Origin of the sequence: Oryzibacter oryziterrae (assembly GCF_021864535.1) — a bacterium.
Classification (GTDB): Bacteria; Pseudomonadota; Alphaproteobacteria; order Rhizobiales; family Pleomorphomonadaceae; genus Pleomorphomonas; species Pleomorphomonas oryziterrae.
Genome location: NZ_JAKJIC010000012.1, coordinates 1 through 54,785, shown reverse-complemented (window position 1 = coordinate 54,785; position 54,785 = coordinate 1). Strand labels below are relative to the sequence as shown.

Genomic DNA, 54,785 nt, shown 5'->3' with positions numbered 1-54,785 from the left:
TCCCGCGACATGGAGGTGTCCCGTTAGGACGAACGGTAGACCATCCATCGGTCCCCGCAACGTATCGACCAATTCGGCATAGAGGCTTCGCACGCCAGCGATGACGGGCGAGCCTGCTTCACCATCCAGCCGTGTCAAATTCGGAAGGCACGCTGCGGTTGGGTAGGAGACTGCAAGCACATGAGCAGCTACCGCACCGCTTGCGTCAGCGATAGGAACGAGATGGCGTGCGGCCTCGACCCGCCCTTCACGCCGCCGAACATTGCCCACGACGCGGATGTTGAATGCCTCCAACAGAGGCCGCGGCGCTTCCAACCGACCAGCGGCATCATGGTTGCCGGCAGCGATCACCATAGCCATGCGCGGATGTGCGCGGCTCAGCCGCACGAGCGTATTGTAGAAGAGCTGTTGCGCTTCCCCGGAGGGATTTTGGCTGTCAAACACGTCGCCGGCGATAACGAGGGCGTCGACATCTCGCTCCACGACGATCTCTTCAAGCCGCTCAAACACCTTATGGTGCTCGTGCTCCCGCGAGAACCCGCGTAAAGTTTGACCGATATGCCAATCAGCCGTGTGCAGAATACGGATCATTCTTCCTCCGGCAGTTGCACCGGAGCAGAGCCCGACCATGCTTTCGAAATTGAGTCCCAATCGACATTCCGCTCTTCGGCCAGCGTCCAAACGTTCCAGAAATCCGGATCTGCCGACTGCGGCCTCTGTGCATCAGGCAATTCGTCCACCTCCACCAGAACCGGGATCGGCGCTGCCCAACCAAGGAGAACGGCCTGCCTGGAAGGCAAACTCGGCAGCTCACGCAAGAGCCCACCGACATTGTCGGGGACGAGGCGTGCGACGAGATTCTGGTCCGCATCATTGACGATACGGTGCAGCAGAAACGTGTTGCATTGGGCGAGAACCGTTGGAGAAAGCTCTGATGGTCGCTGCGACGAAAGGACGAGCCCGAGCCCGAACTTGCGCCCCTCGCGGGCTATACGCTCGAACACTTCGCGGCAGAGCTGGGTCGGAGATGAGGCAGGGCCGTCATCGTCCTTGCCGCGCCGAACGAATGTATGCGCTTCCTCGAGAATGAGGACTGTCGGCAAGGTCTGGCCCTTCGGATGGCCGCGGCGGTATCTCTGAAGCGATTCGAAGATCAGCCGCGCCAAAACGGACACAACGATGTGGACGATTTCGGATGGGACGAGAGACAGATCGACGACCGCGATCTGGCCGTTACTCGCGCCATCGTCGCCGACATAATCCTTCAGCCAGGTTTCGAAGGAAGTCGGCGGGTCGCGACCAATTACGGCGCCGAGCCGCTGATCGGCGAGCATTCCGCGAATCCGAAGTCCGAGCGTCGAGATAAACCCTGCGAGGTTACCTCCCTGCTCGGTTGCCACCCGATCAAGATGTTCGGCGAGAATGTTTACGTCAAAGAACTGTGGAGCGTCCTCACTGATGAGGGCTGCGTGACCGATATCCGGCAGCGTCTGAGCCAATGCATCCAGTGCGCTGCGGATCGTTTCCAGGTCGGAAATCGCAAAATCGTTGAAGAAATTTCCAGATCGTCGGCTATCGACAATCCCTGTGATCGTGGTGGAAATCGCGGCAAGAGCGCCGCTAGCTGTATCGAGGGCCTCCCCGCCAAACTGCGAACAATCTGACGCGATCGTTTCAAGGAGCCGCGCGCACTCGAATCTCGGTCTCGGAGCCCCCGCGAAGGCCTGCGTGCCAGTGTTCAACATCGCCGATATCCGGATCGAATAGGAACCAAGGTAGCGGCGGATCATCGCCTCTCTGGGCACTCCCTCCGTTTGACCGGCCTTCAGCTCCCGCAGCCCCTGCATAAGCAACGGGCGTTGCGCCCCTGGTTGGGCGTGAGCGACCGCGGTCCACTCGTGCCCACTCCAGAGCCACGCAGGGACATCGAGCGGTCGCTCTCCATCTGCAACGGGTGGAACGCGAAACAACCGTAGCTCGTCTCCGCGATCAGCGAAGGCCCTGGCGTATTCGCCATTTGGATCGAGGATGATAAACCGCGCGTTGGGCACCCCCGTCTTGCCGGCATCCTTGATGGCCTTCTCGGCGGCCTCCATGGACCATCGAATCAGGCCCGCTACCGTGCATGATTTACCGCTGCCGGTGTTTCCCAATACCGCCAGGTGCCGACCGAAAAGCTTGTCAGGGTCGACCATGATGGCCGCGTTCGATGCCATCGGAGAGGAGCCTATTCTGACTCTCTTATCGTCGTCCCTCGCGCCCACGATGGCTTCGACCTGCGGGGGTGTCGGGATAAGGACTTGGTCCCCCACTGACGGAAACGCTACCACGCCACGAGAGAGTTCGTATCTGGTCATTCCCGAAGCGCGGTCGCGCCGAGATGTCAATGTACCCACTGGCGATAGCGACATCTTCCGTAGTGGAAATGGAAGATCGATCAGGCCAAAGTCTTTCAGGCCAGAGCGCTTTGGATAGGGAGAGCGTTCGATCCCAATCCAGGTTATGTAGGCGACTGTCGCACCGGCTTCATTTGGGATGATCACATACCCATTGAGACGCGGAAACCCCGCCGGCACTCCGGTATTCAATGCTGTGGAGTGCGGAGCGTCCAGTTCAAGGAGCACCCGAACTTCGTCAGGCGCAACCGACTCGACGACACCGACAACAAGGCCCGACAGTCGTTCGATTGGAGTTGTCATGATCGCCTCATACCGGCCCGGTTGCAGTCACTGAAGGCGGTGCGGCAGGCGGGTCGCTGAGTTTTGGATCGCCTGGACGATGCTTCAACAATTCTGTCATTCGGCCCGATATGTAGTCGAGCGCCGGTTTCGGCAGGTAGCTTGCAACCAACGTTGCAAGATCCGAGAAATGAGGCCCGATCAGCAACGAGACTTGCGCATCTCGCGTCTTTTCAACGAATGCTTTGAGGCGATCGTCAGCCGAATAGGCCATGATCACCAAATGGGTCGACGGGATCGTGAGCATATCGAGCAGCACTCGATTGACGTGATCGTCGCCGAAACCATAGCCATAGGTCACGACAACGGCGTTAGGTCGGCAAGCTGCTGCCGCAAAATCGCGAAAGAGCTCCGCATAGGGATACTGTGTTGTTTCGACGTCCTTCGCGGGATTGGGATAGATCATCACCGTGTCGACGGGTTTTTTGGGAATGTCGGTATGATCCGCAGGCGCTCCGAATGGGATGCCCTTGCGGTAGATTCGCCGCTCGTCCTTATCAAAAAACCAATCCAGTGAGCCGTGGAGCTTAGTCAGGCGAATGACGCCCTCCATGAACCGCGGTTCTCCCCGAATGCCGGGTGGATTGTAGTGGACATCAACTTCAACGCGCGACGCGCGGAAGACCGGATTCAGCGCGCCGACGAATCTGTCGATGATCCGAAGACCCGCAAAGTCGCAACCATGTTCGATCAGGCGGTCGTAGTTGGTTGTGAAGACGTGCAAACGTTCACGGGATGCAGCGCGGCTCGCAAAACTCAGCAGGAATGATTGCAGAGCGCCCTGGGCAGCATCTTTCGATGTCGGATCCTTTCCAGCAACAATCCCGCTTTCCGTCTTCAATAATGAAGTGAGGAAGCCAGACATCTGGGCATCAATGCCATCCTTAAGAGTTTTTTCTGCTCCCTTGTCTATGACCCCCAGGCCCTCGAGCAGAGCAAGCGCACTTCGAAACTGATCTTCGATGTTTGCCGCACCTCTTTTCATGGCCGTCGCTCCGGCCTGGGCGTGCGCATCGATGGCGGCGTCATAAGACGTGCCAAATGTAACCTTGGCCATGCCTGTGGCCCCTACGCCCGCGAGATAACCAATCGCTGCGGTGAACCCACTGCCGAGCAGTAGGTTGAGGTGCTCTGCTTGGAAGACAGCAGAGAGCCACGGCTCGATGTGCTTTCGAGCACTATTGGTCAGAGAATCCAGTTCATCTGGGTCAGTGGGTAGATCGTCCCAGGCGCCAGAGTGGCTGCCTACGCGATAAAAGTGCTTCTTATCCATACTTCCCCCCAACCGCGACAGCGGCTCCTTTCTTCGTCAGTCGCGCCATGCGGGACGGAGAAATTTTCTCGTTCCGCTACGCCTCATTGATTGCTTCCCCCGGCGACCACGGCCCGTTCGGCGGCCAAATTCGTTCCTCCTTCAATCCGACGACCAACGGCATCAAGAAGAGGCGAAGATCGGCGACGGTAGCGGCGAAAGCATCTGGTGCGGCTGCCATCCGGTCCCGGTCCAGGAAGGCGCGCCATTGAGCGGTCCATGCTTCCGCGAATTCATCGGTCAGACCGACCGGAACAACAGACGGGAGGACCGTTCCGCGTCGTTCGAAGGTCCGCTGAATTGCCTCGACAAGGGGAGCCTGGCGAAGTTCGAATGTTCGGGAGATCACCCAGAGATCATAGAAATCCTTGAGCCGGCTATTGGCCACGCCGAGCGTTACGAGCGCTTCGAATTTCTCGGCCACCACCGTTTCGACCGGATATGCGCGAAGGCGCGGCGTTGGGGCGTCCAGCAGGGTGGGATAGTCGATCTCGACGGCCGCAGGTGTAATGGCGTCGCCGAAACCAATGTCGACCTGGATCGGAATACGCGCCCCGGCGATGGTTGCCGTTGTGCGGACCCGCACACCACCATATTCCGTCTCCTCACGGATCGGGGCCGCCATCAGCGCGGCGACATCAAACGTCACACCGTCATCGGCGACCGGCTGCGCACAAATGGCCCGGAAGGTTTCGGCAATTGCCTCGGCGTCGCTGTCGCCGTGGCCAAGCAGATCCAGATCGCGCGTGGGCCGAAACGGATCGGCGACCCATGTCACGAAGAGCATCGCACCTTTGAGGATGAAGCGGTCGCGGTGCGGCGACGCGCTTAGCCGGTAGAGCAGACGCTCGAGCGCATATCGCGTCAGGAGAATCTGGAAATCCGATCGCTCGGCACGTGCCCGATCGAGGAGCCGCGCTCGCACTGATGCGCCGATGTTGCGAGGCTCACGCGGCATCAGACACCATTGCCTCGACGTAAGGACGCATGATCGACCAGACCCGCGCCTTGCGCGCGTAACGCCAGATTTGATCCGGTTTGCATCGGCGACGGCGGAGACCCTCGCGCAGTCCCTCCATCGCGACGTCGAGGCCGATCTTCGTCCTGTAGCGAAAGCAATCGACAATTGTCCTCGCCGGATCCGTGATGGGAACGTCGACATTCTCGATGCGGTGACGCTCGACCCCTTCGGTCAGTGCCGCCCCAGTGAAGCGCACGAACCGAATAGGGGGATAATCGATCTTGGGCCGCCAGGCGGCACGGTCGATCGCCATCCATACAGCCGACGGCATCTGCAGCGTCAGTTCGTGGTATTGGAGGGCTGAGGTTAGGCAGACCACGCCCTTTGGAACCAGAACCGCCGCTTCAGCCAGCGTATGGGCAGCCTCGACGTGTGCGTCGGGGAGTTGATAGAGGCCACGTGCCGGGCGGATGACCGCCTCCTCCCGGACAAGGCGCGCAAGCGTCTCCGGGCCGATGCCTTCGGCAACGAACTCCTTCAGCCGGAGCATACCTCGGGCTTCTAGAAGTTTCAGCGCACGAAGCCGCTGGGCGCTAGTGGATGGCATGGACGGTGACGTTTCCTCTGACAAAGAAATATGTAGCAGAGGTTTTATCACAAGCTGGCTGGCTTGGGAATCCCCGGTTTTCGCCCACCACCATCCTTCTCGAAGCTTGGCCGAGCGGTGCCGGACGACGACAGCGTCGCCGCCGACCTCATATTTTCCCAGTACGTCGATGAGACGAGAAAGCGCGACTAAACTCTCGTGGTAAGCAGCGGCTATCCTGTCAGCGTGATCCGGCCGTCCTTCAGCCGATGCCGACTGGCTTGGGCCAGGTTGACGGTATTCCGCACGAAATCGAGGCGCGCGATCCCAGCGTGGTAGGCTCGGAACGCCTCGCTCAGGGCGTCATCGGTCACCTCGGGCGAGACTTGATCATCCTTGCCTGTCGTGAGCGGCACATCGTCGAGTGATAGACCGCGCCCGCAGAGAAACGTCGTCACGATGACCTCGAAGGTCATTGGCGGACGGTGATCCATATGCGCCTCGTCCCGCGCGATGCGTTCGCCGGTGACCGCGCAAGAAACCAAACCGTCAGAACCGCTGTGGGTGGCGAAGAAATTATCGCGGGCCTTGTAGAGATCGAAGCGCACCGCACGTCGAAAGGCTTGAGCGACCTCCTGCTTACGGCTGGGTGGTCGCTGGGAGATGCAGTGTGGATAGGAGAAATCCGTGCCGCTGCCATCGGTGCGGATGATCCGGAAGCATTGCGTCCCATGCTCGGTCATCATGACCTGGAAATGGCTGACGCCACAGCCCACCTTGGCGACATATTCGGTGTGGCGTTCGAGAAGGGCGGCAACGTCGAGGCCATCCTCGTCACTCACTCGCTCACCAGGCCGGTAGCGGTTCAGCATGGCCTTGAAGAAAGCCGTGGCGTCGCCTTGCTTTTCGAAGCTGCGCGTCGCCAGCTCTACTGGTTTCGCACGCCCTCCCATTCAAGCCACCCCTGCCGGCGCTGCCGCAAACTCGAACTGCGCCTCGCAGCCATCATGCGCACAAACTGGCTTTTTGAGAGTAAAGGGCCGCTGGAATTTCGTTCGACTGCACTTCTTGCAGCCGAACTGGCTGCGGAAAGCCTTGAACTCCTCCCAGCGCGCCTTCTCGTCACCAATCGAACCGTCGCCATAGGGCCCGTCCTGGAAGTGGCTGCCGAAATTCTCGATCTCGCCCTTCACCAAACTGTCGAGGAACCGGTTGTTGACGCCCGGCACCAGCGCCGGCGCCAGCTTGGCATCCTTGAGCAGGCCGGCGAGCGCCGAGGCCAACTCGCTGCGTTCGTAGGAATAGGCCCTCTCCAGCGGTCGGATGCGGACGCTGACCCCGAAATCCCGACAGATGCCGAGAAGCCATTCCTCCTCGGCCTGGCGCATCTCGTTGGCCGCCGACTGGCCCGCCGCCCAACGCGCCTCGATCATCTCATCGCTGACCTTGTGATCAGCGAAACGCGGCCCGTAGGCCGGATCGAGGCCAATGATCCGGGTGAAGTGCCACGCTTTCGCCTCGAGCTGATCCTTCAAATAATTGAAGAACCGCTCGTCGTGCGTGGTGATCAGGATCTGGCAGTTGCCGAACATGGTGGCGATGAGCCCGGCAATGGTGCGCCGATGATCGGCATCGTAGGAGGTGACGATGTCATCCAGCGCGATGATGGGCGCGCCGACGTTAAACTGCTGGATCGCCGCCATCCGCAACGCCAGGGCCACCGAATGGATCTGTGAGTCGCTCAAATAGCCGCCCGGCTGCACGCCCGTGCGGTTCTTGGCGAAGTCGATCAGGAGGTTGAGCCGCTGCTGGTTCGTGTCGTCTTCCGCCGGCAGCTCCAGCCGGATTGGCGTGGCGCCAGCGCCCTGGATCAGCTTGTAAATATCGTTCATGGGCGTCTGAAGCTTGTCGAGCAGAGCCTGCACCTTCTTGCGGATTTCGGCTGAGATTATCGTCGCCTGCGCCGTCAAGGCGTTGGAGAGTTTCCCCAGCTCATCCAGCGTTCGCAGCGCAAGGTTCCGCTCGGTCTGTAGCTCCAGCAGTCGATCGATCTTCGCCTTGGCCTTGATATAGGTGTGGTCGCCTTGCTTCGATTCGATGTCGGCGATGGCCTGATCGAGCGTAGCGAGCAGCTTGGCGATTGCCGAAACAATGTCGGCCGAGGCCGGAACGGCGGTCTGAGGCCAGCCGGCGATGCCTGCTTGATAGGCGATAAGATCGGCTTTCAATGCAGCCTCGCCGTCGCCGAGGTGGCCAATCAGTCCCGGCAGCGCCGCTACCAACTGGGTATGGGCCTTGGTCGCCGCAGTCTTGGCCTCGTCGAGCGCCTTCTTGGCGGCAGCGTAGTCCGCCAACTCCTCGAGGTGCTTGGCGATGTGTTCCCGGATCGTCTCAGCGCTACCAGCCGCCGTGTCCGCGACAGGTGTCGCGCAGACGGGGCAAATGTCAGGTGCCGCCACCCCTTCGGCAAAAAGCGGCTCTGCGGCTTTCCACAAAGCCTGAAACACGGTGCTCGCCGCTTTGCCCCGTTCTTCCGTTTCCTTACTCTCCGCCGCCGACAGAGCCGCGACAGCCGCGTCAAAGATCGGAATCGCACCGCTGACGACAGTCTCGCCGCTCTCCGTATCGGTCGCCTCCGCTCGCAAAGCGGCTGCGGCATTACGGATCTGGCGCAGGCCCGCAAGTCCGATCTTGTTCTCCTCGGCCTTGGCGCGCGATTCCAGTTCGAGATAGGCCGGATCGCCGGCCGCCACCGTCGCCAGCATCAGCGCCGGATCGAGCGGCGCCAGGACAGACACGTTGGCGTAGGCAAGCACCGCCGCCGAATCCCAGGCTTTCACCCCCTGGGCCGTCTCCTTGGCAAGCTGGGTATCCACGCGCTGCAGCGTCGTCTCGTCCTCGGCCGCAGCCTTCACCTGCGTGCGCAGCGAACGAATATTCTTCTGCACCTCAACCAGTGGGCCGAGCTGCAGCCAATTGGCGACATCCGCGTAGCGCTGTTCGGGCGTATGGATTTCGACGAACGTGCGCAGCGCATGCCCGCGGATGATCGGCGGCACCGCGAAGCAGGCGTTCACTGCCGTGGCCACCGCCGGTATCGGTCGCTTCGCCCCCGTCGCCGGTCGACTGCCGTTGGTGGCATCCTTGCCCGAGACCACGCCGATCGTAACCGCCGCTGCAATCTTCGCCTCCTCAGCCAGATTGTGCGCCAGCGCCACGGGTCCAGCCTGGTTGTTGATGGCGCGCTGCCCGAGCCTTTCGAGCGTTCCGTCCTTGGAGAACATGAATTCCAGCGCATCGATGACGCTGGATTTGCCGCTGCCGTTCGGCGCGAAGATCGCCAAGCAACGCTTCTTGCTGAAATCGAACGTCTTCGGTTGGAGATACGCGCGAAACCCGGAAAGGCCCAAGGACTGAAGAAAGTAAGGATCAGCCATTGGCCAACTCCGGCTTAGGAGGACTGGCACGTTCGCCTGCGAGTTTCAGGATGGCGTCCTTGGCCTGAGCGACGGCGTTCTGCGCAGGTGCCACTTTCAAGATGTGGGTCTTAAGGATGTCCGCCATTCCGGCATCGACACCTTCCTTTCCCTTTAGGCTTTCTGCCAACGCCTTAAGAAATGCGTCCGGCGTGTCTGCCACTTCAGCTTCGCCTTCCATGCGGATATCCTCCCAGTTGTTCATGTCAGATGATACAACGAGATACCCATTAGGAAAATGGCACTTCCCTTGAAAAGGCTCGCGTTTGTGGGAGAACACCCCACGTGAATACCTTTCTGCCAGCACAATGATGCGAAACGAAAGATGCCTCTCAGGCTGTCTAAATGCCAGCAAACGGCGCGTCTGTTGGCAGATCATTGACTACCGTCACTGTCAACGCGCGTTTGCCTTTACCCTCCGCGCCTTTGCAAATCCCCGGTCCGTTGCCATGAACCGCTCCAGCATGGGGACGATCAGGCGAACGGGATCGGCAGCGGTTTGCCCCGCCTCCCAGGCGAGGATTTCGGCATAGGCGATCAGATCGCGGTGAAGGCCCGCGGGTAGCTCGAGCGTGACCTTCACGGGCTTGTCGTCGGCGATCGGACCGAGTTTCAGCTTTGTCATCTCAGCCTCCGTAGGGCTCAAGCACGAGATCGCGGGTGACGATCACACGGACGGGAAAACCCGGTCGGATGGTCAGTGTCGGCGCGATGTTGAGCTGGCGCTGCACGATCTGCTGGCCGGTCTGGTTGATGCTGTCGGATGCGCCGTTGCGCAGCGCGCGGATGATGTCACTCTCCTGACTCGATGATCCTGCCTCGGCACCAACGCTGAGCAGCGTTGACAGCGCCGCGGCCTTGAACAGCTCACCCCAATGGTAGTCGACGCCATCTTCGAGCCCGGCATAGCCCTCGGCGTCTGCACCTGGCTGGCGCTCCAACACGATCGAGCGGCCGTTGGGGAAGATCAGCCTGTTCCAAACGAGCAGGATGCGGCGCTGACCAAAGCCCACGCCATTGTCATACAGGCCGACGATCCGCGTGCCCTGCGGCACGAGCAGGATGCGCCCGGTCGGGCTGTCATAGACGTTCTCCGTCACCTGCGCGATGATCTGGCCGGGGAGATCGGAGCGGATGCCGGTGATGAGCGCCGCCGCGATCACCGCCCCGGCCTGAAGCACATTGGCCGACGTGGGAGCGGCGACGCGATCCGGCGAGACGGTGCGCTTGTCGGGTGTCTGGTTCAGAAACGCGACCTGACGATCCTGCGCTGATGGTGTCGCGGGCGGTGGCGCAAGCCCGAGACTGGAAAGGTCCGTCTGCGGCGAGACTGTCGCTTGCGGCTGCGGGACAGCCGTGTTGGCTGGCCGCGTCTCGGTCGAAGCAAAGAGACGGGCCGTCCGCGCCGCCTCCAGCTCTTGGATGCGGCGCTGCTCTTCCTGACTGATCCCCGGATTGGGCGTCGCGATCCCCGGTGTTGGTACGGGCTGGCCGGCGTTCTGGGCGCTGAGGATTGGGCGGCCGAGGTCGCCCGGCAGCGGCGGACCGAGCTTCGGGACACCGGCATAGTCCTTTGGCAGGGCGGCGAGGCCGTCGGGCGTCGTCCGGTTGTCGGTCGAATACAGCTCCTCGTTCGTCTTGCCGCCGTGCCGGGTTTGGAGCGCGTAGATCAACGTGCCGCCGATACCGGTGCCGGCAAGCAAGCCAAGGACGATCAGCACCTTTCGCGACAGGCGCGTCACGCGCGGCGGTTCGGGCCGCAGCCGCATCGGCGCGACCGGCTCTCCGGTCAACGGCCGGACCTCGTCGTCCGCGCCCGGCTTCTGACGATCGGGGGCGATCTCGCTCACGACGCCGGCCTCCCGTCGGTGCGGGAGATGCGAACGCGCTTCTGGTTCTTGTCGGCGCCGAAACGCAGCTCGGCGGCGGCAAACAGCCGGTCGACGATCATGTAGTTGTCGCGGACGCGATAGTTCACCAGTTCCGAGGTATCGCCCTCCGGACCGACGATGAAGAGCGGTGGCATCTCGCCCTGGCCGATGCCGCGCGGGAACTCGATGAAGACCTGGCGGCCGTCGTCGAAGGCGCGCAGCGGCCGCCACGGTGCGCGGTCGCCGGTCACTTCGTAACGGAAGTTGACGCGAGCGAGATCGATGCCGGTCGCCACCGGCTGGACGGCTTGCGCCTCGGCGTTCTGCCGGCGCAGCGCAATGAGCTGATCCTGTGGATACTGCCAGGACACCGAGGCCATATAGGTCTTCTCGGTCGAGCGCAGCTCCATATGGTAGGTGCGCGCATTGGTGTTGATGACGAGGTTGGTCATCAGCTCGGACCGCGTCGGCTTGACGAGGATGTGGACCTGCTTCGTCGCGCCTACACCGCTCTCGGTGTCGCCGATGATCCAGCGCACCGTGTCGCCGGCGGCGACGGGACCTGAGCCGACCAGCGTTTCGCCGGGCTGCAAGGCAATGTCGGTGATCTGCCCCGGAGCGGTGTAGACTTGATAGAGCGCACCATCGACGAAGGGATAGACCTGGATGGCGTTGATGAAGCCGTTCCTGACCGGTTGCATCCGTGCAGCGGCATTGGCCTCGTTCACCCGCGCGGCGGGGTCCGGCAACTCGGGCGTCGCCTTGCCGTCTTTGCCGACCGGTTTCAACTGACCGGGCAACGGCAGCGGCTTCGGCAGTTCCACCACCCGAACCGGAGCCGGCGGATCGGAGGCGATGACGGCCGGCGCCGCATCGTCATAGGAGATCTCGGGCGGCTTCTGCGCCGTGGCGCAGCCGGCGAGCACGGATGTGAAAGCCAAGAGAAGCGGCAAGGCGGATTTACGGAAAGCCGGACGTCCCGCTTGTCCGGGGGCGGCTTTGCGGAAGGTCGGCGTCATTGGGTCAGCTCCTTCGACCAGTTGATGGCGGTGACGTAGATTCCGAGCGGGTTGGCCCGGAGCTTTTCGGCGTCGCGCGGTACCTGCACGACAACGGTCAGGATGGCGGTCCAGCGCTCGGTGGAGGCGAGCGAGCCGTCCTGATAGGTCCGCTGGACCCAGGCGACGCGGAAGCTGTCGGGCGATGCGCGGATGACGCTCGAGACATCGACGGCGATCTGCGTCTTGCCGACCTTGGTGAAGGGGTCGTTGGCGCGGGCGTAGTCGTTGAGCGCCAATGCGCCGGCCTGCGTGGTGAAGTCGTAGGCCCGGAGCCAGTTCTGGCGGACGATGATCGCGTCGGCTGGGATCGAGCGGACCTCTTCGATGAAGCGCGCGAGATGGAAAGCGATCTGCGGATCGGTCGGCCGATAGTCGGCGGTTGCCGGAGCTACGGCCTGCGCTTGGCCGAGCTTGTCGACCTGCACCACCCACGGCACGACCGAGCCGCTCAACGATTGCCACACCAACGCGGCAGAGAGACCAGCCGACAAGGCCAGTGACCCGAAGGCCATCAAGCGCCAGTTCTTCGCCTGCACACGGGCTGAGCCGATGCGATCGTCCCAGACCTGGGCAGCTCGCTGATAGGGCGTCTCGGGTTCCGGCGATTTGCCGTAGTGGGTGGAGGGTCGTTTGAACATCAGCGGTCGCTTTCAGAAAGATGGACGGACGAGCCGCCGCCATGGCTGTCACCGGACCTGACCGCATGGGCGGCGGCCTGGACGCCGTGCGACATCGCTTGCGAGCGGTTCATGCGCTTGGCCCAAGCGGGCGGACCTTCGTTGGTTGCAGATGGAGATGCAGTGGTATCGGAGGCGCTGCCTTCGCCGGCGACCGATCGGCCACCCGCCTCGAAGCTGTCCTTCATCGACGCCGCGGCGCGCCGGAACGGGCTGGCGATGGCCGAGCCGAGTTTGGAAGCACCGGTGCCGGCGACATTACCGAGACCTGCTGCCACGCCTGTCGCGCCAGTGTGTCCGGCCGCGCCGAGGCTGTAGGCGGACGATGCTCCGCCTGCGAGAGCAGCCCCACCACGCGCCGCTGCGGCAGCACCTCCCGCCAATGCGGCGCCACCGGAGGCGACGGCGCCGACCGTCGCCGCACCCGCCACCGCCATGCCGCCAGCGGCAAGGCCCGTTCCGATCGCCGCGCCCGCACCGAGCTGCGGGCCGCCGGAGACGAGGCCGTTGGCGATACCGGGACCGAAGATGCCGAGGCCGAGCAGCGACAACGCCGCCAGCACGATCGCCATGGCGTCGTCGATGGTCGGCGTCGCGCCGTTGAAGCCGGCGGTGAACTCGGAAAAGAGCGTCGAGCCGATGCCGATGATGACGGCGAGCACCATCACCTTGATGCCCGACGAGATGACGTTGCCGAGCACACGTTCGGCCATGAAGGCGGATTTGCCGAAGAGGCCGAAGGGGATCAGCACGAAACCGGCGAGCGTCGTCAGCTTGAACTCGATCAGGGTGACGAAGAGCTGGACAGCGAGGATGAAGAAGGCGAGCAGGATCAGCGCCCAGGCGAACAGCAGGCAGGCGATCTGGATGAAGTTCTCGAAGAACGACACCCAACCCATCAGGTCGGAAATGGAATCGAGCAGCGGCCGACCCGCATCGAGACCCGTCTGCGCCACCTTGCCGGGACGCATGAGATCGCTGACCGAAAAGCCGGTGCCGGACGCCTTTAGGCCGAGCCCCGCGAAGCTCTCGAAGACGATGCGTGCGAGGTTGTTCCAATTGCCGATGATGTAGGCGAAGACACCGACGAACAGGGTTTTCTTGATCAGCCGCGCGATGATGTCGTTGTCGGCATCCCACGACCAGAAGAGCGCGGCCAGCGTCACGTCGATGACGATCAACGTCGTGGCGATGAAGGCCACCTCGCCCTGCAACAGGCCGAAGCCGCTGTCGATGTAGCGGGTGAAGACCTCCAAAAAATGATCGATGACGCCGGAGCCGCCCATGGTCAATGCGCCTCCGGTGAAGTAGCGCCGAGGAACCGGTCCCGGTTCTCCGCCCATGCCTTGAGGCAGACCGCGTCACGGCTGGCGGCCTCGCCCAGGTCCCGGCAATGCCGTAGCGTGGCTCGCAGCGATCCGGGATCACCGACGTGAGGACGGCTGACAGTGCGGATCTCCGTCGCTGCGTCGTTGCGGGTCAGTTCGATCACCGCGGCAGTGATCGCCACAGCGACAAAAGCGATGGCGCCGATGCGTGCGAAGGTCTTGCCGTCCATCGCCACCACCTCAGTTGCTGCCGTAGAACATCTTGGCCGAGCCGGGCTGGTAGCCCGTGCCCGGCGTCAGGAAGCGACGGCGCTGCTCGCGGCCTTGCTCGACCGCGGCCGCCCGCTCGGCATCGGTGAGCGCCTGCGCCCGGCCGTTCGCCGCAACGACAGCCGTGAGGTCCGCGAGCTGTTGTGCCTGGAGCGCAAGAAGCTGATTGCCGGCCTGCGTTGCCTGGAGCGCGCCGGTCGCCGACTGGCTGGCACCGACAAGCGTCGACATCTGCGCGCGGTTGGTATCGATATTGCCGACGACGCCGGCCTGCACGCGCATGGCGTCCTGCAAGCTGCCGACCGTATTCTGCCAGCGCGAGCGGGCGTCGGCGACGAGTTGCTGGTCCGACGCCGACATCGAGGCGGTCGAGTACTTCTGCTGGAAGGTCCGATCGACCTGCTGAACGTCGTAGGCGATGTTCTGCGCCTGCCCCAGAAGCTGCTGCGTGCGTTGCACGGATTGCTGAAGCTGCTGGAGCGACGAATACGGCAGGCTCGCCAGATTGCGGGCCTGATTGATCAGCATCTGCGCTTCGTTCTGCAGCGAGGTGATCTGATTGGTAATCTGCTGGAGAGCGCGGGCAGCCTGAAGGACGTTCTGCGCATAGTTCGAGGGATCGAAGACGATGATGGCGTGCGCGGGCGTCGCCAGTATCGGTGCGACAGCGACGGAGGCGGACAGCAAGGCGGCGGCGAAGCGCGCCGCGCGCGAACGGCGCAGGGTCATGGGCGGATCTCCAGATTGGTGAGGTCGGGAATGAGGTCGGCGGCCCAGCCGGCACCGCGATGGCGCAGCCAGGCGTCGAGGAAGCCATCGCGGCCATGCTCGGTGACGATCTTGGCGATCGCCGCCTGATCGGTCTTCGAGGACGCGGCGCAGAGCGCCAGCGCCACGTCCGACAAGCCCAGCTCGAACAACCGATTGCCGCGCCGGGACTGGCAGTAGTAGTCGCGCTTCGGCATGGCCCGCGCGATGATCTCGATCTGGCGGTCGTTGAGACCGAAACGGCGATAGATGGCGGTGATCTGCGGCTCGATCGCGCGTTCGTTCGGGAGCAGCAGCCGGGTCTGACAGCTTTCGATGATCGCGGGCGCGATGGCGCTGCCGTCAATGTCGGACAACGACTGCGTGGCGAAGATCACGCTGGCGTTCTTCTTGCGCAGCGTCTTCAGCCATTCGCGGAGTTGGCCGGCGAAGCCCTCGTCGTCGAGCGCCAGCCAGCCTTCATCGACGATGATGAGCGTCGGCGATCCGTCGAGCCGATCCTCGATGCGGTGAAAGAGATAGGCCAGAGCGGCAGGCGCGACCTCGGTGCCGATCAACCCCTCGGTCTCAAAGGCCTGCACCGTCGCAGTGCCGAGATGCTCGCTCTCGGCGTCGAGCAACCGGCCCCACGCTCCGCCGATGCAGTATGGGCGGAGCGCCTGCTTCAGGTCGTTCGACTGCAACAGGACGCAGAGGCCGGTGATCGTGCGTTCCTCGATCGGCGCGGATGCCAACGAGGTCAACGCTGTCCAGATGTGTTCCTTCACCTCTGGCGTGATAGCAACGCCTTCGCGGATGAGGATGGCGACGATCCAGTCCCCGGCCCATGCCCGTTCGGATGTTTCCTCGATACGGGCAAGTGGCTGAAGGCTGACAGAGGTTTCCGATCCGTCGGTCAGCCCGCCGCCGAGATCGTGCCAATCGCCACGCATGGCGAGCGCCGCGGCGCGGATCGAGCCGCCGAAATCGAAGGCGAAGACCTGAGCCCCGGGATATCGGCGAAACTGCAGAGCCATCAGTGCCAGCAGCACCGACTTGCCGGCACCGGTCGGACCAACCACCAGCGTGTGCCCGACATCGCCGACATGAAGGGAAAACCGGAACGGGGTCGAGCCGTCGGTCTTGCCGAAGAGCAACGGGGCGGCGCCAAAGTGCTCGTCCCGTTCCGGCCCCGCCCACACGGCACTGAGGGGGATCATGTGGGCGAGATTGAGTGTGGAAATCGGTGGTTGCCGGACGTTGGCGTAGACATGGCCCGGCAGGCTGCCGAGCCAGGCGTCCACGGCGTTGATGGTCTCCACCATCGCGGTGAAATCGCGGCCCTGGATGACTTTCTCGACCAGCCGCTGCTTCTCGTCGGCGGCGCGCGGATCGGCGTCCCAGACCGTCACGGTGGCGGTGACATAGGCGATGCCGGCATAGTCCGCGCCCAATTCCTGAAGCGCGAGGTCGGCGTCCGCTGCCTTGTTCGAGGCGTCGGTGTCCATGAGCACGGATTGCTCGTTGGTCATCACCTCCTTCAGGATCGCGGCGATCGACTTGCGCTTGGCGAACCACTGCCGGCGGATTTTGGTGAGCAGCCTGGTGGCATCGGTCTTGTCGAGCAGGATGGCGCGGGTGGACCAGCGATACGGGAACGCCAGCCGGTTCAGTTCGTCGAGCAGGCCCGGCGTCGTCGCGGTCGGAAAGCCTGTGATGGTGAGGACGCGCAGGTGCTGCGCTCCCAGCCGCGGTTCCAGCCCGCCGGTGAGCGGCTGATCGGCCAAGAGCGCGTCGAGATACATCGGCGTTTCGGGAACGCGGACGCGATGCCGGTGCGTGGAGACGCAGCCGTGCAGATAGGTCAGTGTCTCGCCGTTATCGAGCCAGCGGCATTCGGGCATGAAGGCTTCGATGAGATGCAACAGCCGGTCGGTGCGATCAGCGAAGCCGGTCATCACCTCACGCGGGTCTATGCCGGTCTTCTCGCGGCCCTCGTAGAGCCAGATCTCGGCGCGCGCGGCGTCCTCGACCGGTGGCAGGTAGGTGAAGGTCAGGAAGTAGCTGGACTCGAAATGGCTACCCGCTTCTTCGAAGTCGGCTTTCCGCTCGGCATCGACCAAGGCTGAGGCAGCATCAGGGAAACGGTTCGCAGGATAGATGCCGGCCGCATGACGTTGCGCCTCGACGAAGATCGCCCATCCGCTGCCGAGACGACGGAAGGCGTTGTTGAGACGGCCAGCAACGGCGACCAGTTCGGCGGGCACAGCCGAGTCCAGATCGGGACCACGGAAGCATGCGGTGCGTTGGAAGCCGCCGTCCTTGTTGAGCACGATGCCGGTGCCGATCAGCGCGGCCCAAGGCAGAAAATCGGCGAGCCGTCGATTGCGGTTGCGATATTCGGCGAGGTTCATCATGGCCGCGCTCCCGTTCAGACCGAAAGGTGCGTGGGGATGCGCAGATGGCGGCGACCGACCTCGACAAAGAACGGGTCGCGCTTTGCCGCCCACACTGCCGCGAAGTGCCCGATCGCCCAGATGGCGATGCCGACCAGCCAGAGGCGTAAGCCCAAGCCGACCGCACCGGCCAAGGTGCCGTTCATGATCGCGATGGCGCGCGGCGCTCCGCCGAGCAGGATCGGTTCGGTCAGCGCCCGGTGAACCGGCACGGTGAAACCCGGCACTTCGTCGTTCTGGTCGCCGACACCCGCCATCAGACCAGCGCCCCGCCGCCAAACGAGAAGAAGCTGAGGAAGAACGAACTGGCCGCAAACGCGATCGACAGACCGAAGACGATCTGGATCAGGCGGCGGAAGCCACCCGAGGTGTCGCCGAAAGCCAGCGCCAAGCCCGTGGTGATGATGATGATCACGGCGATGATCTTGGCGACCGGACCTTCGATCGACTGAAGGATCTGCTGCAGCGGCTGTTCCCACGGCATCGACGAGCCGGAGGCATAGGCGGGTGCCGTCACCGCCACGCTGAGCGCGACGATGGATACGGTTATGGCGAAACGTTGGCGCGCGAGGGGTGCGACTTGGATCACGGAGTTTCTCCTTCCGGGTTGGTGCTGATCGCGTTCGATGCGCCGTCGACGGCAGGCACGACGCGGTAATCGCCGTCCGGGCCAAGGCCATCGACACGGGCGAGTTCGGCGAGCTGGCGCGCGGCACCACGGCCGGAAAGCACGGCCACGAGATCGATGGTCTCGGCGATCAGAGCGCGCGGGACGGTGACGACGGCTTCCTGGATGAGCTGCTCCATGCGCCGTAGTGCACCGATGGCGCTGCCGGCGTGGATCGTGCCGATGCCGCCGGGATGGCCGGTGCCCCAGGCTTTGAGCAGGTCCAGCGCTTCCGCGCCGCGCACTTCGCCGATCGGGATACGGTCGGGGCGCAGGCGCAGCGAGGAGCGGACGAGATCGGAGAGCGAGGCGACGCCATCCTTCGTCCGCATCGCGACGAGGTTGGGCGCGGCGCATTGCAGTTCGCGCGTATCCTCGATGATGACGACGCGATCGGATGTCTTCGCGACCTCCGCCAACAGCGCGTTGGTCAACGTCGTCTTGCCGGTCGAGGTGCCGCCAGCGACGAGGATATTGGCGCGGGAGGCAACACCTTGACGGAGCGCTTCCGCCTGTGCCGCGGACATGATCCCGGCGCGCACGTAATCGTCGAGCGTGAACACAGCGACAGCGGGTTTGCGAATGGCAAAGGCCGGTGCTGCGACCACGGGCGGCAACAGCCCCTCGAACCGTTCGCCGGTCTCGGGCAGTTCGGCCGAAACACGCGGGCGACTTGCATGAACCTCGGCGCCAACGTGATGAGCGACCAAACGCACGATGCGCTCGCCATCGGCGGGTGACAGCACCTCGCCGGTATCGGAAAGCCCTTCGGAAAGACGGTCGATCCAGATGCGCCCGTCCGGGTTCAGCATCACTTCGACAACGGAAGCGTCTTCCAGGAACAGGGCAATCGCCGGCCCAAGCGCCGTGCGCAGCATCCGCGCGCCACGTGCAAGCCCTTCAGAATTGTGGTGCGAAGCCGCCATCCGATCCCCGATCTCGCCGGGGAGAAGTCAGACGGTCCCCAGACGGGGTCGATTAAAAGAGCCGGAAATTGGGCTGATTCAACAAGGATTTGATGACGAGCGGCCTTGGCGAAGAAAAGGCGGTGATTGGCGGGATTGGTTATTCGCTGTCGGCCGGTCGATATCGCTCAGCGCTGTGCGTTCTCGACGTAGGTCGCCACCGCCTTCTTGTTATGCGCGTCGATCAATTGGGCTCCGTCGGCAACGAGATCGGCAAGGGTCTGCTGTTTCAGGACAGCCCGCCAAGCTTCCTCGGCGGCGATCATGCGGGTCTTGATGAAGCAGTCCGCCTTGTAGACGCACGGGTCCTTCGCCTTGCCGGGGCCGCGCCGTCGGATTTCGCGGCAGACGAAGGCGGGCTCCCGTCCGTCGATCGCTTCGACGATGTCGAGCAACGTGATGCGCGCCGGGTCGCGCGCCAGCCGATAGCCGCCGCGCGGCCCCGGCACGGCATCAATGACGGAAGCCGCAGCGAGCGCCCGCAGGTGCTTCAGAAGATAGGTTTCCGAAACGCCGTGCAATTCGGCGAGACTCTTGCCCGGAAGCACTTTGCCCTCCCGCAATCCGGCCAGCACCAAGGCACAGTGCAGCGCCGCCTCCACCCCGTCGCTCATGCGCCGCATCGCCTTCTCCCGTTCCGTTCTTGGATTGCGTCCTAATCATGGATATATATTATCCATGATTCTCAGCCAACCCCTCTCGCTACCGGAGGCACCCATGCACCCCAGACTGAACATCGCCGCCCTGGCGCCCGAGCTCTATCAGGCCGTCCGCGCCCTCGACGGCGCAGTGACCAAGTCGGGCCTCGACAAGCGCACGCTTCATCTCGTCAAGCTGCGCGCCTCGCAGATCAACGGCTGCGCCTATTGCGTCGACCTGCATGTGAAGGACGCGCTGGCGGACGGGATGGACGCCCAATTGCTGCATCTCGTCGCCGTTTGGCGCGAGTCCCCGTTCTTCAACGCGCGCGATCGGGCGGTCCTCGAATGGACCGAAAGCGTGACGCTCGCCGCCGAAACGGGCATTCCCGACGCTGCTTTTGAAACCGTCCGCGCCATCTTCTCGGAGACCGACATCGCCAAGCTGACGATCGCCATCGGAACCATCAACATCTGGAATCGCATCGCGGTCAGTTCCCGCATGCAGCACCCGGTCGGCACGGAAAAGAACGCGGTTGCTCCTTGATCGATTTGCTCTTGACCCTGACATTGATGTCAGGGGTTACGAGATGCAGCAGGAGGGCGGATGAAGATCGGAGACGTTGCAAAAAGGACGGGGGCGAGCGTGCGCTCCATCCGTCACTACGAGAAGGTCGGCCTGATCCGCGCCACCCGCGAGGAGAACGGCTACCGCGATTTCGACGAAGCCGATGTGCTTCTGGTGCGCCGCATCGGCCGGATGATCCGGCTCGGCTTCACCACCGAGGAAATCGCGACCTTTCTCAACTGCATCGTCGATGATCCCGCCACGGTCACCGCCTGTCCGAAGGTGGCCGCTGCACATCGGTTGAAGCTTGCGGCGATCGAACGGCAGATGGCCGATCTCGAAACCCGCCGCCAGAAGCTTCTCATCACCCTGAAGGCTGCCTCCGGTCAGGACGACACCAGCGTACCGGAGGCGCCTGTTCATGCCGAAGCCAGCCCCATCGCCCGCGCTCATCCTCGCCACCCTGGCGCTCGCGGTCTATTTCGTCGGAGCAGTTGAATTCATGCTCGCGCCGATGCTGACGCCGCTAGCGTCGGCCTTCGCCGCGAAACCAGCCGATATCGCCTGGCTCGTCTCGGCTTATGCGGTGTCCTATGCGGTGCTCGCGCCGCTCATCGGCCTCCTCAGCGACCGGATCGGCCGGCGGCGCCTTCTCCTGCCGGCCATGGGGCTCTTTGCCGCCGATGCGCTGGCCGTCGCCTTCGCCCCCTCGCTCACCTTCGCGATCATCGCCCGCATTCTCGGCGGCGCAGCGGGCGCGGCCCTGACGCCGACCGCCTTTGCCCTCATCGCCGAGACCGTTCCCGAAGACCGCCAAGCTGGCGCCATGGGCCTCGTCCTCTTCGGCCTGACCCTCGGCATCGCCACCGGGCCGACCTTCGCGGGGCTCCTAACCGATGCCTTCGAGTGGCAGGCGCCATTCATCGCGGTTGCCTGCGGCTGCCTCGCCGTTCTCGTGCTGGCCGCGCGCATTCTACCGCCGTCTGTTGCACGGCAAGGCCAACCGCTCAAAAGCTCGGCCGCTCGCCTGCTCGATGGCGCAATCCTCCGGCCCAACCTCTCCAAGGGCTTCTGGCTCGGCGCGACGATCGCAGGGTTCCTGATCTCCGGCGAGGTGCTGCGCAGCCGCTACGGTCTTTCGACCAGCATGGTCGGGCTGTCCGTCACCGCCTTCGGGGTCGGCCTCGCGGCGGGCAATCTCGCCATCGGGCGCCTCACCGCCTGGGTCGGCCGTCCAGAAACCGTCCTCGTCTTCGCCATCGCGCTCATCTTCGTAACGCAGAGCGCCTTCCTGGCGACCGAACCGAGCCTCGGCTTCGCCATCGGACTACTGGCTCTCTGGGGTTTTGCATCAGGCCTCGCCGCCCCCGCCAACACCGCCATTCAGGCGAGCCGAGCCGGCACCGATGCGGGCTTCGTGCTGGCGTCGTCGGAATCGATGAACAACGGCGCGCTGCTCGCGCTGGCGCCGATCGTCGCGAGTTGGATCGGACGTGGGGACACCGTCAACGCGGCCATTCTGCTCGGCGTCTGCACGCTCGTCGCACTTGGTGTCAATCTCGTCGACCGGCGATCGCAGCAAGTAGGCCCTGTCTGCGAAGCCAGCCGATAGATTTGCCTGCAGATCGCCGAACGAAGCAGGCGCTTGCGGCTATTTCTGAGCGTCAAATCGTTACCCCCTGAGGGGCGGTGAAGGTCTCGTCGATGACGTTGCCGGTGTTACGGGTTTCAGCAGGCTCAAAGATAATGACCTCCGCTTCCTCGTCAGCCGCGGTTCGATGCTCTACGCCACGCGGAACAACCACGTATTCTCCCGGCCCCATATCAGCAATCCGGTCGCGAAACTCGACGCGAAAACGGCCCTTCCACACGACGAACATTTCCTCGCAGTCGTCGTGTCTATGCCAAGGAAAGACCCCGAGAACTTTCACGATCTTGACCTCCTGACCATTGAGGCTGGCGATGACTTTCGGCCGCCAATGCTCGGAAAAAGCAGCGAATTTCGTGCCGAGTTCGCCTTGTTGGAACATCTTTCAGACCCTCTTCGTCTCCGACTCGACATGAAAGCAAGACGCCACGATTGCGCCGACGATGGCCGTGGTGGCGACACCAGTCAGAAGGGGCCATCCGCCCGCCGCCACGACCGGTCCGGCGACGGCTGTCCCGATCGCACCAGCCGCATAATAGAGCAGAAGGTAGGCCGCGTTCAGGGCGCCGGAGCGGTCGGGGTCGAGCCGGACGACGGCGGCCTGGTTCGCGACCTGCGCGGCAAAACAGCCGGCATCAAAAACCGCGAGGGCCGGAGCCGAGACGAAGGGCTGACCGAGAGAGGATAGGAGAACGAGGCTCGATACGGCCGCAACCGTAAGGCCGACAAGCTTGACCCGTCGCGCGCCGTACCGATCCGCCCAGCGTCCAGCCATCGGTGTGACGAAGAGTCCAAGCAGCCCGGCAAGACTGTAGAGGCCGATCGCGTCGGCGCTCAGCGACCACGGCGGCTCTGCCAGTGAAATCGCCAGCCCAACCCAGATGGAGCTGAAGGCGAAGAACCAGAGCATGCCGGCCGCCGCCGAAAGCCGCAGTTGCGGAAAATGAACCAGCAATCCCGGCACCGAACGCAAGGTGAGGAAATACCCCTTCGTGGTCTGCAGCCGGCGATCTGGCAGCCTCAAGGCTGTCGCCAGTGCGGCAACGCAACAAGCTCCGGCAAAACACAACAGCATCACCCGCCATCCGCCCCAAGTCGAGAGAAGCCCTCCGACGAAGCGTGACAGGAGAATACCAGCCGAGATGCCCGCCGAGATCAGCCCCATTTGCCTGCCTCGGTGAGCGGGTGCCGCGAGCTTGCCGACAATGGCGCTCGTCTGTGCCGCGACCGTGGTTGTCGCCCCGACAGCGAGGAGGCAGATCAAGAGAAGACCGGCGTTCGGTGCCGCCGAGGCCGCCGTCAGCGCCGCCGCCAGCGCAATGAGCTGACCGGGGATCAGCCAGCGCGGATCGACGCGATCAGCCAACGGCACCAGCAGCGCCAGCCCTGCGAGATATCCGAACATGATGGCGGAGACAATCAGGCTGATGGCGCTCGGCGTGGTACCGAGATCCTGCGCGATCGCAGCGAGGCTCGGTTGGATCGCATAATTGTTGGCGATCGCTCCGCCGGCGGTGATGGCCAAGAGGACGATCACGCCGGCGGACAATGGCCGCTCCCGCGGATCGGGCGCGGTCGTCACGCGGCTCTCCGCACGGCAATGGCCTCCACTTCGACAAGGATCGTGTCCTCGACGAAGGGCAGCGCGTGCACCAGCGAAAACGCCGGCCGGATCGTGCTGTAGACCTCGCCGTGGGCGCGCGCAGCGTCCTGCCAGTGTTCGAAATCGGCGACGACCAGCCGGCTCTGCACGACATCGCTCAAGGCGAAGCCGTTCTCCGTCAGAACCGTCTCGATCGTGGCGAGCGCGTCCCTGGTCTGGGCATAGACGTCGGGTCCCTTCCCCGCGGTGCCCGAAATGAAGATCGTGTCGTTCACGATCACGGCCCGCGAATAGCCGACCTTCGGCTCCCAGGGGGAGCCCGTGCTGATGAGTGTGCGCATGGATGCTTCTCCAATTACTACTGTGGTAGTAGTTGATATTGGTGCCACTTACCACCATGGTAGTCAAGAGTTCCAAATCCGCTTTTTCGAGGAGCCGCCTGGTCAAGTGCGGGTGGCGCGCGTGTCATGACCACCGACCCAGACCTGATCAACACACTGACCCGTCTCGGGTTTTCGCAATACGAGGCGCAGGCCTACATCGCCTTGGTTGGCAAAGGCGCCCTGACCGGCGCTGAGGTCGGCCGAGGCGCGGGCATGCCGCCGTCCAAAATTTACGAGACCCTCGCGCGGCTTGAGAGCAAGGGGGCGGTTCTGGTCAACCGGTCCGAGCCCGTCCGCTACAGCGCGGTTCCGCATGCCGATCTTTTGGCCGTCATGCAGTCTCGCTTCGAAGCCGATGTCTGTGCCGCCAAAGAGAAGCTCGACAGCCTCCCTGCCCAGGAGGAGCCGGGTCTCGTCTGGTCGCTGCGCAGCCGGCAGGCGATCGTGCAGGCCTTCGCGCGCGTTGCGGCCGGAGCCAAGCGCAGCATCTTTGCGGGCATCTGGGATGAGGAAATGGACGAGATCGGTCCGTTGATCGAGCAAGCGGCCGCGCGGGGCGTCGACGCCCATGTGGCGATCTACGGCAAGCGGACGCTTGTCGGGCCGCGCACCTACGATCTCTCCGAATGCGGTGCGAGTGCGCGCCTGCGCCTGTCCGGCCGCCGGCTGGCCGTGGTCGTGGCGGACGACAGCGAGACTGTCGTCGCCGAATTCGGTGACCGCACGCCCGATCAGGCCGTGCTGACGACCAACCCGGTGACGTGCCTCTTGGCAGTGGAATACATCAAGGCCGATGTCGGCGGTCGTCTGCTCATCAACGCGATGCCGGCAAGCGACTATCAGCAGCTTCTGGCGACGCCGGATATGCGGGCCATTCTAGCCCCAGCCGTGAACCAAGCCGTTTAGGCCGGCTACCTTGTAGGGCAGTGCCTATGAGCCTGAAATACTCGCCGCAGCGGTTTTACAGGTGTCCCGGCATTGCGTATCACCTTCCGGGTCGACCCCCAACTTAAGTCGCAGCGACGGCCAACTCACCGCGGGCTGGACTAACCATCACCTTTCGCCCCGAGAATAGACATCCCTGGACAGCTCTTTCAAAAACCGATCCCCAGTCGCGAGTCTCCGCCCAAGCGTTTGCAGGAAGCTCTCGAAGCGCTCCGCGCCTTTCGCCCTTGCCGACGCCTGCGCGCTGTCGGGCAATGGCGGTGTGATGGTCAGCCAAAAGCGGATGAACAGCGATAACGTCTCGCCGAGGATGGCGAGGTCTTCGTCCATGCCCTCGATCTGGCGGCCGATGCGATCCATGCGGCGGGCGAACACGGCCTCCAGCCGTTCGGAGGCATCGGCGGACAGGAAGGAAGCGACAGCGGCTTCGATTACGGCGGATTTGGAGATGTTGCGGCGGAGCGCCAGCGCCTCGACCTTCTTCAGGAGGTCAGGGTCGAAATAGACGTTCATGCGGGTCTTGGTCTGCATGGCCGTCCCCTTCACAATTCAATGCCATCGGCCGGGTCCAGCGACGCCTGCCGGGCGACCGATGTGACCTGCTGGCGGAGGCTGCGCGCCTTGGTGGCATCCACGTCAGGTTCATCGTCGAGCAGGTCGAACTCCCCGATTGGCGAGTGATCCGGCGGCGCGATCTCCTCATGCTCCGGCAATTCCGGCTCGCGTCGGATACCGGCATTGGCCGGGTCGCCGTCGCCGCTATCAGCATTTCTCTGCGGCGCCCCCGCTGAGGCGGTGGGGATTGCCAGCGCCGTCCAATCATCGGCTGGTGGCTTTGCCGGGCCTTTTGCCGGTTGCGGTTTGGGCGCTGGCAGCAGGCGCTCGCGGAAGCGCGCGTCCTCGTAATAGCGCGCCTTCTTCGCTCGGATGGGTGGCACACCCGCGACCAGCAGCAATTCGTCGGCGGGCGGGAGCTGCATCACTTCGCCGGGGGTGAGCAGCGGCCGGGCAGTCTCCTGCCGCGACACCATGAGGTGGCCGAGCCAGGGCGACAGCCGGTGGCCGGCGTAGTTGGTGGAATCGCGCATCTCGGTCGCGGTGCCGAGGGCGTCCGACACGCGCTTGGCGGTGCGCTCGTCGTTGGTGGCGAAGGCGACGCGCACATGGCAATTGTCGAGCACGCTGTTGTTCGCGCCGTAAGCTTTCTCGATCTGATTGAGGCTCTGGGCAATCAGGAAGGACTTGATGCCGTAGCCCGCCATGAAGGCGAGTGCGCTCTCGAAGAAGTCGAGACGGCCGAGCGCCGGAAACTCGTCGAGCATCAGCAGTAGGCGATGGCGGTTGGTGGAGGTCTTCAGGTCTTCGGTCAGGCGCCGGCCGACCTGATTGAGCAGCAGGCGGATCAGCGGCTTGGTGCGATTGATGTCTGAAGGCGGGACCACGAGGTAGAGACTGACCGGCATCTCCCCCTCCACCAGATCGGCGATGCGCCAGTCGCACCGTGCCGTCACCTTCGCCACCACGGGATCGCGATAGAGGCCGAGAAACGACATGGCGGTGGAGAGCACGCCTGACCGCTCGTTGTCACTCTTGTTGAGAAGCTCGCGGGCCGAAGACGCGATGACCGGGTGGACACCGGCCTTGCCGAGGTGCGCCGTGTTCATCATGGCGCGCAGCGTCGCCTCAACGGGCCGCTTCGGATCGGAGAGGAAGTTGGCGACGCCGGCCAGCGTCTTGTCGGGTTCCGCGTAGAGAACATGCAGGATCGCGCCGACCAGCAGCGAATGGCTGGTCTTTTCCCAATGGTTGCGCTTGTCGAGCGCGCCTTCCGGATCGACGAGGATGTCAGCGATGTTCTGCACGTCACGGACTTCCTTGTCGCCGCGCCGCACCTCCAGCAGCGGATTATAGGCCGACGATGCCGGATCGGTCGGATCGAACAGCAGCACGCGGCCGTACCGTGCGCGAAAACCAGCCGTTAAACCCCAATTCTCGCCCTTGATGTCGTGGATGATCGTGCTGCCCGGCCAGGTCAACAGCGTCGGCACGACGAGGCCGACGCCTTTGCCCGATCGCGTCGGGGCGAAGCACAGCACATGCTCGGGGCCGTCATGACGGAGATAGTCACCGTCGAGCCGGCCAAGCAATACCCCATCGGGGCCGAGCAATCCGGCGGCGCGGATTTCCTCCGGTTCGGCCCATCGCGCCGAGCCGCAGGTGGCGACGTTCTTCGCCTCGCGCGCTCGGATCACCGACAGGGTGATGGCGACGATGATCGAGATAAAGCCCCCCGACACAGCGATGCAGGCGCCTTCAATGAAGATCGGCGGCGCATAGGCGTCGTAGCAATACCACCACCAGAAGAAGATCGGCGGATAGTAGATCGGCCAGCCGGCTAGCTCGAACCATGGGACGCCAAGCTGCGCCTGAAAGCCGAGACGCCACGCCGTCCACTCGGTCGCACACCAGATGGCGGTGAGCACGATCACGAGAACGACGGCGACTTGTCCCCACAGGACGCGGCTTCCGGACATAAAGGCTCCAATCGGCAAAAGAGACGGAGCCGATCAGAGAATAGCCGTGCCAGCCAGAAGCAACAGAAAATCCGAAACACCGGGGTTTCGGATACCACGGCGAAGAAAAAGGACGCTCAGTGCGGCGCTGATCGCGCCTCGGTCGCCGCCTGTTCCAGTATCTTGCGATAGCCGGTCTTCGTCATCCACTGCGCGCGCGCAAGATGGCTTTCCCAACAGGTCCGGGCTCGAACCGTTTCCGCTGTCGGATCGCGGTGCAAAACGATGCGAGCTACCTCGGTCCAATCGGCTCCGTCCGTCTCGGCATCAAGCAGCCGAAGATAGGTCACGAAGTGCCGTTCATCGTATGCCGTGATCTCTCGCTCGCTGGGAGCGAGATCGTCAACATCGGGATCGAGTTCGGGGCGTGTCCGCATCGGACGGCCCTCCTTTCGACAATACAGCGACCCGCAAGGAATAGTTCAACAGCTCCTCAATTTTGAGACAAAGAGCCTGGTGAAGCACGGACCTCTGCGGCTGCGGGCAGGAATTCATCGCTTAGCCGCGCGCATCTATAGCACGTTTCAGCACGAATCGGAATGATCGTTCCTGGAACGATCATTCCGATGCAGGCTCTCATTTCGCCATGGATCTCAAGGAGGTTATGGCGGTCAATCTGCGTCGGCTGCGCCATGACAAGCAAATGACGCAGGAAGAGCTGGCCGACCAGTCCGGCCTGAGCGCGCGCTATATCGGCGCTATCGAGCGCGCCGACGTTTCCGCCAGCGTCACGGTTCTTGGGCAGATTGCCGAGGCGCTTGGAATTGAGCCGGGTGAGCTTTTGAAGGAATCAGCCAGATCGCGCTGATTTGCTCATCTCGGTAGCAAGATCGAGCAGATGCATGAGGGTTGGACCGCGATTGTGCGGCGACCAGACCGCGCTGAATCTCGCCCGATCCGGCTCATCGGCGATAGGCCGGAACAGAACGCCGGGAAACGGGACATGAGCAGCAGCTTCGCTCGTCAGCGTAATCCCGTCACCGGCAGCAACCATGTGCATCAGCGTGTCTCGACCGACATCGCATCGGCGAATGCGCGGCGACTTCTCACGTTCGGAGAGTCTGCGAACGATATGGTCCAGAACCTGAGGACCAGCGCCGTCTTGCCGTACTAAGAAGGTTTCCGGGGCAAGATCACGCCACACGAGACGCTCGGCGCTCGCCAACGGATGGTCCTGTGGCAGCACGGCCATCATTGCTTCCGACCATAGTTGCCGTGAATGGCAGTCGGGAACTTCTACGGCCCCAACCACGAAGGCGATGTCGAGCTTGGCTTCGCGGACCTGACGAATGATCTCGTCGGAACGTCCCTCTACGATGTCGAGTTCGATCTCTGGATGCTCGTCTCTATACCGGCGGCGCAGATCGGCCAGGAAGCCCGAAGCGATCGAAGACAGGAGTCCAATCGACAGATGACCAATCGCGCCGTTTAAAACCGCCCCTGCGGTCTTGATTGCAAGATCGAGGTGACCGATCCCAACGGCTACCTCCGTGATGAAACTGCGGCCGGCGTCAGTCAGGCGGACGCCACGGTGGCGGCGCTCGAACAGAACAACACCGAGATCCTCTTCCAGCGTCTTGATCCTGGTGCTCACGCTCGACTGGCTGACGCCGAGAGCATTCGCGGCGTGGCGAAAATTCAGATACTCGGCCACGGACAGCGTCTGGATCAGCGCCGCGAGGGGGATGCGGCCTCTCAACAGCGCATTCTGTTGATCGACAACCTCCTGGCCATTGTGCGCTCGTCGCCGCATCGCGCCTCCGATCCCGCTACGCGCTCGGCGATCCAACGCGACTGGAACGGCCCCAGCCATGTTGACTTGAACCGGCCCAGCACCCCATTTCCTCCTTTATGCCACCGGAGACGTCTCGGCCTCCCGTGCCAAAGCAGATTGGACGGACGCCCGCGCGTCGATCCGCTGCATGTAGAGCGCAATCGCCGGCCAACGGTCGAGATCGATCGAAAAACCCTTCATCCAGCCGAGCACGGTGAAGAGATAGGCGTCGGCGACCGTGAAACCGTCGCCCACCAGATAATCCCGAGATGCGAGGTTCATCTCGATGAAGTCGAGACGCCGGAACAGCCGGTCCCGGAAGATCACCAGCACCTCCTCCGGCAAGGCTCGATTGAACAGCGGGCTCGATCCGGAATGGATTTCGCTGGTGATGAAGTTGAGCCATTCCTGCAGCCGAACCCGCGCCAGCGTACCGGCGGCCGGAGCCAATCCCACCTCCGGCATCAGGTCGGCCAAATACTGAACGATGGCCGGTCCTTCGGTCAGAACCTCGCCGGTATCGAGTTCGAGCGCCGCGACATAGCCCTTCGGATTGATGGAGAGGAAGTCCTCTCCCGTGGATGTGCGTTTCGTCCGATTGTTCACACGGACGAGTTCGTAGGGCATTCCGAGTTCCTGAAGCACGATGTGCGGCGAGAGCGAACAGGTGTCGGGGGCGAAATAGAGCTTCATCGTCGGGGCCTCGCTGAGGGGGAAAATCGCCACCCACATTGGCAGGTCCCGTGATATAATAAAAATTACTCCCATATTTTTCTGACATAAGCTTGACTACTATGAACCTGACCCAACTCCAGAGCCTGATCGCCGTCTCCGAGGCCGGCAGCTTCACCGCAGCCGCGGATAAGCTCGGCGTCACCCAATCGGGGGTGAGCCAAGCCCTGGCCGCGCTCGAAGAGAGTCTGGGCGTGAAACTGCTCATCCGCCAGCCACGGGGAGTCGAATTGACCGCCTTCGGAGAGCGCGCGCTCGAGCATGCGCGAACAGCCCTTTCGCATCTGGAGGCGATCGAAAGGGAGGCGATGGCGCTGATCGGCGAGGAGACCGGTGCCATCCGTCTGGCGGGGTTTCCAAGCGTCTTCGCCACTGTCCTTCCGCCCTTGCTTCGGCGTTTTCGCACGCTCCATCCGGGCATCGACCTCGTGCCGCTCGAAACCGACGACTTGGAAGTGGAGGCTTGGCTCGCGGCGGGATCGATCGACCTCGGCGTCGTTCTCAACCCGTCACCGGCCAGAAAAGCCGTTCCACTCGGACGGGATGCCTGGGTTCCGATCCTGCCGGCGGCGCATCCCCTGTCACGGCGTACTTCGGTCTCGTTGGCCGAACTGGCGGCAGCGCCTTTCGTTCTCGCCACCGGCGGGTGCCATACGAACGCCCGCTCGCTTGCCGACGCGGCTGGATTGACGCTCCAGAACGTGCAGATCGAGGTGCGCGATTGGTCGAGCGCGATTGCCCTGGTTCGGGAGGGCGCGGGTGTCAGCCTCGTGCCGGAATCCACCCTGCCGGAACAGCACCGCGGCTTCCGGGTTTCGAAGCTCGCATCGCCGTTGCATCGCGAGTTCGGACTCGTCGCTTCGCAAGTGCGACCGCTCTCCCGGGCCGGAAACCTGTTCGTCGAGGTGGCGCGTCGCTCGACCGCGCCGACCTCGGCATAGCGCAAGACACTCGGACGGGCCGGCTGCCGGTCTCCAACCTCACCTAGCGGCATGGGCGTCCCTCCTCCTCCCGAAGGTGAAGAAGCTGAGTGCGGCCAGCACCCAGACACCAATGGCGCCGTAGAGCATCACCTCACCGAAGCCGCCGGCCAGTGCGGCAGGACCGAGCACCTTCGACATTCCCGGAGCGGCTTGATCGAGAGCACCGACGTTTCCGGCGGCGATCTGTTCGGCGATGTGCCGAAGTTGCGTGGCGTCGAACGCTCCTGACGCCGCACTCAGGCGCTTCAAAACACCGTCGACCAAGACAAAGCCCATGAGCGCGATGTTGATGGCGAGCGAGATCATCCGAGCGCTCATGTCGATGCCGGATGCCATGCCGGCCCTGTCGCTCGACACAGATCCAGTCGTGGTGTTGGTGACCGGCGTGTTGGTCGCCCCGAGGCCAATCCCGGCCAGCAACGCGCCGACCAGCACCGTCGGCAAGGCAGCCGGACCACCGCCTGTTCCGATCTTCATGATGAAAAAGCCGAGACCGATCACGAACAGTCCCGCCGGGATGACGGTGCCGGCACCAAGACGCAGCGAAAGGCGTTCGGCATAGGGCGGCACGACCAGCGTCGGCAGGGTGTAGGCGAGAAGTGCAAGGCCAGCGGTCAGCCCGTCGAGACCGAGCCCCGCCTGAAACCAGATCGGCAGATAGATCATGAACGGCCAGAAGCTGAAATTCATGCCCATCGAGCCGAACAAAGCTCCGGAAAACGGCCGGATTCGGAACACCGAGAAATCAAACATCGGGTGCGGCGTGATCTGCTCGACAATGACGAAGGCGATGAGGCTGAGGGCGGCTATTGCGACGATCGCCAGCGCGATCGGGCTGGTGAAACCGAGTTCGCTGCCCTGAGTGATGACGTAGGCGACGCAAAAGACGGCCAGTGACAGGGTTGCGATCCCGCCGAGATCCAGGCGCCGAGCAGCTGGATCCTTCGATTCCCAAATACCGCGCCAAGCCAGGATGACGGTCAGCACGGCGATGAAACCGTGGATCAGAAACACCCAGGCCCAGCCCATCAGGGCGGCGATCCCGCTGCCGATCACCGGACCGAAGCCGAGACCGAACCCGGTAACGATGCCCCACCAGCCGAAAGCTCGGGCTCGATCGGCCGCCGTGCTGAACTGATGCGAGAGCACGGCGATCCCACAAATCAGCATGGCGCCGCCGCTCGCTCCCTGGAGCGCGCGCCCGGCGATGAGGGTTATCATGTTGGGGGCAAGGCCACACAGCAGGGAGGTGGCACCGAACGCAACGATGGCGCCGACGAGTAGACGCTTGCGCCCGAAGCGATCCGCCAGTGTGCCGGCAGCCATGAGGACCGTCGCCACGGCGATGGTGTAGGCGTTCATCGTCCACTGGAGTTCTTGAAAATCGGCGCGAAGGACTTTCTCCAGCGTCGGCAGGATCGCCGGAACGCTTGATATTTCGAAACCGAACATCAGAGCCGACAAGCAGATGGCGGCCAAGGCAAGGTTACCTTGCCGCGAGGAAGCAAAGGACATGGTCAGGCCTTTCAGCGCCGAGATCACTCGGCGTCTCGCGCGCGGCCGTTCACCCCCAACGGCTGAAGCCGGAGTGGCACGGCAGTCTTGCGAGCGACTGTTGTTAATGGACCTGATCGTAGGCGAAACTTGACGATATAAGAATGATATGGCTGAATATTTCAGAGACAACAAATCTGGATGATCGAAATGGCATCCCTCGATGTCGAGTCCGTTCAGGCCTTCGTGGCCATCGCCGACCTTCAGAGTTTCACGCGAGCGGCGGAAGCCCTCGGCACCACCCAGGGGGCGATCAGCGTAAAGCTGCGGCGCCTGGAAGAACGGATCGGCCAACGCCTGATCGAGCGCACGCCGCGCCACGTCCGGCTCTCCGCACACGGCGCCGTCTTTCTCGACCGGGCTCGCGACTTTCTTGCCGCGCACGAAGCCGCGCTGTCGGCGCTCGCTTACACGACCCCACGCCGCTTCGGGCTCGGTATCGCCGCGCATGTGGCTGGGCCGGAGCTTCCGACCCTTCTGGCGCAACTCAACGCGTATGATCCGGGCCTGCGCATCGAGGTGCGCCTGGAGAATTCGCGCACGCTGCTCGACGCCTTCGATCGCGGAGAACTGGACGCCTGCATCATTCGTCGCGAAGACGACCGGCGCGACGGCGAGGCTCTTGGCCCCGAGCATTTCGGGTGGTTCGCCTCCCCGGATTTCGAGCATCGCCAGGGCGAACCCCTGCGGCTTGCCGCCCTGTCGCCTTCCTGCGGCGTTCGCGATATCGCGACCCGCGCCCTCGACGAGGCAGGCATCGCCTGGACGGAAGTGTTCCTGGGTGGCGGCTCGTCGGCAGTGACGGCAGCCGTCTCCGCCGGACTTGCAATGGCCGTCTTTTCCTGTCGCCTTGCTCCGCCCGGCACCGTCGAAGTCGGCGAGCGTTTCAGGCTGCCGCGCCTGCCGTCGTCCGAGATCGTACTGCACTCGACACTCACCGATCCCAAGTCGCGCGCTGCATTGCGCACGCTCGCCGCTGCGTTCCGTGAGCATCGTTCGATGGCCGGATAGCGGGCGCGTCAAAGATGCCCTTGGTTGGCAGTCATATTGCCTGATATCTGGCGCATCCGTCGGGATTGCGGAACGCCGTCTCATAGCGTCGTTCCCCATCGGGCATCATGAATGCTTCCTTTGGAAAACACTGAGAACATGATCAGTGCAGCGATCCCCAGAACCGCACTGCAGAACAGCACTGTGGTTGGTGCGGCCATAGCGAGGACGAGCCCACCGAGCGCTGCCCCGAGGCCGATCCCGCCGTTGAAAGCCGCGACATAGACGGCTGACGCAGTATCAGGCGTTTCGGGAACGACCGTCAGCACCCAGCCCTGCAAGCCCATAATCAGCATGGAAACGGAGCTGCCCCACGAGACCATTTCGACGGCGGTGAGGATGGAATGCCGACCTGACAGCGCCAGAGAGGCTTCACTCGAGGTGACCAGGGCAATCGCGACCATTGCGAGTGTCGATGGCCTACCGGGGAACCAGCCGCTCACGATGGTGCCCCCAGCACCGGCAAGGCCGAATAGGAGCAGATACCAGGGAACGGCAGCCGGCGAGATCGCGGCGACATCATCAAGCAGTGCCACAATGTAGGTATAGCCGCAAAAATGCGCTGTAACGCTGAGCGTCGTGATGCCCGCGATGACGGCGAGTTGCCTGACGGGTCGGCCACCACTCGGCGGAGCACGCGGTTCGAGAGGTGGCACGGCGGGGAGACCGGCGACTCCCGCGATCAGGGCGACGAGGCCGAGGCCGGCGAAGGCTGCAAAAGCGGCCCGCCAGCCGAGCGACTGTCCTATGGCGTTCGCGGCGGGAACCCCGGCAACAATCGCGATCGAAATCCCCGCGAAGACAATGGCCAGTGCCCTGTTCTCCGGCACATCGGGCGCGAGGCGTGTCGCCAGCGGTGCCAGGATCGACCAGAAAACACCATGGGTCAGGGCCGTCAGCACGCGTGTCGTGGCGAGTGTGCCATAGTTGGGCGCGATGGCACCCATGAGGTTCGACACGATGACGACGGCAATCAAACCGACGAACAGCATCCGTCTGTCGAGCCGCAGAGTGAACGCGATCAGCGGTATGGCCGTGAGGGCCGCAATCCAGGCGTATCCGGTCACCAACGCTCCGACTGCAGCCTCAGAAACCCCGAGATCCTGCCGGATCGCAGGCACGAGACCGATCGGCAGGTATTCGGTCGTTTGCGCCACGAAGGCTGCCAACATCACGATCAGCAACCGGATCATGAGCGCAGGTCGCTCAGGAGGAAGTCGCGAAGAAGCGCAATGAAGGCGTCCGGCAGTTCGAGCGCGGCGAGATGGCCGGTCGGCATCTCCGTGTAACGCGCGTCGGGGATCATCGCCGCCACGGTCCGCGCCTCGTCCGGTGGCACCATGTGATCGTGGGTCGCACCGATGACCAGAACCGGCTTCTCGATCCGGCGCGCCGCCTCGGCGACATCGATCGTGAGATCGAGGTCGACTTGCCGCGCCATGCCCTCCCAGTCGTTACCGGAGACGATCGTTTCGACCGCTTGCTTGATCCCGTCATGGCCGAGGCTCGCCAGGAAGGTCGGGCTGAAACCGGTCAACAGGACGAACCGTGCCATCGCGTGACGATCGCCGCGGATAAGGTCGTTCCAGAGCCCGAACTGCATGCGCTGACGCGGATTTGCGCCATCGAGAAAGGCGCCGAGCAGCACCACCCGGCGGACGAGATGGGAGTAATCCGCTGCGATCTTCGTTGCCACTGCCGCGCCGAGCGAGAAGCCGACGAGATCGAACGGCACGGCACCCGCCGCTTCCGCCGCAGCGACGACTTCGCCCGCCAGTCGCTCGACGCTGAGTTCGCCGCCCTTGTCGCACGTATCGCCAGAGCCTGAATAATCGGGCCGCACGACTGTCCAGTCTCGGGCAAGATCCGGCACCAAGTGCCCCCAATTGGTTTCTGCATTGCCGCCCGTGCCGTGGACGAACACCAGCCCCGGGCCCTCGCCATCGACGCGGTAAGCGACACGCGTTCCGCCAAGTTCGACAATTCCCATGACCATCGACTCCCTTCTTCCATTCAGTCGAAGGCGACGCTACAGTCTGACAGCAATGTGAGGGTCAAGAGGGATCAAAGCATGCAGATCGGTGATTTGTCGAAGCGCACCGGCATCAGCATCCGCATGTTGCGGTACTATGAGGAGGAAGGTCTGCTGACGCCGGCCCGGCGCGCGTCCGGCTACCGCGACTACGGCAAAGCCGAGGAGCGAATCGCTCGGCGTATCCGGCTCCTCAGCGAGGCGGGGCTGAAGCTCGATACGATCCGCTTCCTCTTACCCTGCGTGCTCTCCGATCGCCCCGATTTCGAACCGTGCCCGGAAGTTCTGGCCACGTTGCGCCGGGAGGTGACGGGCCTCGACGACAAGATCGACTGTCTCCAATCGAGCCGAGCCATCCTTACCGGCTACCTCGATCGTCTCGGCTGAACCCAGTCAGTCCGAAACGCTGATCACCAGTTTGCCAAAATGCGCGCCAGCACGAAGATGCGCGTAGGCGTCCGGTACGACCTCGAAGGGAAAGACCCCGTCGATCACAGGCACGAGATTCTTCTCAGCGACAAAGGCATTCATCGCCGAAAAATGCGCGGTCGCCCCGACAGTGATGCCAATGATGTCGGCATTGACCGTCTGCAGCCGCTCGAGGTCGGGGCTCGGACCGGCGCCAGTCAGTACGCCTATCTGCACGATCTTTCCCCCGGCCGCGACCGCCTTCAGAGACCGTGTGTAGGTCTCTCGTCCGCCGAGTTCGAGAATGTGGCTTGCGCCTTTGCCATCCGTCAGAGCAATGACCGCCTCATGCCAGTCAGGCGTGGTCAGGTAATTGATTAAGTCGACCGCGCCGAGCGCTCTGGCCTGTTCGAGTTTCTCGTCCGACGACGACAACACGAGCGGGCGGGCTCCGAGGGCAACTGCGAATTGCAACCCGAACAGAGCGACGCCGCCGGTTCCCTGGATGACCACCGTATCGCCGTTCTTCAGCCCCGCGCGCTCGACGAGCCCGTGCCAGGCCGTGACTGCGGCGCAGGGCAAAGTCGCAGCCTCAACCAGCGAAAGGTGATGCGGCACAGCCACCAATGCAACCGCCGGAACAGTGATGAATTCGGCCAGCACGCCATCGGTCGAGCGTCCGCCGAACGAAGTCGGCAGATAGGCTGGATCGAACGGTCCTGAGATCCAGCCTCGAAAGAAGGAAGCAGCGACGCGGTCCCCCTCCTTCCAACAGGTCACACCATCACCGAGCGCATCGACGATCCCAGCAGCATCCGAGAGCGGAATGCGCCCGTCTAGGCTGCCATCAGCGGCATTGGCGAGAATCAGGAGGTCGCGATAATTGAGGCTGGCGGCGACGACCCGGATGCGCACCTCGCCGGGAGCGGGTTCGGGGATCGGTGCCTCACCTAAAGCGGGCCGCACCCGCCCACCCTCGGACTGCAATCGATAGAGTTTCACGTCATCATCTCCAAGTTGATGGAATGGAGATGCGAAGCTCGCGCCTGACAGCGCTGTGAGAGTCAAGCGCGTGACCGGACACGTTCTCGGCCGAGTGGTCAGACGTATGTGGCATCACCCTTTACAGGTCGAGCCCCTTCTGCCGCCCCAATTGCCACGACACCGATCCGCCACGGACGATGCCCGATACCTCGCGGCCAAGCTGGCGGTCGATGACCGGTCGCCAGGGGACAAGGGTGAACTCGTGAGACCTCTCGACGATCGCGAACTTGCCACTTGATAGCTGCACCGCTCCGGTGAAGGTGCCGCTGACGGTCTCACCATCGGCGGCGGCCCGGAACGGCAGGGCCTTCTTCGCTGCCATCTCCTCGCCGACACGGGCAACCTCTCGCTCCTGAAGCGTGGCGATCAGGTTGCGCCGATAGGCGACGCGGCCATCGGATTGACGGACAGCGTCGCCGTGATCGATCAGCGCCTCGCGCCGGCGCGCCATCGCCTCGCGCACGTGGTCGCCAAATCCTGACGACGACAGGTCGGACACGCCCACACCGACCGGCCGTCGGTCGAGCCAGGTTGCGCCATCCGAGCCAATCTGGCGCTCGAGGTCGAAAGTCGAGAGGACGCGGATATTGACGCGGGCGTTGCTGCCCGCATCATGGGCGGCGGCGCGCGCCTCGAAATCTGCCGGGATGCGCCAATGATCGGCGTCGATCCGCTCGGTTATCCCGGCGCGGCGCAACGCCTCCAGCCGACGGACATGGGCATCGACGAACCCCTCATAATCGCCGTTCGGCACACGCCCCTCGAACCGAGCCTGCTCCAGATGGCGGCTCGGCCGATAGAGGCCGTCTTCGGCCATGCCGGCGATGGCGCGATCAGATGGACGGCCAGCGCTGTTGGGCGGCCCAATCTCGATGACGCTGCCGATGCGGGCGTCCTCGACGCTCGCCGGATCGATGCCGGAGACATGATGCGTGCGTCCGTCGATGCCATCGACCACCAGCGTCAGGTTCTCACCCAGTTCGTCGGAGAGATGCTTGTCGATGACGCGGCCAAGGACCGGCGTCGCTGGCGCGGCATCGTGAATCTGGAAGCTCATCGGGTCGCGCTCGGCTCCCTCGGCCCGGAGTGCCTTCTGCATGGTGCGGATGATGTCGCCGCGCTCGCCCATCTCGCGCAAGGTCGGCTCCAGCCTCTCGCTCAACCCCCAGACGCCCGGCGCATGCTCAGTGGCAAGGCCCATGTCGCCGAGCTTGCCAAGACGGCGCAGGCGCATCGTCCGGTCAGACTGGCCGCGCAGATCGTTCGGTTCATTTCGGAGGTCAAGCAAACGATCCTCGGCCTCGGCGATCAAAGCCCGGTCGATGCGAGTGAACCGGTCCTGGTCGATCTCCACCATGAGCTTGCGGCGCTGCTCGATCTCGGTGACGGGGCCGAGTTCCAGAGTCGCTAGTTCACTCGCCCGCTCACGAATGCCATTGGCGAGATAGTCGCCATTGATGACGAGATCCTCGCCGAGCTCGTCGCGGCCGTTGACGATGACGTGGACATGGGGGTGGCCGGTGTTGTGGTGATTGACCGCGACCCAATCGAGCTTGGTGCCAAGGTCGGTTTCGAGCCTCCCCATCAGCTCGCGGGTATAGCCGTTCAGGTCGGCAAGATCGGCCGCGTCTTCCGGCGATACGATAAACCGAAACTGATGGCGATCGCCCTGGCCGCGATCGAGAAAGGCATCGCCGTCGGCACGATCGTCCGCCGCCGAATAGAGCCGACCGCGCTCGCCATCGCGAGATGTGCCGTCGCGTTGGATATAGCGCAGGTGCGCGGCGGCCTTTCCGCTCTTGCCCGCACCCCGGACGGAACGGGATTTGACGATGACCCGGCGGTTGCCGGGTTGGCGGTGGCTCCAGCCGTTCGAGAGGTTGCGGGCGCGCACGAAAGATGCGCCACGCCCTCGCTGCACGCCCCGGCCGGAAGCGACAACACGCGAGCCCGTCGCCGCATATCCGGGACCGCCACCCTTCGTCGATCGGCTTCGGCCAGACGCGGCCTGCTGCTGGCGCGTGATCTTGCGAACCTTGCTGAGAAAGCTCTTGGCTTGTCCGGCTTTCCCGCCGTCAGATCGGACGCGGCCGGGCTTCGGCCGGAAGCGATTTTCGTCATCGCCGCTCATGGCCGATTCTCTTGAAACCGCCGATTTCGGACAGGAGTGCCACCAGAAACGCAGGAAATGCTGGCTTTTCCACACCTCGCGGCACCATGTAGGTCCGAAGACGGTGCCGCCCCAAACAGTGTGCAGACAAGGGCTTGCCCTGCGGATCGGACCCATAGGGTGCCGTCCGCTTTAATCTTGCCCTCCGCCCTTTGCCCCCTTCGTGCCCCACCTGCTAATGGATGAGACCGTTGCCAGCCCCATCCGCTGCACACTGAAGTCTCCCGCCGGGCGGACGCGATCACGAGCTTCATGGCTGTTGTCTCGCATCCGCTCGCGCAACGAACAGACCGCCCGACTGCGGCACGATGGCAGACAGGTCGCGCACGGTGATCGCCTGCGGAATGTCGTCCTTGTGCTCGTCGGACTGCACGGGAGGGACCGTCGTCTTGCTCAAAGGCTGCATGACGAAGAGCGGAGCACGGGTCCAGGAGAGCGGATCGGCGGACGCGATCATGACCGCGCCGGTGGTCTCGCCGCCGCTGATGATCGGCGCGAGGGCGGCGACATAAGCGCGGGTTTCCGGTGGAAGTGGGCGGCCCTTCAGCGCCTCCTCGTAGCGCCCGGGACCGGCGTTGTAAGCCGCTATCCACTCCGGCGAGCCATAGCGATCGAACAGCTCGCGGATATAGGCCGCGCCCGCCACGATGTTGTCGTGCGGGTCGTAAGGATCGTCGCCCAGGCGGTAACGCACGCACAGCTCGGCCCAGGTCTCCGGCATGATCTGCATCAGCCCGATCGCCCCTTTGGGCGAGAGCGCGCGCGGATCACCGTCGCTCTCGACGCGCATCACCGCGCGAATCCAGGCGGCGGGAAGCTCGAAGCGCTGTGCCGCCTCGGCGATGTGATCGCCATAGGGATCGCGCGATGACGGTTGGACGATAGGCAGAGGCTGCGCCAGCGCAATCGCCGGGATCACAACACCGTAGAGCAAGCCCGAGAGAAGAATGACCGCCATTCGAACCGGCGCGCCCTCTCCACTGCGACACCAGCCTGCCAGAGTGCTCGCTGCCGTCAAGGGTACGCGCAATGCGCCGATCTTCGATCGCCCGTGACCTCCGCTGCGCGCGCCGGCCGACCGGTCGTCGAGCGGGACGAAGGGATGAGACGGCTTTTCCGCGAACAAATGGATGACCGATCGTAAGGAGATCGCGCTCGCGCGCAGGCTGACGGACCGCATGATATCACTCCCGCTCACCGCGCTTCGGGGCACGGTTCCAATGCAGCGACCAGGACGCGCCACCGTCGTCGTCGCGAAACAGATTGGCGCGGATCGGCTGCGGCAAGCCGGGATCATCGATGACGACCGCAATGTAATCGCCGGCTCGTTCGCCGGTGCGCTTCCAGCCCGCGCCGATCTCCGGCCCTTCCTCGTTGCCGTTGTGGACGCGGTAGTCCGGCGCGTTGTCGGCGTCGGACGGCTCTGCCGGAACGATGGTGATCTCGCGGAAAAGCGTGAAGGTGTGGACGCGCCCGACAAAGCCGTTGGATTCGCGCGTGAACTCGCCAATCTGTGGCATGTAGAACCTCCATGAGCTGGTGGTGGGATGAACGGTGGTGCGGCACTCACCGTGTCGGGGCACGCCAGATGAAATGGCCGTCGCCCTCCTCGTCGGTGTAGATCGGCGTCGCCTTGCCGATGACGGTGCGCGCTGGCATCGGCCCGAAGTAGCGGCCATCCAGGCTGTCGCGGACATCCGGGTTCATCAGGAAGAACTCGCCCTGCGCGACCTTTTGGCAGCCTTGCCAGACCGGTAGAGCGCGACCCATTCGGTCGCGGTCGAGCGCTTCACCGAGCGGCACGTGATCGGCCGTAATGGCGAGCCCGACGCGACAGACCTCTTGCCCCGGCAGAGCCATGACACGCTTCAAGAGCGGCACGCCACGACCGATATAGCCGCGCTCCACCATAAAGTCGGCGAGCGGCTTGTCGGGCAGGAGCGCGACGAGATCGCCCACCTCGAGACTCTGCGTGGGGGCGAGATCGTAGAGACCAATCGGAACACTCGCGGATGCGTTCCAGACGAGGCGCAACGGCGTGGGAATGAACGATGCGACGGCAACGCCTATCACGGAGAAGTACGTCACCATGACGTAGCCGAACCGGGTCATGGTTCAGCCCTCTGGCGCAATAGAAACGCCTGATGCTGATCGACGGTATAGGCACGCGGCTCGTGTCCAACGGTCAAACGGTTGTGGACGTGCCGCCAGTGATCGGGCGACACCTCGGTCGGATCAATGCCGATCGCCTCGATGGCATCGATGTGCTGAAGGACGCGCTCGACCTTGGGCCAGCCCTCGATTCTGAGCAGGATCTCGCCGCCGGGACGCACGAAGGGCAGCGTCTGATAAGGTTCGCCCGGCACCACCGCGCGCACGATGTCGAACCGCGACGTGATCGTGCCAAAATCATTCGACGCCCACCGCACGAAGGCGAAAACGCTGCCGGGTCGATAGAAAAGGACACGCCGACGGCGGTCGAGCACCTGTTCGCGCACCTTGTCGCCGAACCTGATCCAGTTCTCGAGCCGCTTCTCGATGTGCGTCAGTTCGACTTGTGTGAAAGCGTCGGCGGACTGGGTGCGCGGCGCTGCATCGCCATGGGAACGGGAAGCGGTGGTGCTGGTCATGGGCGATCTCCATCGGTGATCAGAGGAAATTCGCGCGCGAGCAGATCGCGCAGCATGTCGGCGACGGTGATGCCGCGCTGAAAGGCGACGATCTTGATGCGGCCGCGCAGGTTGGGTGTGATGTCGATGGTCAGCCGCGCGGTGAAGCGGACCGCCTCGTCGGTGCGCGACGTGTCGGCTGCCTTGATCCAGCTTTCGGGATCAGCGGGCCGGGCCGCAAAACGGCGACGGATCGGGTGCGCGCTCATGGCAATGTCCTTCCCGTGACCAGCCGTCCGATCTCCGCAGCGAGTGCCGCGATCTCTCGCGCGGCCTGACTATCGGGATCGATTTCGGAGGCGAGCCGGCCTGACTGCGCGGCATCGGCGAAGACGACACGCTGACCGATGGTTGTGACCAGAACCGGCGGGTCATGATCGGCGAGCGTTTCGGCGGTCTCGCGAGCGATGATGGTGCGTGCGCCGCAGCGGTTGAGCACGAAGCGTGCCGCCAAGGCAGGCCGGTAGATGCGCGCTTCGGCGACGAGCGCCAGCATCTCGGCAGAGGCCCAGCCGTCGAACGGCGATGGCTGCACCGGGATCAGCACCACGTCGGCGGCCAGCAACGCGGAACGCATGAGCCCGGCGATACGCGGCGGTCCATCGATCACGATGAAATCGGCGTCGCGCGCCAGTTCCGGCGCTTCCCGGTGCAAGGTATCGCGCGCCAGGCCGACGACGCCGAACAGCCGGATGCCATTCTCACGCGCCCGTTGCTGCGACCAATCCAGCGCCGAACCCTGCGGATCGGCGTCGATGAGGGTCACGCGCTTGCCCCTCCCGGCCCATTCCCCGGCGAGATGCAACGCCAGCGTCGTCTTGCCGACGCCGCCCTTCTGATTGAGGAGCGCGACGATCATGGCGTCCGCCTTCCGGCGGCACCGGCACCACGGCCGCGTTTCCCGCGCGCCAACAAAGAAGAGTTAGATTCTCTGTTAGAGTCTAAGTTAGTGGCCGGATTTCGTGTTTCAGGCCAGAGTGTTAACTGCGGTCCGTGCGCCCGATCTGCCGATAGGCCTGCGCCTGATGTGCCGATACCCTTTGCGCCTGATCTGCCGATGCTATTCACAGGCTCATCCACAGGCACTGTGAATTGTTGGACGGGCCGTATGCGGAGCAGTTCACGCCGCCCCTCGCGTTCGATCGATAGGTGATATCCAGGCAAGGGCTGACGGAGAGCGATCCGGCGAAGATCGAGCGCGAAATCAGGGATGCGCGCAAGGCTGCCGGATTTGTCGTGGAGATGGCCGATCTCGAACAGCCAGCCGTGTCGCTGATGACCGGCGTGCTTGCGCGCGACGCGATAGAGCCAGCGCTCGATGCCGCCGGTCAGCCGGAAATAGTCCGGGTCGATGGTCAGCACCAACGAGCGGTCGACGACCCCGTTGTAGAACCACTCGGGCAGGACGAATTCCATGCCCTCGACGCGGCCCTCCCGCGTCGTCATCTCCTCCCACTCGTTAATCCAGGAGAACTGGCGCCGCCGCCATTGCACGCCGTTGCGGATCGTCGTGGCGATGACGGTCGACTGCAGCCGCGCCAGCGAAGCCTTCAGGAGAAGATACTGCTGGTTTCCGGTCGGACGGCCGACACCGCGCAGGAGTTGGTAGGGCGTGAAACGAAAGAAGCGCGACGTGCGCAGGCCGTGGTTCTCGGCCGCGACGATCTGTGAGGCGGCCCAGATCAGCACATCGGCATCCCAGATCGTCGCCATGCCGTGCTCGGGCATCCCCATCACCTGCACCTCGACATCGGCGGCCTTGTAGAGGATCGGCTTGATGCGCGGCGTCTTCGACAACGAGAAGAACGGCCGTTCCATGAGATCGCGCTGATCGCGCGGGCTGGCATCGCCGGTGGCGACCACGAAGGGATCGAGCCGCTGGCGTTCGCTCCCGTGCTTGCCGTCTTGTCGAGAGGAGCCGCTCATTCAGCGCGCTCCCCGCTCGGCAGGCGTCAGAGGACGCGCCGGAAAGACCCGGCCGGCATTCTGGTCCGTGGTGGATTTGCGCGCGCCGATGGCCGTCCAGGCCTGCAGGTCCTCGAGCGCGTAGATCACGCGGCCGCCGATCTTGCGATAGGTCGGACCGGTGCCATAGGTGCGGTGCTTTTCCAGCGTCCTGAGCGAGATGCCGAGGAAACGCGCCGCGTCGGGCGTGCGCAGGAAACGCGGCGGCAATCCCGTCTTCGGGTCGAGCATGATCGGGCCTCCGGGGCGGTTCGGATGGCTGCCGGTGACGGCAGCGGGTCATGGCGAACCGTGGCGGAGGAACGGCGGCTTGCAGCGTGCCGGAATCAGGGGGGGACGATTCCGGCACCCCCGACGTCAGAAGCCGATGTAAGCGTAGCAACTTGGCCGAAGTCGCTTTCGGTGTAGTTTTAGAAACTCCCAGTGTGGCAATGGAACAAAATGACAGACGAAAGATCACGAACGCGCGGGCATATTTCGGCCCATAGGATTGTGGGGTAGCCTTCGCTCCGATTGCTCCCTGTAGTTTGGAAGGATCGCTTCATGTCTATGCCTGATGAACTCTCGAGATGCCTGGTCCTCAATACGATCGCAGCGGCGCGGACGCTTCTGCGGCGAGGCGACGCAAAGATGAAGGCGTACGGCGTAACTGTGCAGCAATTCTCGCTCCTGGCAGCGATTCGCTACAATCCCGACGTACCGGTCATGGGCTTGGCGCAACGAATTCTGCTGGACAGGACAAGCCTCACCCGAAATCTCGATCTTCTTGAGCAAAAGGGCTTGGTGCGGCGGATGTCAAAGTCCGCCGGGAATGCGCGCCTTTGCGAACTCACGGAAGACGGAAACCACCTTCTGGACCAGCTTCTGGTCGAGTGGCAGCAGGCACAAACCGGACTCCTGAGAGGCTTTTCCAAAGAGGACGCGGCAACCTATCTGCAAATGGCCAAGCATTTCGCTAGTGGGTGAACCTCCACGAAAACCGGTGGCGCTTGCGTTCGTTGCTGTGTATATACACACTACGAACCCACCGAGGAGTGAGCATGCGCGACCCTATCGTAGTTACCGGCCTTGGCGCCGTCTCCCCCCTCGGTGCTGGCGTGGCGACCAACTGGAAAAGGCTTGTCGCCGGCCAAAGCGGCATCCGGACGAATACGCGTTTCGATGCCGAGGGATGGAAGTGCCGTGTGGCGGGCCTCGTCCCCTCGATCGCCGAAGATCCGGAGGGGTTCGACCCGGAAACGGCCATGGATTCCAAAGAGTTGCGTCGAAACGATCTGTTCATCCAGTATGCGATGGCCGCAGCTCTGGAAGCATTGCAACAGGCGGCTTGGCTTCCCGACAGCGCAGACGAGCGGGCGCGAACCGCAACGATCATAGCAACCGGCGTTGGTGGTGTTCCGGCGATCACGGCCGCGAGCGAGGTGGTCCGCACGTCCGGCGTACGCCGCTTGTCGCCCTTCGTGGTCCCGTCGTTCTTGCCCAACCTCGCGGCGGGACAAGTCTCCATTCGCTTTGGCTTCAACGGTCCGGCGGGCTCCCCGACGACGGCTTGCGCGGCGTCGGCGCAGGCAATTGGAGACGCCATGCGCTTGATACGGTCGGGAGAGGCCGACATCGCCCTGTGCGGAGGGGCTGAAGCGTGTGTCGATCCCGTAGCCATCGGAGGGTTCACGGCCGCAAAGGCACTGACGTTCAACTTCAATGACGCTCCGCAGCGGGCGTCGCGGCCATTCGACAATAATCATGATGGGTTTGTTCTGTCGGAAGGCGCAGCAATGCTGGTTATCGAGCGCTTGTCCCACGCCAAGCAGCGCGGTGCGCATCCGCTTGCCGTGATATCGGGCTATGGCACAACGACCGACGCCCACCACGTCACGGCGGGTTGGCCTGATGGCCGAGAAGCCGCCCGGGCCATGCAAATCGCCTTATCGATGGCCGGAATCGGCAGCGATCAAGTCAGCTATGTCAACGCGCATGCCACCTCCACTCCGGTCGGCGACGCGGCAGAACTGGCCGCTCTGCGAACGCTCTTCGGAGCGGATGTCGATCGCGTCCCTGTCGGTTCGACCAAGTCGGCAACAGGACACATGCTGGGCGCGGCCGGTGCGATCGAAGCGGTATTCTCCGTCCTCGCCATCCAGAACCAGCTACTTCCCCCGAGCCTGAACATCGAGGCCGTCATGCCTGAGGCGGAGGGTTTCGACTTGCTTTCAGACGGTGCGCGCGCCTCGGACGTCGAGCACGTGCTGTCCAATGCCTTCGGGTTCGGCGGCGTCAATGCAGCCTTGGTGTTCAGCCGACACAGGTGATCTGCTCTGTCGCGGAGTTCTGGCGTCGCGACAGAGTTGGGGGAGCCGTTGGAGGCTCTGCGAGACGTTTTCTGCAAAGGTCGCCCGCACAAGCTCGAGCTTTGTGATGGGGGCTCGCGACATCAACGCCAACCTGACTGGCGAATTGGATAGCACAGCAGTTCGCGGTATCCGCCGCGGACGTAGTGGGTGCCATCAGCAACAAGCCGACGCGTCTGGTTCTTGCGGGGATCACTTTCCCAATCCGTCTTGCTGCCGTGAAATCCGAGCAGCGTTTCGGCGATCTTGCGATAGCTGGCGCCATCGGTGCGCCCATCGAGGGCGCGCAAGATCAGGATATGCCGGTCTCGGGTCTGCGCGGGTAACGCGTGATGGCGCTCGCCGTTTGGCCGCCCCGTCAACGTGCGCCAGAATCGCAACACCGCTTCGGCGCGATGCTCCAGCAAGGCGTCGACCGGCAGGATGACGACATAGGCCGTCTTGGTGCCGGGCGGCGGATCTGAGAGCCAGAACTGATGGTCCACCTCCGCCGACCGCCAGAGGCCATGCCACTTCCCATCCTCGGCGGCACGAGCATCGAGACCCGACAACGTCGGCAGGCTGATCGTCATGCTGGCGGGATCGCCAACGCTTCCTGGAATGGGTTGGAGCTCAAAGGCGTCAGGCAGCAGAGATGGCATCCAAAACAGCGCAGCCCGGTCGGCGGAGAGAGCCGGGTCCGTCGGGAAATCGCAACCCCCATCGTTCCGAGAACGCGGCCTGCGCTCCGCTGTTGAGGCGTGACAATCGCCTCACGCGATGGAAGTCGCGGCGATAATCTTCATCGCGACGAAGGTACTCCCAGGCAAAGCCGGCGGCAGAAATGCCCTTGGTATGTGCATAGGCGGCCGGCGAGCGCCAATCTGTACTCGGCATGGCGTCACCTCTCGTCCAGCATTTTCGCGTTGCTGGAAAGAGGAAATGTTCGCGATACGAGGCTCACGTTGAAGCTACTATTGCCCGATATGTTGATCGCGTTGGACGATCAATATTTGAAGATAATTAGATCGCTTTTGAGGTTCCTTCGCGAGCCGGGCCATGCCCGGCGAGCCGCGTTTCGTCTGGTCGGCAGAACCTGCCGAAACGTAAAGGCGGATCGCCGTGAAATCTGATCCACGCTTCTGGGGAAAGCCGTGAAGCCGGATTTTCGGCCCCACGGCTTTGCGGGTATCAGGCGCTCTTCAGCCGCTGCATTCCCTCGGCCAGCGTCCACAGGGCACGGTTCAGTCCGACATTCTGGTCGATGCCGTTGATGGGCCGCGTGGTGCTGCGGCGGATGCGTCCATTCGAAGTGTGCCGTCGACCATCCAGCCCGCCCCGGATGAGGTTTTCCTGAATGACATTGAAAGTCTGCCACAGGCTTTGCCCGGCATCCTCGCGGCGGCGCGGGGCGATGATCTGATCCGGGCGAACCGGGCTTTCCTCCTCGCCATAGCGCACAACGAGACTCGCCTCGGCCAAGACCTGCTGTTCGTCCCGCGAGAGCCGGGTGTCCTTCATGGTTTCGGTCGCACCGATCAGGCGCGGGAAGTCCTCCGCGACTGTGTAAACGCCTTCGATAATCTGGTCCTGAATGCCACCTTTATGAGGAACGCGGACTTCCTCGAACCGCTCGCCCGCAATCATGCTGTTGGTGCAGACGAAGCGGAGCACCCCGGCAAACATCTGATAGGCGCTGGTCCCGTCATGGCTATTGACGATGATGACTTCCGCCGCCTCGGGTTTGCCGATCCCATCATCCCGGCGCAGGCGTAGCATGTGCTTGGCGTGACCGTGGCGGCTGCCGTCGCGCGGCACCGATTGCACCGCAAAGAACGGAAACCAGCCCTCCCGGCGCAATCCTTCCACGATCTCGATGGTGGGCACGTAGACGTAACGCTCCGACCGGCTGTCATGCGCTTCGCGGGCGAACGCTGAGGGAACGTGACGAAAAAGAGCTTCGTTGTCGAGGGCTTCGCGTCCGCTGATCTGGTGAGCGTTGCGGCCGAACCGGGTGGCGAGATGATGATACATGATCTGTTTCCGTGGGGCTGGGTTGGAGCGCAGCGCTGCGCTGCAACCCTGGCCGTCGCCGAGACCGGGGTAGCAAGGTGCAAGGGCGGCGGGGCCGGAGGGGGATCGCCCGGCCTGCACGCAATGAAATGGAGGAAGGCCGGGGACACCGGCCCGGACGAGCGTCAGCGATCCCTTGCACCGCGCGGGGGCGGAGCCCTTAGCCCTCAACTACAAAGTGGGGCGGTAGCGGTCGCAGTCACTCAGGCAATCCCCGGCAGGCGACTGATCTCATCGACCAAATAATCGATCAACAGTCGGACACGTGTCACCTTGGCGCGCTCGGGCACGATCAGCATGTTGAGCGGCGTCGAGGGCAGCGAATAGCCCTGTAGTAGCGGCTCAAGCTCGCCGCTCTCAATGAGGTCATGGACCAGCCAGCGGTGCGCCGGTCCGATGCCCCGTCCGGCGCGGAACCCTTCGCGCGCCGCAAGCCCGTGATCGACCCGCAGGTCGCTCCTCACGGAAATAGAATGCGCGCGGCCATCCGGGCCAGTAAGCGCCAGCACGTCGCTGCCCGCGACATTCGACATACGGATAACGTTGTGCGCGGTCAGGTCTTCCGGCCTCTCGGGTTTGCCGTGTGCCGCGAGATAGGCTGGTGAGGCGACCAACAGGCGCGTGCTTTGCCCAAGGTGATGCAGTTTCAACGAACTGTCGGCGAGCGGCCCGAGACGCAGCGCGATGTCAACGCCTTCCTTCACCAGGTCGATCCGTTCATCGGTCAGGCTGAGGTCGATGCCGATGTCGAGTAGCGCGCCTGGAACGCGAAGATCAGCCGCGTGACGTGCAGGACGCCGAGCGCGGCGGTGCAGGACACGCGGATCGTACCGGACAGCGCACCACGATGGTCGCGGATTTCCTCGCTCGCCTGTTCAACTAGGCGGAGAATCTGGATGCACTGGGCGTAGTAGCGACTGCCTTCCTCGGTCATCGCAACACGGCGGGTCGTGCGGTTGAGCAGCGGTGCGCCCACCGCTTCCTCCAGTTCGCGCAGGTGCCGGGTCACGGTCGATTGGCCGGTCCCCAGCTCGCGCGCTACAGCCGACAGGTTTCCGCGTTCCGCAACGCGGACAAAGGTGCGCATCCGGTCGAGCGTGATGTCAGATTGATCCATTATCCGGCACTATCATATTCATTCCAGATATATACCGGAATACTAGAGATAGAACTACCTTGCGGGCCAGAGTCAACCTCAACCGGATGGTCCGCCATGAAAGTTCTCCTCGTCTTCGCGCACCCTGAACCGCAATCCCTGTCCGCCTCACTGCGCGATGTCGCCACCCGCGAACTCGAAGCCGCCGGCCACGAGGTCCGTGTGTCCGATCTCTATGCCATGGGCTGGAAGTCTCAGATCGATCGGGCCGACTTTCCGGCGCTCGGGTCTGACGAGCGGCTACTACCGATTGCGGCCTCGAAGAACGCTTTCTCGGCCGCCACACTGACCGACGATGTGAAGGCTGAAGTCGACAAGCTTCTCTGGGGCGATGCTCTTATTCTGCAATTCCCGCTCTGGTGGTTCGCCATGCCGGCGATACTGAAGGGCTGGGTGGATCGGGTCTATGCCTACGGCTTCGCTTATGGCGTCGGCGAGCACAGCGACAAGCGTTGGGGCGACCGCTATGGCGAAGGCACGCTCGCCGGCAAGCGCGCCATGCTGATCGTCACGGCCGGCGGCTGGGAAGAGCATTACGGCCCGCGCGGGGTGAACGGGCCGATCGATGACCTCTTGTTCCCTATCAACCATGGCATTCTCTTCTATCCCGGCTATGACGTGCTGCCACCCTTCGTCACCTACAGCACAGACCGCTTCAACGAAGAGTGCTTCGAGACTGCCGCCCGGCATCTGCGCGAACGGATGCGGACACTAGAGACGGTGGAGCCCATTCCGTATCGGCGTCAGAACGGCGGCGACTATCACATCCCGACGATGGAACTGCGTGCCGGTCTCGAAGCAGCCAGTACGTCCGGGTTCCGGCTGCATGTGCGTCAATTCGCCGAAGCTGGAAGCGGCCTATCGTGACGGTCGTATTCCCCGAAAGGCGGCGGACCGGCATGACGAAGCCCCGCTGGTGAGCGGGGCTTCAGGAGGTGTCCGGCCTCAGTCGCCGTTGCGGCGGGACCAGATGAGGTTGTGAGCCTCGCCGCCCTCGTCCTCGACCAGGCTGGCGTAGATCGGGGCCGGGAAGCTCGGATCGTCCAGCTTGACTGAGAGATAGTCGCGGCCGGTCTCGCGGGCGGTTTTCTTCCACGCCGCGCCGAACTCGGTGGTGCCGGCGAAGATCCGATAGTCCGGGCCGCGCTCGCTGTCACCCTCGGTGGGAACGAACTTGGCCTTGACGTTGAGGGTCAGGGTCTTGACCGTACCGGTGATGTCGCCGTTCGCGGTCTTGGTGAAGGTGCCGATGGTCGCCATTGTCGTGTCTCCGTTGCTCGGGCCGCGCCTATCGCGACCTCGATGGTGGTCGTGCGACCGGGGACGATCAGCCCGCACCTGAAAGGCTGGAACGAAGTGGAAGGCGGCCGGCGACGGCTTTTTTGCCTCGCGATGCAAAGCGCGCTCGCGCGCGGCGGAAAGAAGCCGGCGACAAACGTTGCGGGACGATGATCGAGGCGGAGCCGGTCTTCGGTCAGACCCATTCCTTCGAGGGCGCCGTGGGTGCGGCTCGACGAAACGATGGAGATACGATGATGCGAGCCGGCGGCCCGTCACCGGGTGAGATCGACCGATGGGATCACTGGCATCGTTGGCCCCGTTCCAGAAACGGCCGGCTATCCCGACCAAGATGGTGAAAGTTGCGGCCACGGCTCGTGGATCGTCGGTATTTCCAGACTGAGCGGCTGGACGCACGGCTCCCGCCAAGCATCGTTATCGAACGACGAAGCTGAGTGACCCGCCCCGGCACGATCCGCTGTTCCGGGGGCCAAGCTGCGAGACTGCCACAATTGGGTCTCGCCGCCATACCGACTGACGCAATCCGCCATCGCGCATCGGTCGAATGCAGGGCTTCATGCCTCCCGCCGCTGCTTTGCGTTAGCGATCGAAGCCGAATGGCGGAAACACGCCTCAAACGTGGTTCCGGCGCAGCCGAGAGCGCGGCCCAGGAGGGGCAACGCCGATCACACCTGTTGGCTTATGTAGAGTTCCCGGATGATGTCGGTGACAATCTCGAACGTGGTCAGAAACATGGGCGGGTTCAACACTGTATCGCTTCCGTGAGCGAACATATTGCGCAATTGGCTCAGATGTTCGATCTCAGAGGAAATCAGGTTCTGCTTCTTGGCGGATTTCAACAGCTCGTCGAGCATGACAGGGCGAGGCTTTCCTCTCTTGTCCACTCTTCCGGCAAACTGGTGCCCGATCCGTTCGCGCAAAGCCAGTTCAAGGCAAGGGAATGTCTGGCTCGCCGCCATGGTCAAAAGATCATACGAGAAGTACGCGTAGATATAGGCGTGTCGCACGGCATCATGGGACCGCCGGACGGAATCGGGAAGTGAAGCGGGAAGCTCGAACGCGCACATATCCCTGTGCAAGTCTTGCAGTGCGGAGCCGACAAAGCCGGCTTCCCCTGAAAAATATGGGTCTGGCCGGGTGAGGTCTGACACGTTCTTGAGCACGGAATATTCTTTCATGTGTTGATCAGCTTAAGCAATGGTAGCGTGACTTACCGGGATTTTCAGCCTCCGCGATGAATCGTCGAGCCTGTTGCTGCCAATCGCATCAGCGCCGAAACGCCTACGAAACCACCGCCGATCAAGCAGAAGATCACGCGCGAGACATGGGACGGCACGGCTTCGCGCGCGATGCCGTCCACCAGCGCATAGCCGGCGATGGCAGCCGGAGCGGCGAAGACGAGCGCCACCGCAAGACGGAGGATCGGCAGACGGACCACCCTAAACAGGATCAGCAACAGACCATAGGCGGCAGCGCCTGCCACTAGCCCGACTAGTCCCGCGCCGATCAGGCCAGAGCCCGAGGCGTAAGCCCAACGCGCAGTCTCCACGCTGAGCATGAAGGGCAGTGCATAGACGGCGAGCACGTAGGCCAGGACACAAAGACCGGCGACCAAAGCGACGGCCACACCCAAGAGCGCGGTCATCGCAATTTCCTCCCGAACCAATGACGGTCATCGATTGGTCGCGCGAGGCTCGTCCTCGCGCGACCGTGATTTTTCCAAGTAACAGGGGGAAATACCGGTACCGCTCGCGCGATCCCGGCTCGTCCTCATTCGGCAGCTTGCGCGATGGCTTCCACCTCCGACTCCCCGTCTCGCGACACAGGCCTTGCGGTGCGCAGCACGGAAGGCAGCCAGCCGGTTCCGGCCAGAAGCTGTTCGGTAGCCTGCGCCATATCCGGCTTCTTCAAGCAGGAGATCCGCTCGGCGGCCTCATCACCGACACCTTCCCGCACGGCGGCGAGGATATGCGCCTTGGTGACGCGACCGAGATAGGTTTGCACGGTCGGGGTCCAGTGTGCCGTCATGTCGAGCGCCACCGCGCTCGCCAGCTTCTCCACCGTGGCGCGGGCGTTCGGCTTCTGTTCCCACGGTATCCTGATCGCATTGACGGTCAGCGATACGCAATGAGCGAGCAACGCCATGAGGCTCGCATGGTCCAGCCCGGCGACGAAAGCCCACAGGTCCGACACATCGCGCGGCATGTCCGATGCCCATCCGGCATGACGATCCGCCAGCGCCTTCGCGGCAGGCGTATCCTCGACCCCGTCCGCGTGGGAGGCGAGAGAAGTGCTGGTCAAACGGATTTCGAGGCACGACGCTTCCCCGCCGCGATAGAAGGTCTGCGCTGCCAGCGCATGGACCACGGCGACAAGCGCCATGTCCGGCTGCTCGCCAAGGGCGAGACGCAGACCAAGGGTGCGATGGGCGGTCAGGTCGCGGATGAGAAGCTCCGATAGCGGCTTGCCCGCGTCCCCGGCGTCCTCGTCCTCCGGCTGCGGTTCGGCGTCCTCGGCGTCTCCCTCGCCGACAATTTCGCCATCCTCCGTGACAGTGGCCCCCTCCACGTCCTCCGGTCTCGGGGCCTCGTCTTCGGCGCGGATGAAGCCGCGTTCGATGCGGGCCGTGCCGTCATGGTTCAGGATGACGAACACGCCACCGCGCGCGATCTCGGCGACGTCATAGGCGTGGCGCTTGGCGTCGATCCGCTCGATCTCCCCTTCAAGCTCGGCGAACCGCCGGTCCGCCTCGTCCGGCAATTCCTCATAGCCTTCATATTCCGACGACAGGCGATTGTACTCTTCCTGCGCGGCGCCATAGGCGGCGGCGTCTTCCTCCGACAGGTCCACCGGATGCGGATAGCTGCGGCGCATGCCGTGCGCGTGGGGGAAGTCGATGTGAACGGAAGCCCACTTCCAGCCCTCGGCTGCCTGTACTCGCGCCGCGATACCTTCCAACTTGTCAATGACGAGCCGATCCAACAGAGCGGCGTCCTCGAAATAGCCGCCCCGATCCTCGGTGAAGAGGTCGCGGATGATGGTGCCGCCCGCTTCGGCATAAGCGTCCGCGCCGACGAAGATCGCGCGCCGGTCGGTCGCCGCGACATTCAACTTGGTCAGGTCGCGCCGGATGGTGGAAGGCTCACGGTTCCACGACAGGGTCTCGTAGACCTGCTCCTGCCGGTCATGATCCTCGGTGATCGCGAAGGCCATCAACTGATCCAGCGACAAACCGCCGTCGCGATAGACCTGCATCAGCTTCGGGCTGACCGCGCCGAGGCGAAGCCGCTGCCTGACGACATGGGCGCTGACGCCGAACCGGGCGGCGATTTCCTCCGCACCCCATCCACGATTGTCCGCCAGTTCGCGGAAGCGCTCGAACTGGTCGGCGGGATGCATGGCCTCGCGGGTGACGTTCTCGTCGAGGCTGATCTCTGTCGCATCGTTCTCGGTATCCAGAACGCAGCGGATGGCTTCCGTCTTCTTGATCTGCTTGCGCTTCACGCGCAGCATCTGCGCCAGTCTGCGGCCTTCGCCGATGGTCACGAAATAGCTGCCGGTCGGCTCGCCGTCCGCGTTCATTTCCGGCTCCACCACCAGATTTTGCAGCATCCCCTTGGCAGCGATGCTCGCCGCCAGCGCTTCGATATGGGCTTCGCTGTGCGGGGTCTTGCGGGCGTTGCGGGGCGACTTCTTCAACTTGTTCAGCGGCACGAACAGCACCGCGCCGTTCTCGATGGCGGAGGCTTCGGAAACAGTGGTGGTCGTTTCGATGATATTGGTCATGATCTTGATCCTTTGGCTTGGGTTGGAGCGCAGCGCTGCGCTGCAACCCTGGCCGTCGCCGAGACCGGGGGGTGTAAGGTGCAAGGGCGGCCGGGACGGAGGGGGATCACCCGGCCTGCACAAGCGGATCGAACCTATGGGCGAGGATCTGAAACACGCATCCGCGCGGACCGGAAGAGCACACGACTGAACTCGAGTCACATCACGAGCAGGGAAGCCGGCGGCTGGTGGGAGAGAGGGGGGGGGGGGGGGGGGGGGGGGGGGGGGGGGGGGGGGGGGGGGGGGGGGGG

59 protein-coding genes and 2 pseudogenes (1 of these 61 running past the window's edge) are annotated in these 54,785 nt (G+C 63.6%); 12 read left to right on the top strand and 49 right to left on the bottom strand.

From position 1 onward, the window contains the following. From L2I41_RS13860 to L2I41_RS13765, 20 genes are all read right to left on the bottom strand, one after another. Positions 1-591, bottom strand: the start of a protein-coding gene (locus L2I41_RS13860; RefSeq protein ID WP_237154166.1) for an exonuclease SbcCD subunit D. Its footprint begins 642 nt before the window's first position; 591 of the gene's 1,233 nt are visible here — the first part of the coding sequence; the start codon lies at positions 589-591; its stop codon lies off the left edge, out of view. Further along, a complete protein-coding gene (locus tag L2I41_RS13855; protein WP_237154165.1) occupies positions 588-2,699 on the bottom strand; it encodes an ATP-binding protein in 2,112 nt (703 codons plus the stop codon). Before L2I41_RS13855 ends, L2I41_RS13860 begins: the two co-directional genes overlap by 4 nt. A gap of 7 nt (positions 2,700-2,706) precedes the next feature. Continuing rightward, positions 2,707-4,011: an SIR2 family protein gene (locus tag L2I41_RS13850; protein WP_237154164.1), complete on the bottom strand. Its 1,305-nt coding sequence runs from the start codon at positions 4,009-4,011 to the stop codon at positions 2,707-2,709. A 76-nt stretch (positions 4,012-4,087) separates the two neighbouring features. Further along, positions 4,088-5,008 carry a nucleotidyl transferase AbiEii/AbiGii toxin family protein gene (locus tag L2I41_RS13845; protein WP_237154163.1) on the bottom strand — a complete coding sequence of 307 codons (921 nt, stop codon included), beginning with the start codon at positions 5,006-5,008 and terminating at the stop codon, positions 4,088-4,090. Beyond that, positions 4,998-5,618: a type IV toxin-antitoxin system AbiEi family antitoxin domain-containing protein gene (locus L2I41_RS13840; protein ID WP_237154162.1), complete on the bottom strand. Its 621-nt coding sequence runs from the start codon at positions 5,616-5,618 to the stop codon at positions 4,998-5,000. The genes L2I41_RS13845 and L2I41_RS13840 overlap by 11 nt, the downstream gene beginning before the upstream one ends. A gap of 212 nt (positions 5,619-5,830) precedes the next feature. After that, complete coding sequence (locus tag L2I41_RS13835; protein ID WP_237154161.1) at positions 5,831-6,550, bottom strand: DCL family protein; 720 nt, start codon at positions 6,548-6,550, stop codon at positions 5,831-5,833. After that, positions 6,551-9,034: an AAA family ATPase gene (locus tag L2I41_RS13830; protein WP_237154160.1), complete on the bottom strand. Its 2,484-nt coding sequence runs from the start codon at positions 9,032-9,034 to the stop codon at positions 6,551-6,553. Further along, positions 9,027-9,254: a hypothetical protein gene (locus L2I41_RS13825; protein ID WP_237154159.1), complete on the bottom strand. Its 228-nt coding sequence runs from the start codon at positions 9,252-9,254 to the stop codon at positions 9,027-9,029. Before L2I41_RS13825 ends, L2I41_RS13830 begins: the two co-directional genes overlap by 8 nt. 213 nt (positions 9,255-9,467) lie before the next feature. Then, positions 9,468-9,698 carry a DUF2274 domain-containing protein gene (locus L2I41_RS13820; protein WP_237154158.1) on the bottom strand — a complete coding sequence of 77 codons (231 nt, stop codon included), beginning with the start codon at positions 9,696-9,698 and terminating at the stop codon, positions 9,468-9,470. Between the two features lies 1 nt (position 9,699). Further along, a complete protein-coding gene (locus L2I41_RS13815) occupies positions 9,700-10,923 on the bottom strand; it encodes a TraB/TrbI/VirB10 family type IV secretion system protein (protein WP_237154157.1) in 1,224 nt (407 codons plus the stop codon). After that, positions 10,920-11,963, bottom strand: a complete 1,044-nt coding sequence (gene trbG / locus L2I41_RS13810) for a P-type conjugative transfer protein TrbG (RefSeq protein ID WP_237154156.1) — start codon at positions 11,961-11,963, stop codon at positions 10,920-10,922. The genes L2I41_RS13815 and trbG overlap by 4 nt, the downstream gene beginning before the upstream one ends. Then, the gene (gene trbF, locus L2I41_RS13805) at positions 11,960-12,643 is read right to left on the bottom strand and encodes a conjugal transfer protein TrbF (protein ID WP_237154155.1); all 684 of its coding nucleotides are present in this window, start codon (positions 12,641-12,643) and stop codon (positions 11,960-11,962) included. Before trbF ends, trbG begins: the two co-directional genes overlap by 4 nt. Continuing rightward, positions 12,643-13,968, bottom strand: a complete 1,326-nt coding sequence (trbL, locus tag L2I41_RS13800) for a P-type conjugative transfer protein TrbL (RefSeq protein ID WP_237154154.1) — start codon at positions 13,966-13,968, stop codon at positions 12,643-12,645. Before trbL ends, trbF begins: the two co-directional genes overlap by 1 nt. A 2-nt stretch (positions 13,969-13,970) precedes the next feature. Next, positions 13,971-14,240: a putative entry exclusion protein TrbK-alt gene (trbK-alt, locus tag L2I41_RS13795; RefSeq protein WP_237154153.1), complete on the bottom strand. Its 270-nt coding sequence runs from the start codon at positions 14,238-14,240 to the stop codon at positions 13,971-13,973. A gap of 10 nt (positions 14,241-14,250) precedes the next feature. Then, positions 14,251-15,009, bottom strand: a complete 759-nt coding sequence (gene trbJ / locus L2I41_RS13790; RefSeq protein ID WP_237154152.1) for a P-type conjugative transfer protein TrbJ — start codon at positions 15,007-15,009, stop codon at positions 14,251-14,253. Continuing rightward, a complete protein-coding gene (trbE, locus tag L2I41_RS13785) occupies positions 15,006-17,444 on the bottom strand; it encodes a conjugal transfer protein TrbE (protein ID WP_237154151.1) in 2,439 nt (812 codons plus the stop codon). The genes trbJ and trbE overlap by 4 nt, the downstream gene beginning before the upstream one ends. Positions 17,445-17,458: 14 nt before the next feature. Further along, positions 17,459-17,740: a VirB3 family type IV secretion system protein gene (locus tag L2I41_RS13780; protein ID WP_237154150.1), complete on the bottom strand. Its 282-nt coding sequence runs from the start codon at positions 17,738-17,740 to the stop codon at positions 17,459-17,461. Then, complete coding sequence (locus L2I41_RS13775) at positions 17,740-18,033, bottom strand: TrbC/VirB2 family type IV secretion system protein (RefSeq protein WP_315810818.1); 294 nt, start codon at positions 18,031-18,033, stop codon at positions 17,740-17,742. Before L2I41_RS13775 ends, L2I41_RS13780 begins: the two co-directional genes overlap by 1 nt. A 35-nt stretch (positions 18,034-18,068) precedes the next feature. Next, on the bottom strand, positions 18,069-19,076 hold the full coding sequence (trbB, locus tag L2I41_RS13770; RefSeq protein ID WP_113425177.1) for a P-type conjugative transfer ATPase TrbB: 1,008 nt from the start codon (positions 19,074-19,076) through the stop codon (positions 18,069-18,071). 167 nt (positions 19,077-19,243) lie between these two features. Continuing rightward, positions 19,244-19,738, bottom strand: a complete 495-nt coding sequence (locus tag L2I41_RS13765; protein ID WP_113425178.1) for an RrF2 family transcriptional regulator — start codon at positions 19,736-19,738, stop codon at positions 19,244-19,246. A gap of 94 nt (positions 19,739-19,832) precedes the next feature. On the opposite strand from L2I41_RS13765, the gene L2I41_RS13760 reads away from it, so the two are divergent. The 4 genes and pseudogenes from L2I41_RS13760 to L2I41_RS13750 all read left to right on the top strand — a co-directional run bounded on the left by L2I41_RS13760 (position 19,833) and on the right by L2I41_RS13750 (position 21,933). Next, positions 19,833-20,300 (top strand): carboxymuconolactone decarboxylase family protein, encoded by a 468-nt coding sequence (locus L2I41_RS13760; protein ID WP_237154149.1) that lies wholly within the window; start codon positions 19,833-19,835, stop codon positions 20,298-20,300. A 60-nt stretch (positions 20,301-20,360) separates the two neighbouring features. After that, positions 20,361-20,498, top strand: a pseudogene (locus tag L2I41_RS21635) (MerR family DNA-binding transcriptional regulator); the annotation flags it as partial. Positions 20,499-20,543: 45 nt separating this feature from the next. Then, on the top strand, positions 20,544-20,819 hold the full coding sequence (locus L2I41_RS21630; protein WP_390634250.1) for a MerR family transcriptional regulator: 276 nt from the start codon (positions 20,544-20,546) through the stop codon (positions 20,817-20,819). Next, the gene (locus L2I41_RS13750) at positions 20,743-21,933 is read left to right on the top strand and encodes an MFS transporter (protein WP_237154147.1); all 1,191 of its coding nucleotides are present in this window, start codon (positions 20,743-20,745) and stop codon (positions 21,931-21,933) included. Before L2I41_RS21630 ends, L2I41_RS13750 begins: the two co-directional genes overlap by 77 nt. Before the next feature lie 52 nt (positions 21,934-21,985). Here the strand turns inward: L2I41_RS13750 and L2I41_RS13745 are convergent, their stop codons facing one another. From L2I41_RS13745 to L2I41_RS13735, 3 genes are read right to left on the bottom strand one after another with little or no spacing between them, the layout of a single operon-like run. Next, positions 21,986-22,351 carry a cupin domain-containing protein gene (locus L2I41_RS13745; protein WP_237154146.1) on the bottom strand — a complete coding sequence of 122 codons (366 nt, stop codon included), beginning with the start codon at positions 22,349-22,351 and terminating at the stop codon, positions 21,986-21,988. A 3-nt stretch (positions 22,352-22,354) separates the two neighbouring features. Further along, positions 22,355-23,551: an MFS transporter gene (locus tag L2I41_RS13740; RefSeq protein WP_237154145.1), complete on the bottom strand. Its 1,197-nt coding sequence runs from the start codon at positions 23,549-23,551 to the stop codon at positions 22,355-22,357. After that, on the bottom strand, positions 23,548-23,913 hold the full coding sequence (locus L2I41_RS13735) for a RidA family protein (protein ID WP_237154144.1): 366 nt from the start codon (positions 23,911-23,913) through the stop codon (positions 23,548-23,550). Before L2I41_RS13735 ends, L2I41_RS13740 begins: the two co-directional genes overlap by 4 nt. Before the next feature lie 126 nt (positions 23,914-24,039). On the opposite strand from L2I41_RS13735, the gene L2I41_RS13730 reads away from it, so the two are divergent. Further along, the gene (locus L2I41_RS13730; protein ID WP_237154143.1) at positions 24,040-24,861 is read left to right on the top strand and encodes a TrmB family transcriptional regulator; all 822 of its coding nucleotides are present in this window, start codon (positions 24,040-24,042) and stop codon (positions 24,859-24,861) included. 147 nt (positions 24,862-25,008) lie between these two features. Here the strand turns inward: L2I41_RS13730 and L2I41_RS13725 are convergent, their stop codons facing one another. The 3 genes from L2I41_RS13725 to L2I41_RS13715 form a co-directional block, all read right to left on the bottom strand. Next, positions 25,009-25,431 carry a ribbon-helix-helix domain-containing protein gene (locus L2I41_RS13725; RefSeq protein WP_237154142.1) on the bottom strand — a complete coding sequence of 141 codons (423 nt, stop codon included), beginning with the start codon at positions 25,429-25,431 and terminating at the stop codon, positions 25,009-25,011. A gap of 11 nt (positions 25,432-25,442) precedes the next feature. Beyond that, the gene (locus tag L2I41_RS13720; RefSeq protein ID WP_237154141.1) at positions 25,443-27,434 is read right to left on the bottom strand and encodes a conjugal transfer protein TraG; all 1,992 of its coding nucleotides are present in this window, start codon (positions 27,432-27,434) and stop codon (positions 25,443-25,445) included. Positions 27,435-27,550: 116 nt separating this feature from the next. Next, entirely contained in the window at positions 27,551-27,850 is a 300-nt protein-coding gene (locus L2I41_RS13715; RefSeq protein ID WP_237154140.1) for a DNA -binding domain-containing protein, read from the bottom strand. Positions 27,851-28,059: 209 nt separating this feature from the next. On the opposite strand from L2I41_RS13715, the gene L2I41_RS13710 reads away from it, so the two are divergent. Beyond that, positions 28,060-28,281 carry a helix-turn-helix domain-containing protein gene (locus L2I41_RS13710; RefSeq protein ID WP_073625741.1) on the top strand — a complete coding sequence of 74 codons (222 nt, stop codon included), beginning with the start codon at positions 28,060-28,062 and terminating at the stop codon, positions 28,279-28,281. On the opposite strand, the gene L2I41_RS13705 is transcribed toward L2I41_RS13710, so the two are convergent. Together L2I41_RS13705 and gstA are read right to left on the bottom strand one after the other, a co-directional pair. Continuing rightward, the gene (locus L2I41_RS13705; RefSeq protein ID WP_237154139.1) at positions 28,264-29,226 is read right to left on the bottom strand and encodes a LysR family transcriptional regulator; all 963 of its coding nucleotides are present in this window, start codon (positions 29,224-29,226) and stop codon (positions 28,264-28,266) included. The genes L2I41_RS13710 and L2I41_RS13705 overlap by 18 nt on opposite strands. Before the next feature lie 96 nt (positions 29,227-29,322). Continuing rightward, positions 29,323-29,940 (bottom strand): glutathione transferase GstA, encoded by a 618-nt coding sequence (gstA, locus tag L2I41_RS13700; protein ID WP_237154138.1) that lies wholly within the window; start codon positions 29,938-29,940, stop codon positions 29,323-29,325. A gap of 101 nt (positions 29,941-30,041) precedes the next feature. Between gstA and L2I41_RS13695 the strand changes: the two genes are divergently transcribed. Continuing rightward, a complete protein-coding gene (locus tag L2I41_RS13695; RefSeq protein WP_237154137.1) occupies positions 30,042-30,920 on the top strand; it encodes a LysR family transcriptional regulator in 879 nt (292 codons plus the stop codon). 39 nt (positions 30,921-30,959) lie between these two features. On the opposite strand, the gene L2I41_RS13690 is transcribed toward L2I41_RS13695, so the two are convergent. Then, positions 30,960-32,477, bottom strand: a complete 1,518-nt coding sequence (locus tag L2I41_RS13690) for an MFS transporter (protein WP_237154136.1) — start codon at positions 32,475-32,477, stop codon at positions 30,960-30,962. 189 nt (positions 32,478-32,666) lie between these two features. Here L2I41_RS13690 and L2I41_RS13685 point away from each other — a divergent pair, with 189 nt between their 5' ends. Beyond that, the gene (locus L2I41_RS13685; protein ID WP_237154135.1) at positions 32,667-33,527 is read left to right on the top strand and encodes a LysR family transcriptional regulator; all 861 of its coding nucleotides are present in this window, start codon (positions 32,667-32,669) and stop codon (positions 33,525-33,527) included. A gap of 80 nt (positions 33,528-33,607) precedes the next feature. Here L2I41_RS13685 and L2I41_RS13680 read toward each other — a convergent pair whose 3' ends face one another. Together L2I41_RS13680 and L2I41_RS13675 are read right to left on the bottom strand one after the other, a co-directional pair. Beyond that, complete coding sequence (locus tag L2I41_RS13680; protein WP_237154134.1) at positions 33,608-34,759, bottom strand: MFS transporter; 1,152 nt, start codon at positions 34,757-34,759, stop codon at positions 33,608-33,610. Then, the gene (locus L2I41_RS13675; protein ID WP_237154133.1) at positions 34,756-35,556 is read right to left on the bottom strand and encodes an alpha/beta fold hydrolase; all 801 of its coding nucleotides are present in this window, start codon (positions 35,554-35,556) and stop codon (positions 34,756-34,758) included. The genes L2I41_RS13680 and L2I41_RS13675 overlap by 4 nt, the downstream gene beginning before the upstream one ends. Positions 35,557-35,637: 81 nt before the next feature. On the opposite strand from L2I41_RS13675, the gene L2I41_RS13670 reads away from it, so the two are divergent. Beyond that, positions 35,638-35,985 (top strand): MerR family transcriptional regulator, encoded by a 348-nt coding sequence (locus L2I41_RS13670; protein ID WP_237154132.1) that lies wholly within the window; start codon positions 35,638-35,640, stop codon positions 35,983-35,985. Positions 35,986-35,991: 6 nt separating this feature from the next. Here the strand turns inward: L2I41_RS13670 and L2I41_RS13665 are convergent, their stop codons facing one another. The 10 genes from L2I41_RS13665 to L2I41_RS13620 all read right to left on the bottom strand — a co-directional run bounded on the left by L2I41_RS13665 (position 35,992) and on the right by L2I41_RS13620 (position 44,085). Beyond that, positions 35,992-37,008 carry a zinc-dependent alcohol dehydrogenase family protein gene (locus L2I41_RS13665; RefSeq protein ID WP_390634222.1) on the bottom strand — a complete coding sequence of 339 codons (1,017 nt, stop codon included), beginning with the start codon at positions 37,006-37,008 and terminating at the stop codon, positions 35,992-35,994. A 121-nt stretch (positions 37,009-37,129) separates the two neighbouring features. Beyond that, positions 37,130-38,635, bottom strand: a complete 1,506-nt coding sequence (locus L2I41_RS21680; RefSeq protein ID WP_507161415.1) for a DUF3363 domain-containing protein — start codon at positions 38,633-38,635, stop codon at positions 37,130-37,132. 835 nt (positions 38,636-39,470) lie between these two features. Then, positions 39,471-40,400, bottom strand: a complete 930-nt coding sequence (locus L2I41_RS13655) for a lytic transglycosylase domain-containing protein (protein WP_237154130.1) — start codon at positions 40,398-40,400, stop codon at positions 39,471-39,473. A gap of 4 nt (positions 40,401-40,404) precedes the next feature. Further along, complete coding sequence (locus L2I41_RS13650; protein ID WP_237154129.1) at positions 40,405-40,740, bottom strand: DUF736 domain-containing protein; 336 nt, start codon at positions 40,738-40,740, stop codon at positions 40,405-40,407. A 46-nt stretch (positions 40,741-40,786) separates the two neighbouring features. Next, a complete protein-coding gene (locus L2I41_RS13645; protein WP_237154128.1) occupies positions 40,787-41,332 on the bottom strand; it encodes a S26 family signal peptidase in 546 nt (181 codons plus the stop codon). Beyond that, positions 41,329-41,850, bottom strand: a complete 522-nt coding sequence (locus L2I41_RS13640; protein WP_237154127.1) for a DUF2840 domain-containing protein — start codon at positions 41,848-41,850, stop codon at positions 41,329-41,331. Before L2I41_RS13640 ends, L2I41_RS13645 begins: the two co-directional genes overlap by 4 nt. After that, positions 41,847-42,098, bottom strand: coding sequence for a hypothetical protein (locus L2I41_RS13635; protein ID WP_237154126.1), 252 nt, complete (start codon positions 42,096-42,098; stop codon positions 41,847-41,849). The genes L2I41_RS13640 and L2I41_RS13635 overlap by 4 nt, the downstream gene beginning before the upstream one ends. Continuing rightward, the gene (gene parA / locus L2I41_RS13630) at positions 42,095-42,748 is read right to left on the bottom strand and encodes a ParA family partition ATPase (protein WP_237154125.1); all 654 of its coding nucleotides are present in this window, start codon (positions 42,746-42,748) and stop codon (positions 42,095-42,097) included. The genes L2I41_RS13635 and parA overlap by 4 nt, the downstream gene beginning before the upstream one ends. Continuing rightward, the gene (locus L2I41_RS13625; protein WP_237154124.1) at positions 42,745-43,815 is read right to left on the bottom strand and encodes a replication initiator protein A; all 1,071 of its coding nucleotides are present in this window, start codon (positions 43,813-43,815) and stop codon (positions 42,745-42,747) included. The genes parA and L2I41_RS13625 overlap by 4 nt, the downstream gene beginning before the upstream one ends. Further along, positions 43,816-44,085 (bottom strand): helix-turn-helix transcriptional regulator, encoded by a 270-nt coding sequence (locus tag L2I41_RS13620; RefSeq protein WP_073625759.1) that lies wholly within the window; start codon positions 44,083-44,085, stop codon positions 43,816-43,818. A 312-nt stretch (positions 44,086-44,397) separates the two neighbouring features. Here L2I41_RS13620 and L2I41_RS13615 point away from each other — a divergent pair, with 312 nt between their 5' ends. Both L2I41_RS13615 and fabF read left to right on the top strand, forming a co-directional pair. Next, the gene (locus L2I41_RS13615; RefSeq protein ID WP_237154123.1) at positions 44,398-44,820 is read left to right on the top strand and encodes a MarR family winged helix-turn-helix transcriptional regulator; all 423 of its coding nucleotides are present in this window, start codon (positions 44,398-44,400) and stop codon (positions 44,818-44,820) included. Between the two features lie 74 nt (positions 44,821-44,894). Beyond that, entirely contained in the window at positions 44,895-46,163 is a 1,269-nt protein-coding gene (fabF, locus tag L2I41_RS13610) for a beta-ketoacyl-ACP synthase II (protein ID WP_237154122.1), read from the top strand. Between the two features lie 122 nt (positions 46,164-46,285). Here the strand turns inward: fabF and L2I41_RS13605 are convergent, their stop codons facing one another. The 4 genes and pseudogenes from L2I41_RS13605 to L2I41_RS13590 form a co-directional block, all read right to left on the bottom strand. Next, positions 46,286-46,774 carry a DUF2285 domain-containing protein gene (locus L2I41_RS13605; RefSeq protein ID WP_237154121.1) on the bottom strand — a complete coding sequence of 163 codons (489 nt, stop codon included), beginning with the start codon at positions 46,772-46,774 and terminating at the stop codon, positions 46,286-46,288. Between the two features lie 49 nt (positions 46,775-46,823). Then, positions 46,824-47,078: a transcriptional regulator domain-containing protein gene (locus L2I41_RS13600; RefSeq protein ID WP_237154120.1), complete on the bottom strand. Its 255-nt coding sequence runs from the start codon at positions 47,076-47,078 to the stop codon at positions 46,824-46,826. Between the two features lie 294 nt (positions 47,079-47,372). Beyond that, entirely contained in the window at positions 47,373-48,215 is an 843-nt protein-coding gene (locus L2I41_RS13595; protein ID WP_237154119.1) for a DUF932 domain-containing protein, read from the bottom strand. Positions 48,216-48,457: 242 nt separating this feature from the next. After that, a pseudogene (locus L2I41_RS13590) lies at positions 48,458-49,371 on the bottom strand (LysR family transcriptional regulator). A 96-nt stretch (positions 49,372-49,467) separates the two neighbouring features. Between L2I41_RS13590 and L2I41_RS13585 the strand changes: the two are divergent. Next, positions 49,468-50,277, top strand: a complete 810-nt coding sequence (locus L2I41_RS13585; RefSeq protein WP_237154118.1) for an NAD(P)H-dependent oxidoreductase — start codon at positions 49,468-49,470, stop codon at positions 50,275-50,277. Positions 50,278-50,355: 78 nt separating this feature from the next. On the opposite strand, the gene L2I41_RS13580 is transcribed toward L2I41_RS13585, so the two are convergent. The 4 genes from L2I41_RS13580 to L2I41_RS13565 all read right to left on the bottom strand — a co-directional run bounded on the left by L2I41_RS13580 (position 50,356) and on the right by L2I41_RS13565 (position 54,495). Further along, positions 50,356-50,670, bottom strand: coding sequence for a DUF736 domain-containing protein (locus L2I41_RS13580; RefSeq protein ID WP_237154117.1), 315 nt, complete (start codon positions 50,668-50,670; stop codon positions 50,356-50,358). Positions 50,671-51,374: 704 nt separating this feature from the next. Further along, complete coding sequence (locus L2I41_RS13575; RefSeq protein ID WP_237154116.1) at positions 51,375-51,887, bottom strand: hypothetical protein; 513 nt, start codon at positions 51,885-51,887, stop codon at positions 51,375-51,377. 44 nt (positions 51,888-51,931) lie between these two features. After that, positions 51,932-52,354 carry a hypothetical protein gene (locus L2I41_RS13570; RefSeq protein ID WP_237154115.1) on the bottom strand — a complete coding sequence of 141 codons (423 nt, stop codon included), beginning with the start codon at positions 52,352-52,354 and terminating at the stop codon, positions 51,932-51,934. 125 nt (positions 52,355-52,479) lie between these two features. Further along, complete coding sequence (locus tag L2I41_RS13565; protein WP_237154253.1) at positions 52,480-54,495, bottom strand: ParB/RepB/Spo0J family partition protein; 2,016 nt, start codon at positions 54,493-54,495, stop codon at positions 52,480-52,482. Positions 54,496-54,785: the final 290 nt, after the last annotated feature.

Coding starts and splice junctions, on each gene's coding strand:
- L2I41_RS13855 (WP_237154165.1), bottom strand. CDS start 2,699: ATGACAACTCCAATCGAACGACTGTCGGGCCTTGTTGTCGGTGTCGTC.
- L2I41_RS13850 (WP_237154164.1), bottom strand. CDS start 4,011: ATGGATAAGAAGCACTTTTATCGCGTAGGCAGCCACTCTGGCGCCTGG.
- L2I41_RS13845 (WP_237154163.1), bottom strand. CDS start 5,008: ATGCCGCGTGAGCCTCGCAACATCGGCGCATCAGTGCGAGCGCGGCTC.
- L2I41_RS13840 (WP_237154162.1), bottom strand. CDS start 5,618: ATGCCATCCACTAGCGCCCAGCGGCTTCGTGCGCTGAAACTTCTAGAA.
- L2I41_RS13835 (WP_237154161.1), bottom strand. CDS start 6,550: ATGGGAGGGCGTGCGAAACCAGTAGAGCTGGCGACGCGCAGCTTCGAA.
- L2I41_RS13830 (WP_237154160.1), bottom strand. CDS start 9,034: ATGGCTGATCCTTACTTTCTTCAGTCCTTGGGCCTTTCCGGGTTTCGC.
- L2I41_RS13825 (WP_237154159.1), bottom strand. CDS start 9,254: ATGGAAGGCGAAGCTGAAGTGGCAGACACGCCGGACGCATTTCTTAAG.
- L2I41_RS13820 (WP_237154158.1), bottom strand. CDS start 9,698: ATGACAAAGCTGAAACTCGGTCCGATCGCCGACGACAAGCCCGTGAAG.
- trbG (WP_237154156.1), bottom strand. CDS start 11,963: ATGACGCCGACCTTCCGCAAAGCCGCCCCCGGACAAGCGGGACGTCCG.
- trbF (WP_237154155.1), bottom strand. CDS start 12,643: ATGTTCAAACGACCCTCCACCCACTACGGCAAATCGCCGGAACCCGAG.
- trbL (WP_237154154.1), bottom strand. CDS start 13,968: ATGGGCGGCTCCGGCGTCATCGATCATTTTTTGGAGGTCTTCACCCGC.
- trbK-alt (WP_237154153.1), bottom strand. CDS start 14,240: ATGGACGGCAAGACCTTCGCACGCATCGGCGCCATCGCTTTTGTCGCT.
- trbJ (WP_237154152.1), bottom strand. CDS start 15,009: ATGACCCTGCGCCGTTCGCGCGCGGCGCGCTTCGCCGCCGCCTTGCTG.
- trbE (WP_237154151.1), bottom strand. CDS start 17,444: ATGATGAACCTCGCCGAATATCGCAACCGCAATCGACGGCTCGCCGAT.
- L2I41_RS13780 (WP_237154150.1), bottom strand. CDS start 17,740: ATGGCGGGTGTCGGCGACCAGAACGACGAAGTGCCGGGTTTCACCGTG.
- trbB (WP_113425177.1), bottom strand. CDS start 19,076: ATGGCGGCTTCGCACCACAATTCTGAAGGGCTTGCACGTGGCGCGCGG.
- L2I41_RS13765 (WP_113425178.1), bottom strand. CDS start 19,738: ATGCGGCGCATGAGCGACGGGGTGGAGGCGGCGCTGCACTGTGCCTTG.
- L2I41_RS13760 (WP_237154149.1), top strand. CDS start 19,833: ATGCACCCCAGACTGAACATCGCCGCCCTGGCGCCCGAGCTCTATCAG.
- L2I41_RS13750 (WP_237154147.1), top strand. CDS start 20,743: ATGCCGAAGCCAGCCCCATCGCCCGCGCTCATCCTCGCCACCCTGGCG.
- L2I41_RS13745 (WP_237154146.1), bottom strand. CDS start 22,351: ATGTTCCAACAAGGCGAACTCGGCACGAAATTCGCTGCTTTTTCCGAG.
- L2I41_RS13735 (WP_237154144.1), bottom strand. CDS start 23,913: ATGCGCACACTCATCAGCACGGGCTCCCCCTGGGAGCCGAAGGTCGGC.
- L2I41_RS13730 (WP_237154143.1), top strand. CDS start 24,040: ATGACCACCGACCCAGACCTGATCAACACACTGACCCGTCTCGGGTTT.
- L2I41_RS13725 (WP_237154142.1), bottom strand. CDS start 25,431: ATGCAGACCAAGACCCGCATGAACGTCTATTTCGACCCTGACCTCCTG.
- L2I41_RS13720 (WP_237154141.1), bottom strand. CDS start 27,434: ATGTCCGGAAGCCGCGTCCTGTGGGGACAAGTCGCCGTCGTTCTCGTG.
- L2I41_RS13715 (WP_237154140.1), bottom strand. CDS start 27,850: ATGCGGACACGCCCCGAACTCGATCCCGATGTTGACGATCTCGCTCCC.
- L2I41_RS13710 (WP_073625741.1), top strand. CDS start 28,060: ATGGATCTCAAGGAGGTTATGGCGGTCAATCTGCGTCGGCTGCGCCAT.
- L2I41_RS13705 (WP_237154139.1), bottom strand. CDS start 29,226: ATGCGGCGACGAGCGCACAATGGCCAGGAGGTTGTCGATCAACAGAAT.
- gstA (WP_237154138.1), bottom strand. CDS start 29,940: ATGAAGCTCTATTTCGCCCCCGACACCTGTTCGCTCTCGCCGCACATC.
- L2I41_RS13695 (WP_237154137.1), top strand. CDS start 30,042: ATGAACCTGACCCAACTCCAGAGCCTGATCGCCGTCTCCGAGGCCGGC.
- L2I41_RS13690 (WP_237154136.1), bottom strand. CDS start 32,477: ATGTCCTTTGCTTCCTCGCGGCAAGGTAACCTTGCCTTGGCCGCCATC.
- L2I41_RS13685 (WP_237154135.1), top strand. CDS start 32,667: ATGGCATCCCTCGATGTCGAGTCCGTTCAGGCCTTCGTGGCCATCGCC.
- L2I41_RS13680 (WP_237154134.1), bottom strand. CDS start 34,759: ATGATCCGGTTGCTGATCGTGATGTTGGCAGCCTTCGTGGCGCAAACG.
- L2I41_RS13675 (WP_237154133.1), bottom strand. CDS start 35,556: ATGGGAATTGTCGAACTTGGCGGAACGCGTGTCGCTTACCGCGTCGAT.
- L2I41_RS13670 (WP_237154132.1), top strand. CDS start 35,638: ATGCAGATCGGTGATTTGTCGAAGCGCACCGGCATCAGCATCCGCATG.
- L2I41_RS21680 (WP_507161415.1), bottom strand. CDS start 38,635: ATGGGGAGGCTCGAAACCGACCTTGGCACCAAGCTCGATTGGGTCGCG.
- L2I41_RS13655 (WP_237154130.1), bottom strand. CDS start 40,400: ATGCGGTCCGTCAGCCTGCGCGCGAGCGCGATCTCCTTACGATCGGTC.
- L2I41_RS13650 (WP_237154129.1), bottom strand. CDS start 40,740: ATGCCACAGATTGGCGAGTTCACGCGCGAATCCAACGGCTTTGTCGGG.
- L2I41_RS13645 (WP_237154128.1), bottom strand. CDS start 41,332: ATGACCCGGTTCGGCTACGTCATGGTGACGTACTTCTCCGTGATAGGC.
- L2I41_RS13640 (WP_237154127.1), bottom strand. CDS start 41,850: ATGACCAGCACCACCGCTTCCCGTTCCCATGGCGATGCAGCGCCGCGC.
- L2I41_RS13635 (WP_237154126.1), bottom strand. CDS start 42,098: ATGAGCGCGCACCCGATCCGTCGCCGTTTTGCGGCCCGGCCCGCTGAT.
- parA (WP_237154125.1), bottom strand. CDS start 42,748: ATGATCGTCGCGCTCCTCAATCAGAAGGGCGGCGTCGGCAAGACGACG.
- L2I41_RS13625 (WP_237154124.1), bottom strand. CDS start 43,815: ATGAGCGGCTCCTCTCGACAAGACGGCAAGCACGGGAGCGAACGCCAG.
- L2I41_RS13620 (WP_073625759.1), bottom strand. CDS start 44,085: ATGCTCGACCCGAAGACGGGATTGCCGCCGCGTTTCCTGCGCACGCCC.
- L2I41_RS13615 (WP_237154123.1), top strand. CDS start 44,398: ATGTCTATGCCTGATGAACTCTCGAGATGCCTGGTCCTCAATACGATC.
- fabF (WP_237154122.1), top strand. CDS start 44,895: ATGCGCGACCCTATCGTAGTTACCGGCCTTGGCGCCGTCTCCCCCCTC.
- L2I41_RS13605 (WP_237154121.1), bottom strand. CDS start 46,774: ATGACGATCAGCCTGCCGACGTTGTCGGGTCTCGATGCTCGTGCCGCC.
- L2I41_RS13600 (WP_237154120.1), bottom strand. CDS start 47,078: ATGCCGAGTACAGATTGGCGCTCGCCGGCCGCCTATGCACATACCAAG.
- L2I41_RS13595 (WP_237154119.1), bottom strand. CDS start 48,215: ATGTATCATCATCTCGCCACCCGGTTCGGCCGCAACGCTCACCAGATC.
- L2I41_RS13585 (WP_237154118.1), top strand. CDS start 49,468: ATGAAAGTTCTCCTCGTCTTCGCGCACCCTGAACCGCAATCCCTGTCC.
- L2I41_RS13580 (WP_237154117.1), bottom strand. CDS start 50,670: ATGGCGACCATCGGCACCTTCACCAAGACCGCGAACGGCGACATCACC.
- L2I41_RS13575 (WP_237154116.1), bottom strand. CDS start 51,887: ATGAAAGAATATTCCGTGCTCAAGAACGTGTCAGACCTCACCCGGCCA.
- L2I41_RS13570 (WP_237154115.1), bottom strand. CDS start 52,354: ATGACCGCGCTCTTGGGTGTGGCCGTCGCTTTGGTCGCCGGTCTTTGT.
- L2I41_RS13565 (WP_237154253.1), bottom strand. CDS start 54,495: ATGACCAATATCATCGAAACGACCACCACTGTTTCCGAAGCCTCCGCC.